Here is a 57,671-nt window from a genome sequence, read left to right on the forward strand (position 1 = left end):
TAATAAAGAAAATTTAGCCTGGCAAGGCTATGCACAAAATGGTTGCCGAACTCTGCACTTTTTGCTTGCCAAATACATGCAAGGGCAGGGACGACATCATCGCAGTGAGTGGATATCGCTCCAGAGCAGAACAACAGGAGCTGTACGAAACCTCTGTACGGGAAAATGGAGCGGAATTTACCGCCAGCTTTGTCGCACGACCTGATGAAAGTGAGCACCAGACCGGCCTCGCAGTCGATGTAGGTGAAAACAAGGGTAATGTCGATTTTATTTGTCCGACTTTTCCAGATGAAGGTGTTTGTCAATCATTCAAGAATCGCGCGGCTGAGCACGGATTCATCCAAAGGTACAAATCGGGAAAAGAGCATCTGACGAACATTGCTTGTGAGCCATGGCATTTTCGATATGTCGGATTTCCGCATTCCGTGATTATGGAACAGCATGATTTTTGTTTAGAGGAGTACATCGCCTTTTTAAAAAGGTTTGAATATGCTAAGGAGCATTTATTTTTTCAGAGCGAGGACGCCACGATCGAAATTTATTATGTACAGGCAGCAGAGGAAAGCACAGTCGTGCCGATTACGAATCGCAGGAAGTATCATCTTTCTGGTAATAACGAGGATGGATTTATCGTGACGGTATTCCACGAGAAAGGCAGTGAATACTCTGGTGGAATCTACGAATAATTATGGCTTGATTGACCATTTTAAAGTGGTCGCAGCCATTCTCGTCATCGCGATTCATACAGGACCATTCACGTCCTACAGTGAGTATGCTGATTTTTTGTTTACTGGCATCGTAGCCCGACTCGCCGTCCCATTTTTCTTTATCGCATCGGGCTACCTCCTTTTTCAAAAGCTGAAAGGGGACCCGGCTCAGGACAAAGTAACGATACATCGCTACGTCTCGAAAATCGGCATGCTCTATGTGATAGCGATCTTGTTATATGTACCGATCAATGTATATGCAGGATACTTTACACATGATTTCAGCATGTACTCGCTGCTAAAGGATATCGTTTTTGATGGCACGATGTATCATCTGTGGTACTTCCCTGCATTAATCATCGGGGTCTATTTGGCTTATTTTTTGTATAGTAGATTTCCATTCCCATACGTGCTTGGTATAGCTGGAATCCTTTACATCCTTGGACTGTTAGGCGACAGCTACTACGGTTTCACAGAACAGAGTGAATGGTTGCAAGCATTTTATACCCGAATGTTCGCCTTGTTTGATTACACGCGAAATGGTTTCTTTTTTGCCCCTATCTATCTGATACTTGGCGCTTGGATAGCCAAAAGACCATCAGCACCAAAATCAAGAAATGTGGTGGCACTTTGTTTTGCGACCTCCTTTGTGCTGATGCTGGTAGAAGGGATGATATTGAGCGATAGCAAGCTGCCGAGACACGATAGCATGTATGTGTTTCTCGTCCCGGCTGTTTATTTCCTGTTTCAGCTTCTGCTCTTGCAAAAGGGAAAAGGCGGTCCCTATATCCGGCAGGTAACAACTTGGATCTACATTTGGCATCCGTTGTGCATCGTAGCAGTGAGAGGGATTGGAAAAGCAACTGGATCGAGCTCTGTCTTGGTATCGAACAGCTTCATTCATTTTGTTGCCGTTACCTTGCTTTCCGTTTTAGTTGCTCATGTCATCGCTCGGTTTCTCTCTCGTAAAAAAACAAAACAAGTAGCTATGCAAAGAGCCTGGGCTGAAATCAATTTGGCACATCTGGAGCAGATCCTGGTTGAGCTAAAAAGAGTACTTCCGCCAGCATGTCAGCTGATGGCGGTCGTCAAAGCGAATGCCTATGGTCATGGCAGTGTACCAATTGCAAAAGCGCTTAACCAACGAGGAGTCAGTCATTTTGCCGTGGCAGAATTGTTAGAAGGCATTGAACTGCGGAAGCAAGGGATAAAAGGAGAAATAGTAATCCTAGGGCTTACCCCCTTAAAACGAGTTAACGATCTCACCCGTTATCGCTTGACACAGACGGTTGTCAGTGAAGACTATGCTGCTTCTCTCAATGAGTGCGGCAAAAAGATACAAGTCCACATCAAAATCGATACGGGAATGGGCAGACTGGGGGAAGCTTATGAGAACATAGGGAAAATTTTGCGCATGTACCGGCACCCAAACCTGAAAGTAACCGGAAGCTATACCCATCTATCTGCTTCCGATAGCCATAAAAAAGAAGATATGGAATACACAAAGCAGCAAATCAATCGGTTCTATGAAGTGATGAGACAAGTAGAGGATCAAGGGATACATCCCGGAACTCTCCATATCCAGAGCAGCTATGGAATCTTGAATTATCCAGATGTAGAGTGCGGTCTGGCGCGTCCAGGAATTGCCCTATACGGTCTGCTTTCAAACGATGGTGACACGGTAAACAGCCAAGTCGACCTGCGCCCCGTTCTTTCTATATACGCTAGAGTAACTCTGGTCAAAACGATACAAGCAGGGGACTCAATCAGCTATGGTCGAAATTATGTGACAAACAAAGACAGCCTGATCGCGACGGTGTCGATCGGGTATGCAGATGGAATTCCTAGAAGATGGTCAGAGGTGGGAGGATACGTCCTGATCAAGGGTCAAAGGGCGAACATCGTAGGAAATGTGTGTATGGATCAAATGATGATTGACGTGACACATATCGGTGACGTCAAAGAAGGGGATGTGGTCACTCTGATCGGACAAGATGGAGTGGAGACAATTACAGCAGAACAGATGGCAAGTTGTTGCAGTACGATTACAAATGAAATTGTTAGCGGTATTGGAAAGAGGGTCGAACGGGTTTATCTCGTATAGTCTGACGCTTGTCGGTGGCTTTTGGAAATCAAAGCCGCCTTTTCTTTTTGCAGAGCTGAGCTTAAAAGTCAGAATATTATGGGAGGATTGAGAATCAGTGAACTGGATATGAATATTGGAAATCTGTAGGTATAATACATTTTCAAGAGCGCTCTTTAATTGAATGGAAAATGGTGATCAATATGTTAACAAATCAAGATTTGGTTTTGGATAATTTTGTGAATAAGGCATCCTCACTCCCATCATGGTTTTCAGGAGCGCATGTAGATGAAAATCAGTATTTTATCGCAGTTGATTCTGGTTTACCATCCGATACATTTAATGTACTTGTTCCGTTGTCAGTCTTACCCAAAGCTGCGCTAATAAATGTAGAGCAAGCCGTTCGTTCTTATTCAAACAAGGGATTTCCCGTAAGTGTTTGGACAGATCAGCGCTTTTTGACTGATGAGTTTGTTCGGTTGCTAGCTGATCTCGGGCTGGAGGAAGCTGAGCACAATGTTACCATGAAATTAGAAAGTGACGAGATCAAGTCAGCTGCACCGTTGTCTTCTGACCTTTTGGAAATAAAGAAGGTGCAGAATAATGAGGATGTTCGTAGGTACGCTACCATTTTTCAGTCTTTGTTTGAGGGTAGTCCTGAGAGAGAGGTCCTAAAACGGTTATTCGATCAAGCTGCGGTAAGCTTTTCTGCTCACCCGCACCAACAGTGGTTTATTGGATTCTTGAACGGCAAAGCAGTATCTACGGGCTGCTTGATTGAAACAGACAGCAGCTATGGAATTTACGATATAATGACAAGACAAGAATATAGAGGAAGAGGACTCGGCAGCACGATGTTTGGCTATCTTCTCCAGCGAATAAAGGAGGAAGACAGAGCAAAGCCTTGTGTGTTGCAAGCCTCTACGGATGGAATCAACATTTATCGGAAGGCAGGATTTCAAAACGTAGGAGAAATGGTTGTTTTTGAATAAGAGTGGGTAGAAAATAGTCGAGCATGCTTTGGTGGGAGTCTCAAAGCATGCTCTTTTTATTTGAAAGAGTTGATCGTGCTAGCTTACAGCCGTTTTAGCTTTGCTGTATTTTTTAAACACGGCTTTTAAAATGGGGGGCACGGCCAAGGAAATAAACAAGGCACGAAATAGTTGATAGCAGATCAAAATGGACAGGTCTGCATGTACTTCCTTCGCTATGATCGCCATCTGGTCCATTCCGCCAGGAGAGAGGCTTAAAAAGGCAGTAAGAAATGAAACGGGATGCAGCATGGTCAAAAGCAAACTCAGAGCGAGAGCACACAAAATCAATACAATCCCACTCAAAAAGGCTGTCGTGCTGATTCTCGCGGGCCTTTTTCATTATTTGAGAAAGATTTTCTTCCTTTCATTCATATTTTTAACAAGGAAGTGAGATCATATGAGGAGAAATCCACGAAATGGAATATCCAGGGTCCGGGAGCTCGAGTGATGAGACATACTTTTACGCGATTCGGCAAGAGGCTTCACATGCAAAAATGGCTGGACTCAGCTAATGGCGATCTCATAAGTACCGATCTTACTGTAAACATAAAGAAGCTGCATACTGTCTTTTGTGATGCGCCTGATCTGATCACAACCAAATTTATCATCAATCAGACGAATCATTCTGCTCTGCTCGTTTATTTGGATGGCATGGTGGACAAAACCTCGATCAATAACGATATTCTGCGACCGCTGCTATTTGAGAACAGATCGTTTCCAGGTATCACCAGTCTGGACCTTTCTGTAGGTTCTAGTGAGGCAGTCCAATCCTGGGGAATCATCGAAAAATCCATCCTGCGCGGTGAAAGTGCATTGTTCGTGGAAGGGGAGGATCACTGCCTGCTCCTGAACACACAAGGCTGGCCACAACGCGATATCAGTGAACCGCTCTCAGAATCAGTGCTAAAGGGCTCCAGGCAGAGCTTCGTTGAGTCGATCGGACAAAATATCTCCATGATCCGCAGGTACATTCCTGACCGAGAGCTAAAGATCAAGGAAATGCAGGTGGGTTTGAGGAGTCAGACAAAGGTAGGCTTGCTCTATCTCGGAGATGTAATCAACAGCGAAGCTCTTTCAGAGTTAGAAGGGAGAATCAAAGGAGTCAGCATCGACGGAATTATTAATATTGGAGAATTGGAGGAATTGATCGAGAGCAACGCGTTTACACCTTTTCCGCAATATTTAACGACCGAGCGCCCAGACTCAGCAGCTTCTCATATCCTCCAGGGAAGAATTGTCATCGTTATGGATCATTCGCCATGGGTAATGGTCGGGCCAATGACCTTAGCTTCATTCTTTCAGAGTGCTGACGATTACAGTATGCGCTGGATTATTGCATCTTTTATTAGGATGCTTCGGTTTGTCAGCTTTTTTGTCTCTATTTTTCTACCTGCCCTCTACATTGCTGCTCTTACGTTCCATTATGAAATCATCCCGCTTGGCTTGATACTCTCGATTGGGGAGTCCCGAGAGAGAGTACCGATCCCACCATTTTTGGAAGCGATTATTATGGAAATTACATTAGAAATGCTTAGAGAGGCAGGACTCAGACTGCCGTCGAAAATCGGACAAACTGTTGGTATTGTCGGAGGGATTGTCATCGGACAAGCGGCAGTTTCGGCCGGGATTGTGAGCAACATCATGGTAATAGTCGTAGCTGCAACTGCTATCGCATCCTTTATTTTGCCAAATGCGGATTTATCAGCAGCTGTGCGGATTTTGCGTTTTCCTATGATGATTGTGTCCTATATGTTCGGGATCGTAGGAATTGTCATTGGCTTGATGGTGATGATCGTTCATCTTCTGTCCATGGAATCCTTGGGGACACCTTATGGCAGTCCGTTTGCACCTTTACAAATAACGGCATGGAAGGACAACCTTGTACGCCTGCCGATTTGGAGCATGATGAAACGCCCGAAGTCGAATCATCCCAAACAAGAGATTCGACAGGGGAAAAATGGAATGCATGGCGATGAGAAATGAAGATAAATTCCTTCAATGATATCAGTTTATTTCAATATATCATGTTCATTTCACAGGTTCAGATTGGCATCGGAATTATGACGTTGCCATCTGATTTGGCTGAAGTCGCGAGTACAGATGGATGGATTTCGATCATATTAGGATGGATCGTGGCGAATGGAATCAGCTTATTCATTATCCAGATTATGAAGCGGCAGCCAAATGAAACCATATTCGATCTGCTGATCCGCTATTTCGGCAAATGGATAGGCGTAATTTGCTGTATCCTCTTCATTGTTTATTGCCTGTTTGTCTTTACTATCACGTTGTTTGCAGCTATTCACATCACACAAACGTGGGTTCTGCCACAAACAGCCAATTACTTCCTAATGATTCTTTTTATTATCCCGAAGCACATGCTTGCGAGGCAGGGAGTCAGGATGATAGGGCGGTATGCTGAGTTCGTAGGTATAAGCATGATTATAATGCTTCCTCTTTTTTTTATTGCGATGCAGGAAGGACATTTGATTCATTTGCTGCCTGTGCTAAAAGAAGGCTGGCTACCTGTTTTAAAGGGAGTCAAAACAACTGTTTTATCCTTCCTCGGCTTTGAGCTTGCGTTTATTTTGTATCCGTTTTTGAGGAAAAAACAACACGCTTCTGCCGGTATTCTCATCGCCAATACAATAACGATGTTTGTCTATTTGCTGGTAACGATTGCTTGTTACATACAATTTAACCCTTATCAGATTGGTACGTATATTTGGCCGACACTTGATTTGTTTGAGACTGTTGAATTTCCGTTTATTGAACGGATAGAAGTTGTTTTCGCAGCCTTTTACTTGTTTTTGATTTCCACTAGCGGCATACCATATTACTTCACAGCATCTTTTGGAATTAGTCAACTTTTGCATCTGAAGAACCATAAAAAAGTGATCATGATCTTCTCTGCTAGCTATATCGCCTTATCGTTTTTCTACAATCCAACCTATTTTCAAGTCAGCACGATTCAAAATTGGGGAGGTCATGTGGGGATGTTCATTTCGTACCTTTTTCCGATTTTTTTTGGGCTGTATGTCGTAATGGTTGACCGTTTCCAAGCGAGGCTGAACAGATGAAGAGACGTCTGTTACTTGTTTTGCTTTGCACAATGCTTATGACATCAGGATGCCTCGGACAAAATCGGTTGGAAGATTTGACGTTGGTTCTGACACTTGGAGTGGATGTGAGGAAAGACGGCGAGCTCGATCTTTACACGGCTGTCCCTGTCTTTCAACGGGAGGCAAAAAAGAAAACGGAAATCCTACATGTACACGCATCATCCTTTCGAGAGGGCAGGGATCGGTTTGATGATGAAGCGAATGGGCTTGTGGAAACGGGCAAGGTTCAAAACATTGTCATCTCCAAAAAAGTGCTGATGAAAAAAGGGCTATTCGATTTATTGGATGTCATTTATCGTGATCCAAAAAGCTCACTCAAGGCTGATCTCATCATGTCTAATGAATCCATCAATCAGGTGCTCAATGTTGACACGAGCGATAAGCCGCGTCTTCCGGTTTATTTACGTGAGCTGATTCGATCTGCACATACAAGTGAAGCTTCAGTCACCACAACAGCCCGCAAAGTGTATGATCAATTTTATGAGAAAGGAATCACCCCGTATCTACCCGAGATCAAGCTGAGTGAAAACAAGCTAAAGATTGTCGGTACCGCACTGATCGACAAACGCGGGTATTATGTGGACACGCTCAGTCCCGAGGAAAGCATTCAATTGCTGATCTTGCAGCGTGACACCAAGCATCCGATTTTTATGACTGTGCAAATTTCGGATAAGTCTTTTCGAGGAAAAGATGAAGAAAGCAAAAACATCAGTTACTCAATTGATTACACGCATTATTCCTACAAGACGAAAGCGGAGAACGGCAAATTCCAATTTGACTTACATATGAAATACTCCATTGTCCTGACAGAAATTCTTGTGCAAGTAAATCCGGTGAAAGACAAAAAAAAGCTGGAGAAAGCTATCATGGCTGAAATGAAAAGAAGGATGGAAGCGGTCGTTGCCAAATTCCAAAAAAACAGGATCGACCCTATCGGACTGGGAAAGTATGCTCGGGCATATGCCTACGATCAGTGGAAGCTGGTAGAGGATGATTGGGGTCAAGCCTTTTCGAAAGCAAAAGTGAATATTATACCTGAGGTCGAAATTATTAGCATCGGCTCACTAAAAAGATAATGCGATACGAGAGGAACAGCACTGGCTCATAAGAGATCCGGAGATGTTCCTTTTGTCCGTTACTTCAGAAATATTCAATGATAGCGAGCGTTTCGATGAACAGCATGAACTACCCAGTTCTGGCTTAGCGAAGTAGCATTTGCATCGATCGATCTGCCGCCTTCTTACGCTTACCTGATCATTACACTGAATGACATGCTGGCATTTCGCAAAAAAAGCTATGCGAGAAGCACGTGAGCAGGTCGTGCGGGTTGGCAGACGGGCGGAAAAATTGCAGGAAGTGGCGACTTTACCTGAAAACGGGATGATGGGACAACTAGTTAGAGCAGATCAAGGATCATAGGCTGGGTATCACTAACACTCCGTCATTTTAATCGAATTAGTAGACAGAATATTCATTTTTATGCAAAAATGAGTAGCGCATGCACTATTGAATAGGTGGGGGTGAGCGATCTTTTAAAAAACAACCGTGAAGCAGAGGAAAGGGGTATATGCCATGCGAAACGAACCTCCTTTTTATCAAATCGATTGGCATAGAAGATGCAAGATTTACAATCTCAAGCTTTCCTTTTCATCCAACGCTTATTTAGGAGGATTGATCCATGGAGCATTCTGCTTCCCCCACATTAAAACGTTCGCTTACTCTGAAGTATGTCGTCTTTTTTGGATTAGCTTTCATGGCGCCACAGACGTTTTTCTCGACGTACGGGGTCTCCGTACATAGTACTAATGGGATGATGCCGATTGCTTATACGATCGCGCTGATTGTCATGCTGTTTACTGCTTATAGCTATGCGCAACTAGTGAAAGCGTTCCCAAACGCGGGAGCAGCGTACACGTTTACCCAGCGGTCAATAAGCCCGCATGTCGGCTTCATCGTAGGCTGGACGATTATCATCGACTATTTGTTTAGTCCGATGATCAGTTCGCTCCTCATCGGGATATCATTGAGTGCCTTTTTTCCGTCAGTTCCTATGTTTGTATGGATTACTTCCTTTGTTCTGGTCATCACAACGGTCAACATTTTGGGTATAAAATTGGCGGCGAAGTTTAATACGTATATGCTTTCCCTGCAGATTTTGGTTTTTATTCTCTTTTTTGCATTAACGATTTATGGGCTTCTATCAGGGAAAGGAGCAGGGACTTTGTTTTCCACGGCACCCTTTTATGACTCAGAAATTAAAATTCCGACCTTGCTCTCCGTAGTCCCGCTCTTATGCTTCAGCTTTTTAGGCTTTGACGCAGTGACGACTCTTTCAGAAGAGACGAAGGACGCGACGAAGACGATGCCCAAGGCGATCTATCTCATCACGCTAATTGGTGGCTTCTTGTTTATTTCAGGCTCTTATTTTTCCCAGCTTATCTTTCCTGAGTTTCAGTCTTTTCAAAATCCTGACTCTGCCTATTTAGAGATTGCGATGGTTGTCGGCGGGAACATTTTCACCAGTATTGTTGTGGCAGTAGGGTTGACAGCCGGATTTGCCTCTGCCGTTGCTTCTGGAACGAGTGCTTCTCGCATTTTGTACGCGATGGGCAGGGAGAATGTCCTTCCGAAAAGAATCTTTGGCTATCTGTCTCCCAAATATCGAACACCCGTATTCAATATTTTGATCATTGGAGCGGTCGCTTTCAGTGCTCTGTTCATGGATCTGATGACAGCCGTATCGTTTATTAATTTTGGTGCATTGTTCGCGTTTTTCTTTGTCAATCTGGCAGTTGTTGCCCATTATTATGTTCGTCAGAAACAAAGGTCTGTGAAAGCAACGATTCAATATTTGATCATCCCGTTGGTCGGTGCTGCGCTCATCGGATTGTTTTTCATCAATTTGGATGAACATTCATTAATACTCGGCGGAGCCTGGCTGCTCATCGGTTTTATTTACTTGCTGAATTTGACCAAAATGTTCCGGCAACCGCCTCCGCAGCTTAGTATTGAAGAAGCCACATGACACATAAATTGACCCGTCAGAATCGGGCTTCCAACAAGTAACCTCACAAGCTTCAACTAAAAATATCAATGAGAGGATGATCATATCATGAGTAACCAAATCGCTGACTTGGTAGTATCGAGCAATGCCGTATTTACAGGACTTTCAGAGGTGCCAGTGCCTGCGTCCATCGCGATTGCTGATAACAGGATCATTGCAATTGGCTCAAAGGAAGAGATGATGGCGTTTACAGGGGAGACGACTAAGGTCTATTCCTTTGAGGACCAATTGATCATGCCTGGCTTTCACGATTTCCACCTGCATGTTATGGATGGGGCAGTTGCCATGGAAAGTGCCAATTTGTTCTCGGCTCGGTCGGAGGCTGAGGCGCTGGAAATCATTCGCGAGTTTGCCGAATCAAAACCGGATGAACCATGGGTAATCGGCTCTGTGTGGGATGCAGGGTACTGGGATACGAAGCAATTACCGAATCGGTATGCTTTGGACCGAGTCGTACCTGACCGTCCAGCGCTTATGTTTCACGCCGAAGGTCATTATGCTTGGGTGAATTCTAAAGCCCTGGAGATTGCAAGCATTGACCGGAATACAGAAAACCCTGCCTTTGGCATTATCGGAAAAGACGACAATGGAGAACCCGATGGCTTGTTGTACGAAAAAGCAATGGGGGCCGTGATCAAGCATGCCTACAATTTTACAAAAGACAAAAAGAGAGAGCTTTTCAAAAATTTCCTCGCATACGCAGCTAGCCTAGGCGTGACGGCTGTTCACGATTTATTTGCAACGGAATCTTTGGCTATCCTTACTGATTACGGTCTATTTAAAGAGTTTGAGGACAGAGGAGAGCTCACCACACGCATTCACCTCTGGCCAGCACTGGATGGCGACCTGGAACGTGCGAAGCAGTTAAGAGAAACCTATCAGACGGCCATGCTCCGTGTATCCGGGCTGAAGCAATTTATCGACGGCGTCATCACCGCTCGGACAGCTTATCTGTTGGAGCACTATGCAGATCAGGCTGACACTCGCGGGGAGACATCCTTTCCACCTGACACCATCAAGAAGTGGGTCGTAGATGCAGATAAAGCAGATTTTACCATTCGCTTCCATGCGATCGGGGATGGAGCGATTCGGCTTGCGTTCGATTCTTACGAGGGAGCGCAGAAGGCAAACGGCAAACGAGATTCCCGTCACTCCATCGAGCACGTAGAAGTGATTCATCCCGATGATATTCACAGATTTAAAGAGCTGGATGTGACAGCTTCGATGCAGCCCGATCATTTTGCCATGTCTGAGAGAGGCGTTTACACAGAGCGCATTGGGTCTGAACGGGAAAAATACGTATTTTCGATCAATACGTTGCAAAAAGCAGGGGCAAGATTGGCGTTTGGAACAGATTTTCCGATTGATATATTGAATCCACTCCTGCAAATTTATCGTGCAGTGACCAGAATCGATAGCAGCGGCGAGACGGTCTGGCATCCTCATGAGCGCATCACGCTTGCTGAAGCATTAAAAGCGTATACAGCAGGTTCCGCCTACGGCACGTTCAGAGAGCATGAGCTGGGAACAATCGAAGTAGGCAAGCTTGCGGATATTGCCGTTCTGGAACGCAATCTTTTTGAAATTCCAGTAGAAGAAATACCTGACACGAAGGTACAGCTGACGATTGTGGATGGCAAGGTCGTATTTGATCATACGGAGACTCTGATAGAAAAATAAGCATGCACCACTGATAAAATCCCGTATTCTCTGGCGATGATTGCGGAGAGAGCGGGATTTTTTCGTACACTTCGGCAGTAAGCGGAAATATTTGTTAGACTGTAACTACGTGGTGGGATAGTCACTTGCCAATCGGTATGTCAGTTGAAGATGGATATTCCTTCTATGTGATTGATTTAACAAATGATAAAGGTGTTACTCAATGCAACTCTCCAAATAATCAAAAAACTGATGCCATGTACAAAGGCATCAGTTTCGTTTTTTCACCTTTCAATCAAGATCATCATGCTTGAAGAGAGAAGAAAGTGCCTTTGTCAAAAAGCTCGATATGATGTCTACATCCTCTGCTTGGACTGCCAGCGACTGGACCCAGTTGTTTTCGTGTGCGAGATCATCGGAGGAGATCAGAGCTGCACGCATGTTTTGCAGTGACATGACAATGCTTTTACCATCAAAATGCTGAGAGTAAAAAAAGGCTAGATCATATCGATTGTGCTCTGTGGCAAACGTGACAAAGCGAGAAAGAAGATTTTCCGATTGATCGTACAAGTAGTCAAATTTCATATGAGATACCTCCTGAAAAATGAGTGTGGGTAGTCGTTAGATCGCTTCCTCAAAGTCGATAACAGGAGGCTTTTTGGTGAAAAATTTGGTGGATAAAAGCAAATAGCCTATGCCCACTAATGACCAAATAAGTCCGAGCGTTAGCGCGTGACCGTCCAGACTGTACCAGAGAAACATGACAAAGCTGGTCCCGAGCAGTGGCGAAATTAAATAATGAAACGTATCGATGAGAGATCGGCGCTTTTCACGAATATAGTAGTGAGCGATGACACAGGCATTGACGGCGGTAAAAGCAGTCAACGCGCCAAAATTGATGAAGGCAAGAGCTGTTTCCAAATCGAGGAACAGAGCAGCAAGTGAAACGACCCCGACAAAAAACACGTTGCGAGCGGGGATGCCTCTGGTTGGATGCAGGTGACCAAATAGCTTTTTCGGCAAAACGTTTTCCCTTCCCATCGCGTAGAGCAGACGGGAAGCGCTGGTATGAGAGGCGATTCCAGAGGCCAGGGCTGCTGTGATGCTACCTGCTACAAAGATGGCGTAAAACAGATCTCGTCCGAGAATCATTGACATCTCGGGAGACGGGGACTCTGGATTTTGAAATTGCTCTACTGCTGGAAAAGCGAGCTGGGTGAAATACGACGTGGTAATAAAAATGACGCCACCAATTAACGCGACCAGAAAAATACCACGCGGAATGGTCTTCATCGGATTTACTGCTTCTTCTGTATACGTGGTCACGGCATCAAAGCCCAGAAAGGAGAAACAGAGAATCGCTGCCCCGGTAAAAAGCGTAGGTAATGAGATTCCTTCCCCATAGAATGGTTGAGCGTCAAAGGAAGCGTTACCTGCTCCTGAGGTGATGTGCGAGATAGTCAAGCCGATGAAAATAGTAACGACGATGACCTGAAATACAACCAGGAGTGTGTTGAAATTTGCCGTTGACTGAATTCCGCGAAAATTGACAGCGGTAGTGATCGCTGCGAGCAGAAGTCCAAGAATCCATTCAGGGACCATCGGGAAAGCGGCGAACAGATAGATTTTGCCTAGCAAAACATTAATCACAGGCAAAAAGACGTAATCCAAAAGCGAAACCCATCCTACTAAAAAGCCCACATGCGGATTGAGCGATTTGCGGGCGTAGGAGTAGGCAGAGCCTGCAACAGGGAAAACCTTAACCATCTTGCCGTAGCTGGATGCAGTAAAAAGCATCGCCGTCAGAGCGAGGATATAAGCAGATGGGACATGCCCACCCGTTTCCTGCGTGACGATTCCATAGGTATCAAAAACGGTGAGGGGAGTGAGGTACCCGAGTCCTAATACGATAACTTGCCATAGCTTCAGACTTCTCTTTAATGCAGGTGTGCTCGGTTTTTCCATGCTTCTTTCCATGACCAATCCCCTTTGCATGTGGTGTGAAAGCGTTTTAGTTTTTTACGATCAAAAAACAACACGGCTTATATTCGAACTAGTCCTCCTGCAGCGCGGCTACGGCTTTTTGCTGTGGCAACTGTTTTTTCATACGCTTTGCCTCCTTTACGTCTGATATGCGTGTTGCGATTCTTGCTTCTTAAACGCTAAGCAATTGATGTGCCAAAGAAGAGGGGCGCGCTATAAAGAAGAGACGAATTGATCGTTAACACGCGTAGGAAAGACTCTATGCAAAAGCGGTTATTCAATAATGCATAAGTTATGAAAAAATGAATAGAAATCCTGCTAAAAAGCGGTGACTAACGCTAAGAATAATTGGCATAATATTTGCACTACTATTTTTACGATCGTGTATATCTCCGTCAAAAGCAGACACTTCGAGCATGAGAGCTTCTGACGGCTGTTTGTTACACGTAACACCTGCCGATCAGGTGGAGAGGAAACAAGGAGTGGACCAAAAGCGATGCGAAACAAGCTATTCCTTATTGCAGTCCTGCTATCGATGATCTTACTCCCGACCTGGATTCAGACAGCGTTGGGCAGGAGCTGAGCAATAAAGGGCAGAGGCTACCTTTGATACCGTAGTGCTGGATCAGGTGTACACGTTTTCTAAAGAAAGGTAGCGATTGCACGTCATTTTTCCCAATCGTCCAACGCTGTAGAAGAGAAGCTGACAAAAGCAAGTATAGACTACCTACAAACGGAGGACTTGATTGCATGCAATATCCACTTTCCCCAGACGTAAAACCAGAATTTTGTACGACAGGCACGTTCATGCGCCTGCCATCTGCTAGAGAAAATGCCAAGGTAGCGATTCTCGGACAGCCGTTTGACACGGCGGCTTCCTTTCGCGTAGGCGCGCGTTTTGCGCCACAAGCCATTCGCCAGGCTTCTATGACATTGTTTCCTTATCATCCGACGCATAAGGTGTACCCCTTTGAAGACACCAATGCGATCGACATCGGGGATGTGTCGGTGATTCCGCACAATATTCACCGGAGCTACGAGGTGATGGAGGAAGCCATGCTTGATCTGATGCAAAAAGGCATCGTTCCGATCGGGCTCGGTGGCGACCATTCGATCACATTGGCCTCGTTGCGTGCTGCTAAAAAAGTGTATGGGCAGGTCGCCATGATCCAGTTTGACTCGCATACAGATACGTGGGATACGTATTACGAAGAGAAATATTGGCATGGCTCTCCATTCATCCGTGCTCACGAAGAAGGGCTACTGAAGCCAGACAAGGTGTTTCAGGTCGGAATTCGCGGGACGCTGAACCACCCTGGAGATATCGAAGCAAGCTATGAGCTCGGGTACAACGTCATCACGACACAGGAGCTGCGGAGTCGCGGGTTTGAAGATGTGATCCAGCAAATCAAAATGAGAATCGGGGATACACCGTGCTTTTTGACATTTGATATCGACTTTGTCGATCCGGCATTTGCTCCAGGAACAGGCACGCTTGAGGTCGGGGGATTTACTAGCCATGAAGCACTGCAAATGGTTCGCTCTCTGCAAGGACTGAACTACATCGGGTTTGACCTGGTAGAGGTCCTTCCTCCCTATGATCCGGCACAGATCACATCGCTTCTGGCTGCTACGCTGATACACGATTTTGCTGCGTTGGTGGCCCTGCAGCAAAAGCAGGAAGTCAAAGAATAGTTCACTATTCATTTTTGCATAATCTATGAATTTTTGAATAGATACTTCGTGCTCCGCCCTGGAACTACATGTGAGAAAGGCAAGGTTCCGGGGATGGCACGAGAGTTGCTTACAGTATGAGATGTGAAAGGAAACCCCGGAAGGAGAGGATTCGTTGCATGTTAAACCTGAAGATGTACATCAATGGGGAGTGGGTAGATGCACAAAGCAGGAAAACCCGTGAGATCGTGAATCCCGCGAATGGGGAAGTGATTGCGCTCTGTGCAGAGGGAGATGTTGAGGACACCCGTCATGCCATCCAAATCGCCCGCGATACATTTGACAGCGGAATTTGGTCTGAGCTTCCGGCAGCAGAACGTGCACGTTATCTTTTGGCTATCGCCGACAAGCTGGAGGAGCGAGCAAACGAAATCGGCAGGCTGGAAACGTTAGACAACGGTAAACCACTACGCGAGACGGCTTTTGACGTAGCTGATGCAGCGGCTTGCTTTCGCTACTATGCAGGGCTGGTTACCAAGCCTGACGGTCAAACCTATCACGTAGCTGATCCTGTGCAGGCTATGGTGGTTCGCGAGCCAGTTGGTGTATGTGGATTGATTGTTCCATGGAACTATCCACTGCTGATGGGCGTGTGGAAAATTGCTCCTGCGCTTGCAGCCGGAAACACCATTGTATTCAAGCCTTCGGAAGTAACACCGGTCACTGCGCAAAAGCTGTTTGAAATTATAGAAGAAGTAGGCATTCCGAAAGGCGTGGCCAATATGGTGCTCGGACCAGGTCCTACGGTTGGAAACGAGCTTGCGGAGAGCCATCTCGTAGACAAAATTTCCTTTACTGGTGGTACGGCAACGGGTCGCAGTATCATGAGAGCAGCTGCCTGCAATATTAAAAAGATTTCGCTGGAGCTCGGTGGCAAATCACCCAATATCGTCTTTGCCGATGCCGACTTCGAGACAGCTGTTGACTACGCACTATTCGGAATTTTCGCTAATCAAGGACAGGTATGCTCAGCAGGCTCTCGTCTTCTCATTGAGGATAGTATCCACGACCGTTTCGTTGAGAGACTGGTCGAGCGAGCGAAAAAAATTCGTGTTGGCCCTGGAAACGATCCCGCCACCGAAATGGGGCCTGTCGTAAGCAGCGCTCATCTGGAAAAGGTTTTGCATTACATTGAGCTTGGTAAATCAGAGGGAGCGCACCTTCTGTGTGGCGGGAACCGAATTACGACAAACGGTTTTGAAAAGGGCTACTACGTAGAACCGACCATTTTCACCGATACGCTTCCATCCATGAAAATTGTTCAGGAAGAAATTTTTGGACCGGTGCTGGCTATCCAGCGATTTAAGGACGAGGCAGATGCCGTACGACTTGCCAACGATACGGTATACGGGCTGGCAGGCGGTGTTTTCACACAGGACGGTGCCAAGGCCATGCGCGTCATCAAGAAACTGCGGGCTGGCATTACGTGGATCAATTGCTATCACCCGACTTACAACGAGGCTCCTTGGGGTGGATACAAGCAAAGCGGCATCGGTCGCGGCTTGGGCACGTTTGGCTTCGACGAATATACCGAAGTGAAGCAAATCAACATCAACCTGCAAGTACAGCCATCAGGCTGGTTTGAAAACTAAACGAGATAACTGATCAGGAGGACTACGAGATGAGACCAACAGTGGAGAGTAAACAAGCCAATAACCAGGTACAGGAACAATATAAAGATGTGTATGCCTACACCCAGCAAATACTCGATCTGATTGCCAAAGACGAAATTACCAAGGATGAAGCGGCCTGGGTGACACGGCAGACCGTAGAAAATTTCCGCGACCACGTCAATCCAGGCTTCCTCGGATATCGCAAGTCTGTAACCAAAGATGGTCAATTCGCTGCTGTGGAATGGAAGGACGCAGGTCCGAACTCCTTTATGGATGTGAATGGTAAGGTCTACATTGACTGCTTGGGCGGATTCGGGATTTACAACGTGGGTCACCGGCATCCAAAGGTAGTCGAGGCTGTTATCAACCAGCTCAACCGTCAACCGCTGCACAGCCAGGACCTGCTCGATCCGCTGCGCGCGATGCTGGCCAAAATTTTAGCAGATGTAACTCCTGGAGATCTGAAGTACGCCTATTTTGCCAACAGCGGTACGGAGACCGTGGAAGCCGCAATTAAGCTGGCTAAAATGCACACGGGACGAACTACTTTTATCGCGACGACCAAAGCGTTCCACGGCAAGAGCCTGGGTGCTTTGTCTGCCACTGCAAAAGGAGTGTTTCGCAAGCCCTTCTTGCCGATGATTCCGGGATTTCGCCACGTGCATTTCGGGGATATCGACATGCTGCGCAAAACATTCGAAGCCTGCGCGCTCGTAGGCGAAGAGATTGCGGGTGTGATTCTGGAGCCAATACAAGGAGAAGGTGGGGTAAACCTGCCGCCAGATGGATATTTGAAACAGGTTCGTGAGCTCTGCGATCAGTATGGAGCGCTCCTCATTCTGGACGAAGTGCAAACTGGCATGGGACGTACGGGAAAAATGTTCTGCTGCGAGCATTACGATGTTACGCCGGATATTTTGTGCCTAGCCAAAGCGTTTGGCGGCGGAATTATGCCAGCAGGGGCGGTAGTTGCTACCGAGGAAGTGTTCAAAAGCTTTTTCCCTAATCCGTTCGTCCAAACGACAACATTCGGCGGCAATCCGCTGGCATGCGCGGCTGCGATTGCGACGTTTAACGTGCTGATCGAGGAAAATTTACTGGATCGCTGCGTGGAAATGGGCGAGTACATGCTGGAAGGATTGCGCGAGGCAGCTGCTGCCCATACCGACAAGGTTCAGGAAGTACGTGGGAAAGGCCTTTTGATCGGAATTGAATTCCATAATGATGAAATTGGATATGAGGTGTCCAAGGGCTTATTCGACAATGGCGTACTGGTCGCGGGTACCTTGATCAATGCGAAAACGATTCGAATCGAGCCGCCTCTCACCATCACCTGCGAAGAGGCCGATCAAGTCATCGCCACCTTCAAAAAAGTATTGCCGCTTGTAAACATATAAGAACAATGAGCAAAGAAGACTGCCCACCCCAGTCTTCTTTTGCCCTTTTTCTCCATGGGAGCCCCGGGTATAATAGATAGAAACAAACCAAGCAATATTGGGAGGACCTATGGTTTCAAATTGGTTCATTAAAAAAGTATATACAGTATCTTTGGAATCTTCAGCTAATGAAGTTTGGAACATGATGTCTAGGTACAATGAGCGCTACGTCTTTGTAACCGATCCCGAAAACACAGAGAATTTGATTGCCTACATTCGAAATACAGACATGATCCCGCTCCAGCATGATCGGGAGCAGATGAACAAAGCTGTTCGCGAGCTTCCCCTTCATACGAACCTATCGTTTGTTAAGCAGGAAGCGGACATGCTAGATTTTTTTCAATTATTCGGGGAAGAGGTCGTCGTTGTACAAAGCTCAGAGGGCAAACCAGAAGGCTATTTGCACCGCGAGGACATTCTTTACTCGCTATTAACCAATCAATCTGCGCACACAGACTGGATTCGCTCCTTGCTCAACTCTATACCGATGGGGATTATTATCGCCGATCTGGAAGGGAAGATTGAGGATTTCAGCTCGGAAGCACTTCGGATGGTCAGAGTCACCCCTGAGGAGCTGCGATTGCAACGGGTAGGAGAGCTGCTTGATCCTGATGTTTTTCTCAAGGTGATCGAACACGGGGAAACCGTATTGAACTATATCATCGTCAACGAGCGAATCGGCGTACTAGCGGATTTTTGTCCCATTCGCAATCAGCAGGGCGCCGTAACAGGAGCAACCATCGTACTTCAGGATTTGCCTTACATAGAGAAAATGGCGATGGAAATGGAGCACGTCAAAAATCTGAATACCGATCTTCAGGGAATCCTTTCGTCTATCTACGACGAGATTCTCGTTTTAGATGAGCATGGGATTTTGCTGCGCTACAGCGGGAATTTGATTAAAGATTTTTGGGAGATCAACAAAGAGCAATTAATTGGCCTTAACCTGATGGAGCTTGCGCACGAAGGTTTGTTTTTCTCTTCGATCGTCAGAATGGTACTTGAACGCAAGCGGAAGGTCTCTGTGACACAAGAAAGCCGATCAGGAAAAAATGTTCTGGCTGTAGGCAATCCGATCTTCGATGACAATGGAAAGCTGGAGCGGATCGTAATCGCCTTACGTGATATTACCGAAACCGTGTTGCTGAAGGAAGAGCTGCTCCAAGCGAAGAAAATGTCGGAAAAATACAAAAAAGAGCTGGAGCATCTTCGGGATCAGCAGCAATACTCTAAAAATCGGCAGTTGATTTATGCGAGCGAGCAGATGGAAAAAGTAATGAAATACATCCATAAAATCGCGAAAACCTCTTCGACGGTACTGCTTTCCGGTGAATCTGGCGTCGGAAAAGAAGTATTTGCCCGCACGATCTACGAATTGGGACCTCGCAACAACAATCCGTTCGTCAAAGTGAACTGTGGGGCGATTCCTGAGACACTGCTTGAAAGTGAATTATTCGGCTACGAAAAGGGCGCATTTACAGGGGCCAATGCGAACGGGAAGCCGGGGTATTTCCGGATGGCGCACAAAGGCGTGCTGTGTTTGGACGAGATCGGGGAGATGCCGCTGAATCTGCAGGTGAAGCTGCTGCGGGTCTTGCAGGAAAGGGAGATCATCCCGATTGGTGGTTCTGAGGTAGTTGAGGTCGATGTGCAGATTATCGCTGCCACGAACAAGAATCTCGAAAAAATGGTCGAGGAAGGCACGTTTCGTGAAGACCTGTACTATCGGTTAAATGTCATTCCTGTCGTAATCCCTCCACTGCGAGACCGTTCGGAGGATATCCCCCTAATTGGTCTGCACTTCCTGCAAACCTTTAATGATAAATACGACCGTTCCACGCAAATGTCCCAGGATGCTCTCGACCTGCTGGAATCTTATTCCTGGCCAGGCAATGTACGTGAGCTGCAAAATATTATCGAACGAATCGTAGTGACTGCCGATGAAGATTTAATTGAGGCCCATCATATTACTCCTCTATTGAAAAAGAGGAAGAAACAATTTTTTAAACAAAACATGAACAAGATTATGCCGCTAAAAGATGCGACGAGAGCGATAGAGGAGCAGCTCATCAAAATGGCTATGGACGAATTCAAGACAACCTCTATGGCAGCTAAGGTGCTAGGTGTGAGTCAATCGACGATAAGCCGCAAGTATCAGGAAATTCAAGAAAAGCTAAGTCGAGGTGAGCCGATTGGGTTTAAAGTATGACGTGATATCGCCATTTGCCGGTAAGATTGAACGCGTTTTATTTCGACCAGGCGACCGAGTCCAGGAAGGTGAAATCATCTTCACGCTGGTGGACGGACAAAAAAGCATCGATATTTTCTCTCCGGTCACTGGTTACATGGACGCAGTGGAGGTTGAACGGGGAGATCTTGTCATAGCCAGTATGATTCTGACATCGATCATCTTGAGCCACGATGAGACTCAAAAGCCGGAAGCAACTGAAGAATAACGAATTAGGGCAGCCATCTACTGGGGTGGCTGTTTTGCATGTGTTTGCGATTAGGGTGACAGTTCCGTTAAAATACGATTATAGATTATCCAAATTTTTGCTGTGTATTGCAACACGATTCGCACAAGTGAATTGGGCGCAAATGCCACAGCTTGATGGGTTTCCGTCACACGGATTAACCAGTTTCTTTGTGAAGCAGGATGATACGTTTGGACTGCTAGATCAAGCATACCATGTCCTGCATTTTGAGGATGTGAGCGATACAGGAGAGATCGATCCATTTCAGCCAGAAGATCCTGATTTGTACAGTCCGGTTCTAGGTGGTCCGTACAAACTGACTGGGAAGCTTGAGTCGAAGCTGATTCCTTATAAAAATTGCCTGTCAGAACATTTTCAACTGCCACCAGATCATGATGAGGTCGCCTACTCAAAATATTGGGATCTATCAGATGCAAGTGGATCACGGATCGGCGGGTATCCATACTTTACTCAAGACGACCCGAGAAGCGAAGATGCCATTCTCCTTTTGCAGCTTGACATGGAGGGCGATCACAAGGATTACTATGTTTCATGGGGAGACAGCGGCGTAGCGAATTTTTTCATTCGAAAGGAAGACTTACTGCGTTTGGACTTTTCCAATGTAGTTTACACGTGGGATTGTCTGTGAACGTACGTGAAACAAGATAGAGAACGGGGGAGAACCGATTGGAACTCATACAAAATATTCAAGAGCTGATTAAAGCCTCGCAAAAAATGCGAGTCAAGTACTTGTTTTTCTGGGGACATACGCAAAAAAGTCAAGGCACTATCGATAAATCCTGCTTCAGTCAATGGTATCCAGCCACCTTTTCAGAGGGAGATACGACGTACCTGACAGCGGAGCATTACATGATGGCAAAAAAGGCAGAGCTGTTTGGTGACCTCCTTGTCCGCGATGAGATTCTGAAGGTATCACATCCGAAACAGGCAAAGGAGCTGGGACGCAAAGTTCGCTCGTTTGATGGAGCTGTTTGGGACGAAAATAAGACACAGATCGTACAACAGGCAAATCTGTTGAAATTTCGCCAGCATCCGGAATTACGAGAGTTTCTGCTGGAAACGGGAGAGCGAATCATCGTAGAAGCCAGTCCATATGATCGCGTATGGGGGATTGGCATGGCCGGGGATCACCCACATGCTGAACAACCAGAGCGTTGGCGCGGAGAAAATCTGCTAGGTTTTGCTCTGATGGCAGTAAGAGAGCAGCTACGGTCAGAATAACAGGAGAAGGAGGGTGTCGGTCGTGCATTATTACGGACAATTTGAATCACGTGAGCTAATACAAGATATTTTATCCGGGAGACTTCATCCTTCTGAAGATCCATTGTGGCAGAAGTCCGGAGCAGCCGATCAGCAGGAATACGCGGAGTGGAGCTCTCATATTTGTGGGATGGCTTGTTTGAAAATGCTGCTGGCGCAGTGGAAGGATGTCATTATTCCCACAATCGAGCTCACAAAGCAATGCCTTGAATATGGAGGTTACACGATCAGCGAGGATGGCTCCATAAAAGGGCTGATTTATCGCCCTTTTGTCGCGTTTATCGCGGACCGGTTTGGTTTGCAAGCCGAGGTGAAGGAGCATATGCCGATCGAAGAAATATACCATTTACTAGGCCGGGGATATGTGTATCTCGCATCTGTCCATCCGAGTATCCGTACTCCTGAAGTAATTCCACCCAAACAAGGCGGGCATCTGGTGTACGTGTTTGATAAGAATGATCATCGCCAAGAAATCATTTTTCACAATCCTTCCGGAGACACCGCTCAAAGCCAGGAAAATGTTCATGCGACTCTCGATGTTTTTTCGCGCTTCTACGCCAAGCGGGGAATAATGATAAAAGTATCTTCATGATATTTTTAAAAAAAGGATTCCGATCAGAATGATTGCCTGTTCAGTAAATAAACTGGATGGGCTTTTTATGCGTTTAGTCCAATATGTATCCCTATAAAGGTAAAGAGAGTGTTTCATGTGTGTCAATGATATTTTTGTGAAAATTATAAATCTTGTGTCTTGAAATAGGTGGGTGAAAAAATATAATATTGGAATTAGAGCAAAAACTTCCGATATAAGTCTTCAGAGAAGTTTAGACTTCAAAGATGAATCATAAAAATCGTACATGCAAAATTTAGCAGGAAAAGAGGGATAGGGCTTGAGCGTACAAACCGCAGAAAGAGTCTATAAGCTACAAAGTCATGCACAAATCATCGATGGGCACTTTGATCTGCTATTGGATGTGGAGATTCAGAGATCCCGAGGTAGAAAACGAGTGATTGAGACAGACTATCTCCCTGCATTTGAGCGGGGCGGAGTCAAAACGATTGTAGCGGCGATTTTTGTAGACAGCGATTTTTTACCAGAAATGGGACTTCGCAAGGCATTGAATCAAATTAGTGCTTTGCACGAGGAAGTAAAAGAGTCGTCTGATAAAATCATGCTTTGTAAAACAATGGACGACCTCAACACCGCAAGAGAGCAAGGAAAGGTCGCCTTTATTTTGTCGTTGGAAGGTGCGGAACCGCTTTCAAATGATTTGAGCCTGTTACGTATCTTTTATGAGCTTGGTGTGAGACTCTTGGGCCTCGTGTGGAGCAGACGGAATTACGTCGGTGATGGCAGCTTTTTTTCTCCTGTTCGTGAGGGGAAAAAGGGAGGAATTACGGAATTCGGTGTTCGTTTGATTGAAGCAGCAGAAGAAATGGGGATGATCATTGACGTCAGTCACCTCAACGATGAAGGCTTCTGGGACGTAATGGAGATCGCTAAAAAGCCGGTGATCGCTTCTCATTCGAATTGCCGAAGTCTCGCAAATTCCATGCGCAATCTTACAGATGAGCAGATCAAAGCGCTCGCCACGAGAAATGGTGTTATCGGAATGAATGCCAATAACTTCTTTACGGCAGATAGTGATGAAGACGCAAATGTGCAAACGTTGCTGAATCACGTTGATTATATTGCAAAGCTGGTTGGGGTAGAGCATGTCGGTCTTGGACTTGATTTATGCGATGACTTTATGAAATACGTGTCCCCAGAGAGTTTGCAACACGCGCCTCGCAAGCCTTTCGACGTGGTTGCTGGGCATCGCTCGGTTCCCCAGCTGACAACAGGATTAGTGGAGCGTGGGTATACGGATGAACAAATCGAAGGGATTTTAGGTAAGAACTTCGAGCGTGTTTATCAGGAAGTTTGGAAGTAAAAGCAAATGCTTTCTAAATAAAAACAAAGTGATGGAGGAATCGATTCATGGCAAACGAAAAATGGATTACTGCCTATGAAGCATTTGTCGACAAAATGGTCGAGGAAGAGAAGGTCCCAGGTGCAGCAATTGGCCTTGCGAAAGACGGAGAGCTTGTTTATGGAAAAGGAGTAGGCTATCGCAACGCTAGTGAGCAGCTGGAAGTGACACTGGATACCGTTTTCGGAATCGGGTCGATCACCAAATCGTTCACATGTATGGCGATCATGCAACTGCAGGAAGCAGGGAAGCTGTCCGTCCATGATCCGGTTGTTAAGTATCTCCCTGAATTTCGTCTAAAAGTGGGCGATGTGGTTGAACAAATGACCATTCATCAATTGATGACCCACTCGACTGGTATGCCACCTATGTCTACATTGGGTGCAGCACTGAAGCGAAGTATTGAGCTTGATCCTGAGTATGAGATCAATGAGCAGGATAAATACAGCCTTGCTAAGATCGTTCCTGTCGATACGTACGCGGAAATGTTTGATTATATGGCTGAGCAGGACTTTGAATTACTGGGTACGCCGGGCACCGAATTCAGCTATTCAAACGAATCCTATGCCATGCTTGGCGTGATTATCGAACGCCTCAGTGGCAAAACGTACGAAGCCTATATGAAAGAACATATTTTGGTTCCTGCTGGAATGAATGACAGTGCATTCTTGCTGGAGGATCTGGATGAGTCAGCGACAATTACCTCCATTTATGCTGCAAAAACCAAGGACGGAGAAAAAGAAGTGTTCCTCTCTGACAACTGGTGGGATGCACCTGCCATGCGCGCGGCCGGATTTCTCAAGTCGACTGTTCGGGATATGTTGAAATACGCGGATATTTATCGTACGGGAGGTCTTGCCGGCAGCGCACGGATTTTGACCGAAGACAGTGTTAAGCAAATGGTAACGCCTTTTATCCAATGCGAACAGGGATGCTACTATGGCTATGGTCTTATGATTGTCCCCGATTATCACGGCACTGTTTTGGTTGAGCACGGCGGCAGCATCAAGGGGGTACAAGCACAAATGCATGTGATTCCAGAAGAAGGCATCACAGGTATCCTCCTCACCAATCTCGTTGCCTCACCTGCTACGGCACTGATGAACGGAGCACTCAATGCTTTTGCGGATCGCGCAGTTGACGCATCTCATATGCCTGAAGCCGATCACGAGGTTCCCGCTGATCGCGTGGAAGAATTCACAGGCGAATATCATTCCAATGAGGGTGCAAAGCTCACGATTATCCAGGAAGACGGAGAATTCAAGCTCGTAACTGAGGATAACCAATCATTGCTGATGAAACCAATTGGCGAAGACCTCTTTTTAGTCAAGCGCAGAGGATCGGCAGCAACTATTCGCTATATTCGTGACAATAATAACAACGTGATTCGCATCAGCTTTGGCTTCCGCCAAATTCCGAAAGCCGCAAAGCCGCAGCCTGTATAATTCGGGTCACAAGTCACGTAACCAACAACTGTTGATAAAAAGGGAGCGATGAGAAATGAGAACAGTAACTGCAGAAGACATTTACAAGTTCCAATGGCCGAGTAAGCCTACAATCTCACCAGATGGTCAGCATGTTGTATATGAGAAAACGGTCGTTCGAAAAAAGACAGATGATTATGAAACACAGCTTTGGCTGGCCGATGCACAAGGGCAAACACGTCATGTGCTTACTTCTACGGGTACACGCAATATCTTTCCCGTGTGGTCGCCCGATGGCAGGACGATCGCCTTTCTTTCCAACCGAGCTTTTGGGATGCAGCTCTGGCTACTTTCACTAGATGGTGGTGAAGCACGTCAAGTAACTCGTTTTCGTCATGGGATCAGCTCGCTTGTTTGGGCACCAGATGGTAAGACCGTCTATGGAATTGTCCCGGTTGCGCAAGGGGCAAGTGTAGAGGTTTACGATACCGAGGTGACAGCCAAAGAAGCGAATGAGCGCATCGATCAAGAAAACAAGCAGTGGGTGAACGGCCCAAAACGCTTTGATCGACTGTACTACAAGCTGGACGCTGCTGGCTTGCAAAAGGCTTTTGTACGTCAAATTGTTGCCGTCGATACCGAAACAGGTGAACATGCTCAGATCACTGACGGTCCTTACGATATTTTTGAACCGGCTGTTTCGCCAACCGGAAAGCATATCGCTTTTATAGCCAATCCAAACCAGAATGAGCAGCAAGCTTTTGGTGGAAACATTTATCGGGTCGCGATTGATGGAGGGGACGTGGAGCTGCTCTACAGTGGACTTCGAGTCTCGTATCTCTCATACGCACCAGATGCAAAAAAACTGGCTTTTGTCGCAAATAATATCGACCACAGAGAGATGTTTGTCCTACCAGCTGGTGGGGGAGAGCCGATCGGTCTAAACAAAGACTTCCCCGATACTCTGACTGATCTCGCTTTTACAGATATGCGCAGTTTGAGGTACACGCCAGTGCCCCAGTGGTCCGAAGACAGCCGCTATGTCTATGCATTGAGTACCCGTCAAGGAAAAAACGATATTGTCCGTTTTTCCACAGAGGGTGATAACTCACCAGCCGTTACGGTTATTGGTGGCGAACGCACCATTTTTCATTTTTCCTTTGATGGGAAAGGGACAGCTGCAATCGCTTACTCAACTGTACAGCATCCAGGAAAAGCAGCTGTGGTAAAGCTTTCACAGGCAGAAGAAGTGGTAAGAAAATCCAGATCGCCGAAGGAAGCATTCTCGACTGAATATGAAGCGCTATTTCCTGAAAATGAAGTGCGTCTGGATAATTGCAATGATGAGCTGTTGACCGAGCTGCAGGTCTCCCTCCCGGAAGCATTTTCATATACTTCCGAGGATGGCTGGCAAATTCAAGGGTTTGTGCTGAAGCCGGCAAACTATGTGGAAGGAAACAAGTATCCAGTACTGTTAGATATTCATGGCGGTCCACATTCCATGTTCGGATATACGTACTTCCACCAGATGCAACTGTTTGCTGCAAAAGGCTACGCGGTCGTTTATACGAATCCGCGCGGTAGCTCAGGATTTGGTGCTGAGTTTACGCATGCGGTCCACGGTGACTACGGCGGAAAAGATATGGCGGACATTTTGAACGGACTTGACGAAGCATCGCGCAGATACGATTTCATTGACAAAGATAGAGTAGCAATAAATGGGCTCAGCTATGGTGGCTTCATGGTAAACTGGCTCGTGACTCATACCGATCGGTTCTTTGCAGCTGTCTCAGAAGGATGCATTTCCAATTGGGTATCGATGTACGGAACGAGTGACATCGGACCAGATTTTATGGAAGTGGAGTTCCTCGGCAAGACGGATATGGAATCGCTTTGGAAATTCTCGCCTTTGGCCTATGTGCAAAATGTAAAAACACCGCTACTGCTGCTTCATTCTGATGATGATCTGCGCTGCCCATTAGAGCAGGCTGAGCAGTTTTACACATATATTAAAAAGCAGGGCGGGGAAGTAGAGCTGCTGCGTATGCCGAATTCCAGCCATGGCCTTTTGCAAATCGGAAATCCTTCGCTGCGACAGGCGCGTTTGGAAGCGATGGTCGATTTCGTCCAAGCTCATTTGCCTGCCCACAAAGAGGAGCCATCGCTTGCTTAAGGGTAAGAAGAAAGGGAGGGAACCACTATGAGTTTAGAGCAAAAATTGTTAGAAATCGCACAAGGAGCTTCCGGAACGTTTGGTGTAACCGTCAAGCATTTGCAGACGGGAGAAGCGGCGAGTATCAATGGCAATGAATTGTTTCAATTAGCCAGTACATTCAAAATTCCTATACTTGCTGCCCTTTTTAGAGATGTGGAGGCAGGAAAGCTGTCTCTGGATGATCGTTTTAAGGTTAGTGAGGAAGATCTGGTCCCGGGTTCAGGCGTTTTGCAGGAGCTTCATTTGGGAGTGGAGGTTACAGTCAAGGATCTCGCTATGCTTATGATTATTGTCAGTGACAACCTCGCTACCGATAGACTTCTCAAGCTGGTAGGGACACAGCAGGTGACTGCCTACATGCGAGAGCTGGGATTGGAGAACACCCATATTCACCACAGCTGCTGGGATCTGCTCAGCTTATGTGTGGGGATGGACCCTCAAGCCTACTCGCGTGAAGCTCTGAGTAACATCCTTGCCTGGAAGTTTGATCCAACTAGTCTTGTTTTCCAAGCTGACCCGCGAAACAACGCTGCTACCCCAGAAGATATGGCTACGCTTGTGGAGCTGATCGCAAAAAAACAAATCATATCCGAGCAGGCATGCGATGGAATGCTGGATATTTTATTCCGTCAGCAGTTTAACAGCCGACTGCCTTACATGCTCCCTGCCAAGACCAAGGTTGCACATAAAACGGGGACTCTAAGCGATGTAGTCAACGATGTCGGGGTCATCTATTTACCTGAAGACAAAGGGTCATTCGCTATTTCGGTCTTATCAAAGAACAACCCGACGATGGAAGAGGGAGAAAGAACAATTGGGCGATTGGCCAGAGCGGCATACGATCATTTCGTAGGCGCCTAGCAGAAGAGTGTACAACTAAAAGGATTGTCATAAGTGAATTCTTCAAGGAAGCTTCTCTTGGGTGAGAAAGCTTCCTTTTTATTTCAGCGAGTAGCATAATTTCTCTTGAACCTCAAGTTACTTGAGGTTTTATAATTGGTTAGGAGGTGTTGCAGTGTGCACGCAAATGCCGGGAACAGATTAGGCACCATACACTATCAAAAGGTTGATTTAGCAGCCAAGGACGAAAAGTTCTCCATAGGACAAGTGGCGAAAATCACAGGATCTTCTGTACCCACTGTTCGTTATTACGACGAAATCGGCCTGCTTACACCTGCAGAGATCAGTTCTGGAGGTCATCGTCTGTATACAGCAGAGGAAATATGGCGCTTGAAACTGATTCTTACCTTGCGCTATCTAAACTTTGGCATTGATGAGATTCAGAAAATGATATCCGGGGATATACCTGTTGATGTGGCGATAGAATGGCAAATGGAAGCTTTGGACATCCAAATCCGTACTCTTGCCCGTATGAAATCCGTATTGCTGCAGACCAAGCAGAATAAGGGTGCTACGGATTCTCTGAGTTATATGTACGAGCTGGTTGAATCTATTTCGGCGAATACATTGGAGAGGGAAAAGTTTATTTTGGAAAAAGTGTTCTTGTCCGTTTTTCCTGAACATTTTCCGTTCGAATGGCGAGAGATTTTTTTGCTAGGAGCCAAAGTATCTACTTTGTTGGAAGGCAAGCTTTCGGCAGCACAAATGGCTGCAATAGATGAGCTGGAGGAAATGTTTAATGATCCACAGATTGTACAGGAGATGAGAAGCGATTTTCTATCATTCCTGGAAGTAGTTCATTTACCTAGAATCAGTGTTGAGGCGTGGAGCGCCAGGCTACTTAACAACCATAAGCAGTTGTTGAAGGCAATGGAGCAACATGCAACTCCTGACAGTCCTGTTGTACAGGAGAACATTCAAGAGTATGTCTTGTTGTTTGCCGATGTAGACGAGCTTCCCGTCTCGGATTCATTTTTCCGTCGGTTTACTGAAAAGATACTGTCTATTCAGTCAGAAAATATTGAGCGTTTCAGAAGGATTTGCTCTATCTTGTACCCGAGTATGCAACCGTATGTGAATACAAATGAATTATTCTACGAGGCCATAAAGTGGAGGCTTGAGCAAATGGATAAAGAATAGATGTACGCCTTGTCCTACATTTTTTAGGAAGCGTTAACATTTTCGGTGTTTGGCTTATGAGGGGGTGGAATCGTCTGTCATCATCGGCAGTACTTTCAAACAGAAAAGGGAAGTAGGGGACAACAGTCATATGAAGAAAAACAAGCGAAAAATGTGCAGTGTCGTTTTGGGTGGATTTGTCTCTCTAAGTATGTTCCTTGTAGCTGGTTGCACCCAAACAACTGCGCCAGCTGAGCCTCAAGAGACTGCCAAACCAAAGCCCGGCGGAACCATTACAGTCGCATATGCTTATGAACCGGATACGTTAGATACCCGCATGTCTGTTGGATCTGCTGTGGTCTACACATGGCCGCTCGGTGGTTCCCTGCTATATAAGGATCCTGCAACAAACGAATACAAGCCTTCTCTGGCAAGTGACTATAAAATATCAGAGGATGGCAAAACATGGACCTTCACCATTCGTTCCGGGATAACCTTTCACGATGGGACACCTCTGACGGCAAAAAGTTTTAAGGAAACCTTCGAGCGTGCTCTCAATCCGCAGACAAAGGCAAAGACAACCGCTGAAATACATGCTCCAATAAAAAGGGTGACGGCGCCAGACGATCAGACTCTCGTATTAGAGCTACATGAACCCACTACTGCCTTTCTCGAAACGTTAGCAAGTTATTTCTCGCAGCCGTTATCGTTAAAAGCGCTTGAAAAGGCTGGAGAGGATTATGGGAGAAATCCAGTGGGAGTAGGACCCTGGAAGTTTGAGAGTTGGAAAACGGGCGAAGGTGTCACCTATGTTCGAAATGAAGCTTTTCAGTGGGGTGAGCCCTATTATGAAAATCAAGGTCCTCCAAGAGCCGATAAGCTAATCATAAAAGGGATTGCTGACAGCCAACTTAGGATGTCAGCACTGGAAAGTGGTGCCATTGATGTAGCAACCGAAGTACCTGTCAAAGAAGTGAAGAATTATCGAAGCAATCCGAAATATCAAGTTATGGAGCGTTTACGCCCTGGTGTAGGTTTGTTGCTAGAGATGAATCTATCAAGACCGGAGTTTCAGAATATTCAGGTGCGAAAAGCATTAAATATGCTCGTCAATAAAGAAGCCATTATCCAAGCTGTTTTGCAGGGAGAAGGGGAAGTATCCCATACGCCGTTATCTCCATCTACATTTGGGTATGACAAATCCTTAGAGAAGTACGGCTACGAATATAATGTGAATGAAGCAAAGAAATTGTTGGACGATGCTGGTTGGAAACTAAATGGAAGTGGAGTGAGAGAGAAGGACGGAAAAACGCTTAGCCTGAACATGCTGATTATTGCAGATGATGACAAACAAGCTCAATTGCTTCAAGCCATGCTGGGAGAGGCTGGTATCAAAATTTTGATTCAGAAGCTAGATATGGCAGGGTACATGCAAGAAGTAATCAAAGGAAATTTTGATGTAACACTGATTTCTGGCGAGTATGATGACCCTGATATTTTAACCTTTTATTTTCATTCCGATGGTGCCTTCAACGTGTCTGGTGTAAAAGATGACCAACTGGATGCCCTCCTTTTGAAAGGGCGTACAACCTTACAGACTGATGCCAGAAAGCAAGTGTATATGGATGTCCAAAAACACTTGATTGAGCAAGCGTATGTTGTCCCTATTTATAACGACAAGTCCTTTGCTGTGATCAATTCTCGAGTAAAAGGCGTGAAGTGGACTTCTGTCTTGCCTACCTATAATGACAGCTGGATCGCGGACTAACAAGCATTTGTAAAGGATAATGAAGGAGAAAAGAACATGCAAACGAACAGCTGGGCGAATTCTTTTGAACAGTATGCTCAAAAATGGATAACAGAAGGTCAAGTTCCTGGAGTTAGTATTGGACTCGCAAAAGCTGGCCAGCTTTTCTATGAAAACGGATTTGGCTTTCGTGATGTGCAGCGGCAGTTAGGCGTTACAATCGATACGGTATTTGGGATTGCATCTATAACGAAGTCTTTTACTTGTGTGGCGATTATGCAATTACAGGAAGCAGGCAAGTTATCCGTTCATGACCCTGTAGTCAAATACTTGCCTGAATTCCGTCTGAAAAATCTGGATGTTGGGAAAATCACGATCCATCATTTTATGACGAATACGAGTGGCGTTCCCCCATTGCCAACCTTTTTTGCAAGTGTGATGCGAAGTATGGAAGAGAACGAGATAGACGACCATCCGTTTCTGCAAACCGAGGCAGCTGTTCCGGTACCAATCGATACCTACGAAGAGCTGATGAGTACTATTTCTACCTTAGATTTAGAGCTTTTAGGACCTCCAGGTACTCAGTTCAGTTATTCCAATGATTGCTACGCCTTACTGGGAGCGATCATTAACCGTGTCAGCGGAATGTCGTATGAGATGTACGTCAAGGAACATATCATCGATCCGCTTGGAATGGAGCACACCGGCTTTTTTCTGGATGAGCTGGTTGGATATGAGAATATTACCAAGCTGTATATCATGCGAGACAGAGGCGATCACAAAGAAGTGATCTCATCTCCAAATTGGTGGGATACGCCCGCTTCCCTGGCGGCAGGAGCCATCAAATCAACCGTGCGAGATATGCTGCGATATTCGAACATGTTCTGCCAGGGAGGGCTTACGGCTGGGGGAAAACAGATCCTGACACGTGAAAGTGTAGAACAAATGATGACCCCGTATGTTCCGACTGATATGATACCTGGTCAGTTTTACGGCTACGGTTTGGTCATCACTCCTGACTACTACGGAAAAAAGCTGGTTGAACATAGTGGTGGCTTGAAAGGGATTACCGCGCAAATGTGTTTCTTTCCTGAAACAGGACTGGCCGGAGTGGCACTGTCCAATATAGAATTGTCGCCGGTTTTGGCGATTATGTCGGGTGCGCTAAATTGTTTGGAAAACCGCCCACCTGAATCCTCTCATTTGGATGGCAAAAATTATACCGTTTCTGTGGAGGATATGCCTCAATTCGTGGGCGATTATCAATCTAGTGAATTTGGAACCGTGCCGATTAGATTAGAAAATGGTCAACTAATGCTTTCTTTTTTGGGACAAAGCTACGTGATGAGAGCATTTGCTGAAGATCTTTTTGTAGTCCGAGCTTTTGGAACAGATTGCTCTGCACGGTTTATCAGAGCGGGAAATCATGAGATTGTTCGAATGGCTTTTGCTGGGAGACAGTTTTCAAAGGATGGTACAAAATCGAGTGGGGGAACGAAAAATGACACAGCGTGCCAAAGCAAGTGATGTAAGATGCCGCCAGCTAGATGAACTTTTTTCTACGTTTGCCGAGCAAAGCAATTGGAGTGGCAACATTTTGATTTTGGAGGAAGGCAACACTTTATATCAAAATTCCATAGGCATGGCCAATCTTGAAACGGCTGAAAAATTGTCACCGGATTCAGTATTTGAACTCGCATCGGTTTCCAAGGCGTTTACAGCAATGGGCATCATGATTCTGCAAGAGCAAGGAAAGCTTGACTACACAGATAAAGTGGACAAATTCTTTCCAGATTTTCCGTATGCCAATATTACTGTAGAGAATCTCCTTGTGCACACATCCGGGTTGCCTGATTATATGGAGTTATTTTCTAAACATTGGGATAAAGCGAAAATTGCTACGAATCAAGACATACTCGATCAGCTAATAGAGCATCGACCCGACGTCTTGTTCAGCCCCAGTGAAAGGTATGAGTATAGCAATACGGGCTATGCTTTATTGGCTTCGATCATAGAACATGTAGCGGAGACGCGATTTGCCGATTTTTTGCAGCAACAGATTTTTCAACCATTAGATATGCAGCATACGAAAGTGTACAACCGAAGACATTCTCCTGAGTCGATCCAGCATTACGCCTATGGCTACGTTTCTTCTGCTCAATCTGAAGGCTTTGTACTACCGGATGAATCAAGTGATCACGATTTTGTCATTTATCTGGATGGCATTCAGGGAGATGGCGCGGTCAGTTCAACACTGGATGACTTGCGTAAATGGGACAGAGCTCTTTACACAGAAAAGCTGGTAAAGAAAGAAACACGAGAGAGAGCTTTTTCCGCAGTGCAGCTTGCCGATAACAGTATGTCTGATTATGGTTTTGGCTGGCGGCTGCGTGAAGATCAGGTGACAGGAAAAGTCGTGCATCACGGCGGAAGCTGGCCAGGGTATCGAAGCTGGCTCCGACGATATGTTCAAACAGATAAAACGATTATTTATCTCACAAATGTGGAGCAGGAACGTGAGTGGACGGAAAAAGCTCTGGAAGCAATCGAGAATATTGTATTTGAACGACCGTATATCATTCCTTAGCCATTAGCAGATAGGTTCAACTTGGGAGGTGCACATATTGTTACAAAATAAAGAGTCTGGTAGTAAAGTTAACCATAGCCATGGTGTTGGCAACAAAGGCAAGACGTTTAATCGAGTGCTTTTTCACTGCTGGGTGAATGCCTCATGAAGCAATATATTCTTAAGCGACTTATGTCGGGTGTTATTGTTCTCTTTGGACTCTCCGTTTTTACGTTTATGCTCATCCATTTTATCCCAGGTGATCCCGTGCGGATTATGCTTGGACAGCGGGCAACAGTGGAACAAATTGAGACGCTGAGGGAGGAGCTTGGTCTTAACAAGCCGCTCGTCGTCCAGTATTTGGACTATGCGTCTGGCGTGGTCAAAGGGGATTTGGGCAACTCACTCAAAACAGGGAGACCTGTGAGCACAGAAATCGCAGAGCGCTTTCCTGCTACGGCAAAAATGGCTGTGGCAAGCCTAGGGGTTGCGGTAGTAGTCGGAATTGGCCTCGGAGTTCTCGCGGCGAGGTTTAAAGATACGTTTCTTGATGGCCTTATTATGACGTTTTCAACCTTTGGCATGGCTCTGCCGGGCTTTTGGCTGGGGCTGCTGGTGATTCTCGTGTTTTCTGTGCACTTGGGCTGGTTTCCGATCGCGGGAGGCACCGGATTTATGGATATCGTACTGCCTGCGGTCACGCTTGGTACGTTGACGGCGACGGCACTGAGCCGCTTGACGCGTGCGGGCATGGTCGAGGTCTTGTCCAATGACTACATCCGAACAGCTCGCGCAAAAGGGATGGGGGAGCGGATCGTGTTGCTGCGCCACGCCTTTCGCAATGTGATGATCCCGATTGTGGCGGTCATTGGGCTGGAATTTGCGGGACTTTTGGGTGGTGCCGTCATTGTCGAGCAAGTATTCAACTGGCCGGGGATTGGAACCTTGGCGATTCAAGCCATCAGCTCGCGGGATTTTCCTATGATTCAGGGAACAACCTTGTTTATTGGGGCGATTTACGTCCTGGTCGTGATTTTGATTGACGTGTTGTACGCCATTCTCGATCCACGCATCGATTACACAGCAAAAAGGGAGGGGGCGTAAGCATGAACGAGCTTAACAAAACAATTCCTGTTCGTTCGATATGGCGGAAGGAAAGATCGCTACCCCGCTTTGAACTCTTGGACAAGATCATGAAAAAAAGAAAAGCAAAATATAGCTTCTTCATGATGCTGGGGATTATTATCATCGGGATCATTGGTCCGTGGATTGCCCCACACGATCCGACCAAAACGTATTACGAAGCTTTCATGCAGGGACCTTCGGCAGAATTTTGGCTCGGGACGGATGCCATCGGTCGTGATATTTTATCGCGCCTGCTGTATGGAACCCGGGTGACGTTGACGGTAGCCGTGATGGCGTCTGTGATGACGTTTGTCGCCGGAACGCTCATCGGTGTAACCAGTGCGTACCTGGGAGGAATTTTTGACAACGTGATGATGAGGATCATGGATATTTTGCTGGCGCTGCCGGGGATTGTGCTGGCTTTAGCGATCGTAGCCGCGCTTGGACCCAGTCAGGAAAATGCGATGATCGCGATCGGGATCGCGTCTATACCCGGCTTTTCGATTCTTGTCCGTGGAGCGGCACTTACCGTCAAAGGCTCAGGTTATGTGGAAGCAAGTCGGTCAATCGGAAGCTCCAACTGGTGGATTATTATAAATCAACTAATTCCGAACAGTTCAAATATACTGATCGTGTATACTACGATGTTCATTGGGAGTGCAATTTTAGGAACTTCTGCACTCGGATTTATAGGACTGGGTGCCCAACCCCCGACTCCCGAATGGGGAACGATGCTGAGTGAAGGCAAGGATTACTTGCGGGAAGCTTGGTGGCTGGCGACGTTTCCGGGACTGGCGATTACGATTGTCGTTTTTACCGTGTACATGCTAGGCGATGCCCTGCGCGATATTTTTGATCCGAAATCGTAAGACCGTGGTCCATTCATTTGCAAGGAGGAGACAACATGACAAACGTGCTGGAAGTATCCGGTTTGACAACCACGTTTACAAAAAATGAAAAGGCTTTCAAGGTGGTGGACGATCTTTCTCTGTACGTGGAGAAAGGGGAAGCCTTGGGCATCGTAGGAGAGTCCGGCTGCGGGAAAAGCGTCGCCTCGCTCTCGATGATGCGCTTGCTTGGGAAAAACGGAAAAATCGAGGGAAGCATTCTGTTAAATAGTAAGGAAATACTGGCGTACAGCGAAAAAGAGATGCAGAAAATCAGGGGAAGGGAAATGGCAATGATTTTTCAGGAGCCAATGACTTCTCTCAATCCAGTTTTAACCATCGGCAAGCAAATGAGTGAAGGAATCGAAAAGCATGAAGGCATGAAGCGCGCCCAGGCAAAGGAGAAAGTGATCGAGCTGCTTACGCAGGTAGGTATCTCGCGGGCAAGTGAAATTTATCACGAGTATCCGCATCGTTTGTCAGGGGGGATGAGGCAGCGTGTCATGATTGCGATGGCGATTGCCTGCAGCCCGAAGCTACTCATAGCGGATGAACCGACGACGGCTCTCGACGTGACGATTCAGGCGCAAATTCTCAATTTGATTCAAAAAGTCCGCATGGAGTTGGGAATGTCGCTAATCATGATCACGCACGATTTGGGAGTGATTGCAGAGACCTGTGATCGGGTCATGGTGATGTATGCCGGGCAGGTTATTGAATCGGCAGATGTACGATCCCTGCTGCGTAACCCGAAGCATCCGTACACCATCGGGTTGATCCAGTCGAGTCCGCATAAAGCAAAAGGACAGAAGCGTCTGAACAGCATCGCTGGTAGCGTACCAACCCCAGACGAATACCCCAAGGGCTGCCGTTTTGCCCCGCGCTGCGAAAAAGTCATGCCTGTTTGTCTTGAACAGAATCCGCAGCTGATGGCGGTGGACCAGCAGTCCCAGTGCAGATGCTGGCTGTATCAGGAAAATAGCGAGAGATCGGCGGTGAATGTATGACGACGCCAATCTTGGAAATAAAAAATTTGCAAAAACGGTTTCTATTGGGCAAGGGATGGTTTCAAGAGCCGACCTACGTCCATGCAGTCAACGGAGTGAATTTAACCGTAAACGAAGGAGAAACATTAGGGATTGTCGGGGAGTCAGGCTGCGGAAAGTCGACGCTGGGCAGGTGCATTCTGCGCTTGGTAGAGCCGACAGAGGGCGAAATCAAGTTTGAAGGGAGCGACATCCGCACCTTCAGCAAAGCGGGCATGCATCAAGCGCGCCGGAACATGCAGATGGTGTTTCAAAATCCTTTTGATACGCTCAATCCCAAACTGACTATCCAGCACATTTTAACAGAGCCGTTGATTGCCCATCATATCCCAATGCAGCAGAGACAAGCGCTGATCGAAGAGACGATTGAAATTGTCGGTTTGAGCAAAAGGCACCTCATGCGGTATGCCCACGAATTTTCAGGAGGGCAAAGACAGCGGATCGGAATTGCCCGAGCTTTGATGCTCAGACCAAAGGTCATTATTGCCGACGAGCCAGTGTCCGCTCTGGATGTGTCGATCCAATCGCAGATTCTCAATCTGTTGCAGGATTTGCAAGAGCAGTTTTCTCTGACGTACCTCTTTATTTCTCATGATTTAAGTGTCGTTGAACACATTGCCGACAGAGTGGCCGTGATGTATCTAGGGGAAGTCATTGAGCTGGCGAAAAAGGAAGATCTGTTTCGAAAGCCGATGCACCCGTACGCGCAATCGCTACTTTCTGCCGTACCTGTCTCTGATCCGGATGAAAAGCGGGAACGAATTATTTTGACAGGAGATTTGCCCTCGCCATCCAATCCTCCCACAGGCTGCAAGTTTCATCAGCGCTGCTGGGCGTGCATGGACGTCTGCAAGAAGGAGGTGCCTGCTTTAAAGGAAGTAGAGGGCAGAATGGTTGCCTGTCATCTTTATTAGGTGTAGCTGCAAGAAAGAGAAAAATTCAGATGGTGGAGGTGTCAGTGAACAATGTTGGACGCACGACTTACCAAACTGGCAGATGTGCTGGTGAACTACTCGACTCGTGTACAGCCGGATGAGCATGTACTGATTGAGGCGATTGAAATTGATACACCATTGATCAAAGAGCTGGTGAAAGCTGTCCATAAAGCAGGAGGACACGCTCATGTAGAGCTGCAGGATCAATCTGTAAAGCGCCAGTTGTTGCTGCAAGGAGATGCCATGCAGTTTCAGACTGCGGCAGAAATCGAACAGTTTCGAATGGAGAAAATGCAAGCCTATATTCTCATAGATGGCGGTCACAATATCAATGAGCTGTCTGATATACCCGATGAACAATTGAAGCTGTCCGCTTCCTTCTCCAATGCGGTTCGTCAGGTCCGTCTCCAGAAAAAATGGGTGTATCTGCGCTATCCGAACCCTGCTGTGGCACAGCTTGCGAACAAGAGTACTGAAGCATTTGAACAGTTCTTCTTTGATGTCTGCACGATGGATTATGCCAAAATGGCCAAGGCCATGCTGCCGCTTAAGAAACTGATGGAAAGGACAGACCGTGTGAAAATCATTGGACCTGGTACGGAGCTGATCTTTTCAATCAAAGGTATCCCAGCGGTTTTGTGTGCAGGGGATAAAAACATTCCTGACGGTGAAGTGTTCACGGCTCCGGTTCGCGATTCAGTAAACGGTGTCATCACGTTCAATACGCCATCTCCTTACCAGGGCTTTACGTTTGAGAATGTGCGGCTAGAGTTTGTAAACGGAAAGATCGTAAATGCGTCAGCCAATGATACGAAACGTCTTGAAGGCATTCTGGATACAGATGAAGGAGCACGCTATATTGGCGAGTTTGCAATCGGCGTAAATCCTTTCATCCGAGAACCGATGAAGGACATTTTATTCGACGAAAAAATTGATGGCAGCTTCCATTTCACACCGGGACAATGCTATGACGATGCTTCGAACGGAAACAATTCCAACATTCACTGGGACATGGTCATGATCCAACGACCGGAGTACGGCGGAGGGGAAATTTGGTTTGATGATCGGCTGGTCCGCAAAGATGGACGCTTCGTGCTGCCGGAGCTGGAACCACTCAATCCTGAGAATTTGCGATAGAACGAGGGAAGCGTAAGAGATTTCAGAGATAGAGAAAAACAAGCCATGGAATAGGAGAGAGACACGGCGTATGACACATATGATTGATGCTCATTTTGATCTGCTGCTGGATGTGGCCATTCAGCGGGAGAACGGTAGAAAAAACGTGATTGTGTCGGATTATTTGCCTGGCTTTTTGGCAGGTGGGGTGCAGACCATCGTCGCTGCCATTTATATCGAGAGCAAATTTTTGCCAGAGATGGGGCTGAGGAAAGCGCTTCAGCAAATCAGCGCGCTGCACGCAGAGGCAGATGAGGCACCGGACAAAATCATGATATGTAAAAGTGTGGACGATATCAATGCTGCGAAAAAGGCAGGGAAAATCGGGTTTGTTCTCTCTCTTGAAGGAGCCGACCCGTTGTACAACGACCTTAGCTTGCTCCGAATTTTCTATGAGCTGGGCGTGCGTTTTATGGGACTCGTCTGGAGCAGGCGCAATTTCGTAGGAGACGGCAGCCACTTTTCTCCGGTGCGTGAAGGGAAAAAGGGAGGCATTACTGAGTTTGGCGTGCAGCTGATCGAAGAGGCGGAAGCGATGGGGATGATCATCGATGTTAGTCATCTAAACGATGAAGGCTTCTGGGATGTGATGGAGATCACCAAAAAGCCAATCATCGCTTCCCACTCCAATTGTCGGTCACTCGCTGGCTCCATGCGCAATCTGACAGATGAGCAAATCAAGGCAATCGCCTCGACGAACGGGGTAATCGGGATTAATGGCGTTAACATATTTGTAGCGGATAGCGATGATAATTCCGATCTGGAGCATCTGCTGGACCATGTGGACCACATCGCCGCTCTCGTTGGGGTAGAGCACATCGGAATCGGTCTGGATATTATCGAGCCATTCATGAAGTACGATTCACCAGTTGCCTTGACGGAAGCAGCACGCAAAGATTTTGACGTCGTGAAGGGACATATTCAGGTTCCTGAGATTGCTAAGGCACTAGCCAAGCGGGGGTACACAGATGAAGCCATCGAGCTGATTATGGGCAAAAACTTCATCCGTGTATATAAGGAAGCCTGGAAGTGCTAAACATGCTTGAAATGGCTGTTTACGCATCATTTCTGCCGAGAGAGAACGGGATTAGCGACTGGATAACGACTATTGGCGGATAAAAGTATACGCCAAGAAGAAGGAGGCTCGCCGTGTTACGAAAGCACTTGGATCACCGCATCAAATACTTGCTGTTCACTTGCATGCTCGCTTTTATTGCAGCAGGATGTGCGACTGCGCCCCCATCAGTAAAAACGCAGAATCAACAGTCAAAATCAACTGACAGCCTGACGCCGAAAAGAGGAGGAACAATTACAATCGGGTACCAAGCAGAACCGGATACATTAGACCCGCAAAAAACGGCTCTATCAGCCGGAAACTTCGTAGGCGGCTTTCTGGGAGGAGGCTTGGTGGTTCAAGACCCGTACACCTTTGAGCTGAAGCCTCATCTGGCTGAATCGTACAAAATCTCAGAGGATGGGAAGACCTGGACGTTTAAACTGCGCCAGGACGTGATGTTTCACGATGGAACACCGCTGACGGCATCTTCCTTTAAGCAAAGCATGGAGCGAGCAATGGATCCAAAGACAGCCTCACCACTTTCTGGACAAGAGCTAACCGCGATAAAGTCCATTTCTGCTCCCGATGAGTCTACTCTGATTCTTCAGTTGAGTCAGCCATCTGCTCCACTGCTTAGTGCCTTGTCCTATGGGGGATACCAGCAGCCAGTAGCGATGGAGGCGCTGAAAAAGTACGGAAATGATTTTGGACGAAATCCCGTCGGCGTAGGTCCGTGGAAGTTTGAGAGCTGGAAGACTGGGGAATCCATTACGCTGACTCGAAACGAAGATTATCAGTGGGCAGCTCCGTTTGTGGAGAATCAAGGGCCAGTGCGACCAGATAAGCTCGTCATTAAATTTATCAAGGACAATCAGACGCTGATGGCTGCCCTGGACAGTGGAACGATTGATATCGCAAGCGTACCCGCAAAAGACGTGAAAAAGTACAAGGATGATAAGGACTTCACGGTCTTGGAAGGGATGCAGCCAGTTGAGAACTTTATCGGCATGAATTTGCAAAATGAGATTTTACAAGATATCAACGTGCGCAAAGCTCTTAATCTGGCAATCAACAAAGAAGCGCTAATCATCGCAGACCTGCAAGGAGAGGGAGTACCAGTCTACGGACCGATCCCGACTACAATGTTTGGATATGACCCAGCAGTGGAGCAGTACGGCTACAAATACAACAAAGAGGAAGCGATGCGATTGCTGGAGGAGGCAGGCTGGAAGATAGGAGGGCAAGGAATCAGGGAAAAGGATGGCAAAGAGCTCAGCCTCCTGATGATCATCGACAATCCTAAGCCAGGAAATCAGCTTGTGCAAAGTATGCTGAAAGAAATTGGCGTCGATCTGAAGATTCAAAGCTATGAAATGGCCACGGCCTCAGCGCAAGCTGTAAAAGGGGCATTCGATTTATTGGCGACTGATCACGGAAGCAATGATCCTCATATTTTGGATCTGCTCTTTAATTCCAATCAAATCGGCGGCTTGAACTTTTTCCGCATCAACAATAAAGAGCTGGACAGTCTGCTGGAAAAAGGCGCCACAACAACGGACAGCAGGGAAAGACAGAAAGTGTATGCTGACATCCAGAAGTTGGTGGTTGATGAAGCATACTGGATTCCGTTGTATTCTGCAAAGACATTCCAGGTCATCAACAATCGCATTCAAGGCATCAAGCCAAACCCGCTCGCGACTCTTAATGTCCAGGATATGTGGGTCAACGAATGACTTTAGAAATGATTCATGAACGAACCCACATACGGTATCAGCGTTACGTTACGCAATAGAATTGCATAAGTAGAAGGAGGATAAAAGGCCGCCGATTGGTGGTCTTTTTCGCGTTTTCTCCCTTTTACATCAGAATATCAAAACCAGCAAAGGAGAGAATATTACTGTTCATGCTTCAAAAGGAGGAAAATTACCGAATGAACAAACTCACGCTTGCTGCTCATGAATCGCTAGAAATTCACGAAGCTCTCAACTTCAAGACCCTCTGTCTAGCCAAGTCAAAATTGATGCAAGGAATTGTGTTTGATCAGGATTTAAAGGCATTAATGCAAAAGGACGTCGAACAATCTACGCAAGCGATTGCCGAGCTTCAGGCAATCTATAAAAAAGCCCCTTTCCAAGCTCCAGTTCCACAAAATCGTCCCACTCCCATAATAAATTGAAGGTGAGATTCGAATGAACCATGATTATCTAGACCCGATTCATTCATTAAACATGCCGGAGCTGGCAGATATGACATTTGCCATGGACTTCCTCATTCGTGCCAAGGAGGGGGTCAGAAACACAGCGATAGCATTGACTGAAACCGTAACGCCTGAGGCAAGAGCTGTGCTGCGCAAGCAACTCCATCAAGCAATTTCCCTGCACCAAGAAATAGCCCAGCTCATGATCAGTAAAAAATGGTTTCATCCTTATGAACTCAATGAACAGTATCAATTGGATCAACTTTCGGCAATAAATACCATCCAAATCGGGCAAATGAAGCTTTTCCCCGAGGATACCTCGCGTAAAGGTATGTTCGATCGAACGCCAGATGAACATTAATATTTGGAGGAACAATGGATGAAAGCAGTGACGTATCAAGGCATTAAAAATATTGTCGTTAAGGATGTTCCTGATCCAAAGATTGTGAAGCCTGACGATATGATAGTCAAGCTGACAAGCACCGCCATTTGTGGGTCAGACCTGCATTTAATCCATGGTATGATTCCTAATTTGCAAGAAGACTACATCATTGGTCATGAACCGATGGGGATCGTGGAAGAGGTAGGCCCTGGGGTGACAAAGCTCAAAAAAGGCGATCGTGTCGTCATTCCGTTCAACATCGCATGCGGCGAGTGCTTTTATTGCAAAAACCATTTAGAAAGCCAATGTGATAATTCAAACGAGCACGGCGACATGGGAGGATTTTTTGGATATTCGAGCACAACGGGAGGATACCCTGGGGGACAAGCGGAATATTTGCGTGTGCCCTTTGCTAATTTTACTCATTTCAAACTTCCTGAGGACTGTGAAGTAGAAGACGAGAAGCTTTGTCTGATTTCTGATGCGATGTCGACCGCATACTGGACCGTAGATAATGCTGGTGTGAAAAATGGAGATACAGTAATTGTATTGGGATGTGGACCCGTTGGCTTACTTGCCCAAAAGTTTTGTTGGCTAAAGGGCGCAAAGCGTGTGATCGCGGTTGACTATGTCGATTATCGGTTACAGCATGCCAAACGTACGAATAACGTAGAAACGATAAACTTCGAGCAAGAGCAAAACATTGGAAACCACCTAAAAGAGATTACGCAAGGCGGAGCTGATATTGTCATTGATGCAGTTGGAATGGACGGAAAGATGACTGATCTAGAATTTATTACGAGTGGCCTAAAATTACAAGGGGGCGCTCTGGGGGCAGTGGTAATCGCTGCACAAGCGGTACGTAAGGGTGGCACGATACAAATTACCGGCGTCTATGGCGGACGATATAATGCATTCCCTCTCGGTGATATCATGCAAAGAAATATCACGATTCGCTCAGGACAAGCCCCAGTAATCCACTATATGCCATATATGTACGAGCTGATAGCAACAGGTAAAGTGGACCCTGGAGACATCATCACACATGTCATCCCTTTGAGTGAAGCGAAACGCGGTTACGAAGTGTTCGATACCAAAACGGACAATTGCATCAAGGTTATACTAAAACCCTGATACTTCACTATGAATGGAGGAGGCAAGCTGCGATGGGGTATGCTTTACACGAGCAACTAGAATTGCATGAGATTGCTGCTTTTAAATCCGTGTGTATGACCAAGTCAAAAACTATGCAGGGCTTTGTTACAGACGAAGCATTAAAACAGCTTTTGGCAGAGGATGTAGATGTCTCGACAAGACAGCTTCATGAATTAAATTTGCTACTGACAAAAGCAAATACATAAGGGGGCAGGGAGTACATGAATCACATCATTCAAAGCTTAGTAGGAATGGGCGGCATGACTGACCAAGTAGTCGCCATGGACTTGTTGATTTCTGCCAAGAGTGGAGTGAGAAATTACGCCATGGCTCTAACGGAAACCGGTACTCCTGAGATAAAAGAAATACTTACAAAGCAATTGGAAGAAGCCATTGACCTGCATGAGAAAATCAGCATGTATATGATTGAACAAGGCTGGTATCATCCGTGGAATGTTAACGAGCAAATTAAGCTGGATCAACAAAATATCCAAACCTCATTAATATTGCCTTAGAGCATCCGACATGGGTGCTTTTTTTATTGTTGCAAACATGGCGGTAACGGTTTACAGAATATATCCGTTTTTATTATTGTAAAGTTCAGGGAATTTTTGAAGGAGTGCAACGATAGCATGAGCAAAATATTGATTGTAGACGACGAATCGCACATCCGCGAGCTGATCAGCTTGTTTTTACGAAGCGAAGGATTTGAAATAGAAGAGGCAACGAACGGAACGGAGGCGCTTACGATTGTAGAGCATTTACGAATCGATCTCGTCATCCTTGATATAATGCTTCCGAACTTGGATGGCTGGGAGCTGTGCAAGCGCATTAAGAATGACTATCCAGATATCCCCATCCTCATGGTGACAGCCATAGGTGAGTCGGGGCAAAAGGTGAAAGGCTTCCAGCTTGGAACCGATGATTATGTCACAAAACCATTTGATCCATTGGAGCTTGTTATGCGCGTAAAAGCACTATTGAAGCGATATCGCATTGCCTTTTCCCAAAAGATCCACCTGGGCGGTATTGTGCTGGATCGGCTTAGGTACAAGGTCATGCGAGGTAAGGAAGAACTGACACTGCCTCTTAAAGAATTCGAGCTACTTTTTAAGCTTGCCTGCCATCCCGGACAAATTTTCACCCGCGAACAGCTGATTGTGCAGATTTGGGGAAGGGACTATGAAGGTGATGATCGGACAGTCGATGTGCACATCAAAAGGCTGCGTGAAAGGTTCGCGGGCGACTCCGAGCACTTTCGTATTGAAACTGCCCGCAGTCTCGGATATCGGTTAGTAGTGAACGCATGATAAGGACACTCTACCTACGCCTCGTGCTGACTTTTTTAGCTGTGATACTTATTGCCATTATCTCGTCCTCTCTTATTAGTCTTGCTGTTTACGAGAAAGAGCTAGATGAACTGCAAAGAAGCGAAATGACTTCCATTGGCGAGAATATTATACGCATTTATGAACAGAGCAAGTATCCTGAATTGAACTCGTTTGCGAGGAATATGGAAGCATTAACCGCAAACCCTGTGCTCCTCTTCAACGACGTCGGGAAGTTGATTACAGACGACAAAGGCCTACATACGATCCCTCAGGACGCGATTCAAACCGTACTGGGAGGTCAGCACTATTTGCCGCCAGATGACTCGGATTTGGAGTATATCGGGATGCCACTGCCTGTGCAAGATAAGCAGTATGCTTTGTTTCTACTTCCTTCCTCCAAAAATGAAGAAACAATCACTCAGCTATTCTTGACAGTTTTAGCACTGGTGCTGGTCACAGGAAGCATTTGCTATCTCATAGCCGCCAGATATCTTGTGAAGCCGCTCAAAACACTGACAGAAGCGACGAATCAGCTGGCAAAGGGCAATTTCGAGGTCAATGTGAGCATAAATCGTTCAGATGAGCTAGGCATGCTCGCTCATAGCTTTAGGCAAATGGCGAGTGAGCTGAAACAGCTGGAGCAGATGCGACAAGATTTTGTATCCAATGTTTCCCACGAAATTCAATCGCCACTAACATCCATCACTGGTTTTGCCAAAGCGTTGAAATACGAGCATCTGGCAGCCGCGGACTATCGGGAGCGTTATATCGATATCATTTTGACAGAAAGCGAGCGGCTCTCCAGGCTGAGCGATCAACTGCTGAGCCTCGTATCCCTCGAATCGAACCATCATCCTTTTGCAGCTACGACGTTTCATCTTGACGAGCAAATCAGGCAGGTAGTGGTCAGGAGTGAGCCGTTATGGTCATCCAAGAACATCATGATTGATTTGAAGCTGCCCGACGCTGTCAAAATAAATGCAGACCAGGATCAGCTCAACCAGGTATGGATGAATCTGCTCGGTAACAGCATCAAATTCACACCAGATGGAGGGCTGATTCAAATTGAGCTTACAACAAGCCACAATGAATATGCTGTCACGATCACGGATACGGGTATCGGAATCCCTCCAGAAGAGCTCAATCATATCTTCGTACGCTTTTACAAAACGGATCGATCGCGAAGCAGCAAAGGCAACGGTCTAGGTCTCGCTATCGTGAAGCAAATCATTACGATCCATCATGGTACGATTGAAGTAAAAAGCAGGGTGGGCAACGGAACGGCGATAACCGTTACACTTCCCGCAAGCTATACAGCGTCAACATAAGATTTTTTTGTTCATGCTCCGTTCATATTTCTCCTCTACGCTTTGCAAAGGCTTAAAATTTTGACGGGAGGAACGGCAGCATGAGTTTTTTGATCCATTTCGTTACTTCGTTTACCTGGTTCACTATTTTTGAAACGATTCTTTTTTTCACGAATGTACTGGTTTTCTTCAGGTATGGTCTTCCTTTTCGAAAACCTCATCGTTTGCTCGATTTTTTACCGAGCGTAGCTCTGCTGATTGCCATTGTCAGTTTTCTATATGGTGATACCACCTTACTGGCGCTCGTGTTCTATGCCATAACCTTGATTGTTTTCTTGTGCACGATAAAGGGCGTATTCAAGCGTTCTTCGTCAGTGCCCAGGTTTAGATTAGCAAGGGCGTTGTTTTGCGTAGCGGGGATCATTGTCCTACTGAGCACGCCTACGTACGCTGGAGAACTCAGGTACAATCCGGTCAGTGAATTTAGTGAAATGAGCTATTCGCAAGCATTTGTTCAGTTAAATTCGCGATTATCCAGAGAATACCCATTTGGCGAGTGGAAGCAGGTTAACTGGCAGGGTTTGCAGGAAAAGTACGAACCCATTTTTAAAAAGGCAGAGGAAGAAAAAAACAAAGATCTTTACTACCAAACGTTGCGGGAATACCTTTATTCCTTTCGAGATGGTCATATCAAAATTAGTAACGAAAATCTGTATGAGGATAATCCAGTATTTAAAAGAGAAGCTGGTGGCGGCTTTGGCATCAGCACGATTCAGCTTGATAATGGCAAGGTTTTAGTAAATTTGGTTGTGGAAGGCAGCCCTGCCGAACAAAATGGGATAAAGGTAGGCGCAGAAATCATTACGTGGGATGGGAAAACAGCGAAGGACGCTTATCAACAAGCCAACTGGAGCGAAAATCCGATGGGTACGGAGGGAGATGTAAACTATAACCGAGGCAGGTTTATGGTTCGCGCGCCCATTGGCAAAGAGATTCCTGTTGAATATCAGAATGCAAACGATCGTAAGCGAACCAAGGTCAATTTAAAAGCGTATGACGACAATTATGAAACCTTAAAGCAAACGAGAGTAAAATGGAAAAAAGAGGATAATTGCATTGATGCCGAAATCGTCGGGAACGGGTACGGTTACTTGAAAATCAGATACTTTCTGCCTAGCGAGACAGTGCCTGAGCCTATAGAAAAAGTGAAAGAAATCCTGAATTGGTTTCATAGTCAGAACATCAAGGGCTTAATTATTGATGTTCGGGATAATCCAGGCGGTAGTGATGACTTGGTTGTAGCCATGGCAGGTTTTTTTGTTCCTGAGGAAACCACCTATGAGCATGTCAGCTATTACAATCGAGTAACAGGTAGATTTGAGCTCAATCCTTTTGAGACGCGTAAAGTAATGCCCACCGCACCTCACTACTATGGAAACATTGCGATTATCATTAATAACAAAACTACTAGTTCAGGTGAAGGGCTGCCTATCCTGCTAAAGGGCATGCCCCACGTAAAAAACGTAGGTTTTACGACGACGAATGGTTCATTTGGTGTGGTTAGCAGTCCGATTGAAGCTGAGATGCCAGAGGGCTACATCGTCCGATTCCCCGATGGAAGGTCGCTAAATCAAGACTTTGTCATTCAAGGTGACAGTAATGATCAGGGACAGGGCGGGGGAGTTCCCGATGTACTTATCCCATTAAATGAGGAAACATTTCATGCAAAGTATGTACAAGGAAAAGACGTCGAATTAGAGTATGCGCTGAAAGCACTGGAGGTAATACCTGTCCCATCCAAGCGTTAATAGCTTCAGATTACAATTCATACTTAGTTCATACTTCTCCCACAGTAGAAGCAGCAATGATGAATGCAAAGGCTCTCAAGCTCTAGCCCATTTTTCGATACCAATAAGAGAAGCGCCTGGGGAATAAAAACCTTGGCGCTTTTTTAGCGCGAATTGAAATTGATAACTACCATAAAAATTTGATGTAGGTAAACAGCACTTGCCAAGTGTATAATGGTGTAAATGGTAAGAAAAGCCAAAACATGAGATGTCATACGTTTGCACCTCAAGAAAGAGAGATCGATATGAAGAAAAAGCTCCTGATTGCAATTTGCTCGCTCCTTATGATGAGTATGCTGACTGGCTTCAATTCTCAGCAGGCAAACACACTTCAACAATCTTTGCAATCAAATCTAGTTCCTGTTGCAAAAATGGAACTGCCAAAGAAAACCATCATTGGATTTGGAGAGGCTACACATGGAAACAAGCAGTTTACCACGCTGAAATTAGATATTTTCAAGCATTTGGTGGAAAAACAAGGCTTTCGCGTCTTTGCCATCGAGGGAGATTTCGGTGGAGGACAGAAGGTGAATGAATACTTAGTAGGAGGCAGCGGAACAGCCGAGGAAGCTGCGAGGGCGATCGGCTTTACGATTTACAATACGAAAGAAATGGCTGAGCTGCTCTCCTGGATTCGCTCCTATAATGGACAAGCGACTCCGGGAAATAAAGATCATTTTTACGGCTTTGATATGCAGCGCTATGACCATAACAAAAACGGGCTATTCACGTACATGAAAAAGGTGGACCCGCCACTTGCCGAAAAATATGAGTCAGCGCTGGTGAATCTGAACGACAAAACGGTATATGATCAGAAGCCAGCGATCGTGCAGGAGGGGCTCTCTCATATTAACAGTCTGATAAAGCAAATGCATGAACACAAATCCGGTTATATCGCAAAAAGCTCTGAGAAGGATTTCGATATGGCAGTAGCCTTTGCCGAGTCGATCAGGCAAAATGCTACACTGCGCGGAACGAATGCAAATTATAGCAGCACGCGCGATTACTATATGGCTGAGAAAGTGAAATGGATTTTATCCTTTGAAAAGAAGTATTCTGGACGACAAAACCTGTTCATCGCCGGACATAACGGACATATCGAAAAAACTTCCACATCAATAGGAATCATTACCTGCATGGGAGCGCATCTAGCAAAAGCATTCGGGGACGAATATTACGCGATCGGAAGCGAATTTTACGAAAGCAAGTTTCTTGCAAACGACGCAACGACCAACGAACAAAAAGAATTTTATGTCAAAAATAGCGGGAATCATCGTTTAGCTATTCTGTTTGCAAATACAAAATGGACGGATGGATTCCTGGATTTTACCAAGGCAAAGCATGATGAAGCATTTACGGCATATCTGAATCGTCCTCAGCCTGTAAGTGCGATTGGTGCCGTCTTTAGCGGATGGTATGGATCAATTGAAAAGATGTACACCTTGCAAATGATACCGGCAAAAGCATTTGATGCGTTCATTTTCGTGAGGACAGCTACACCTTCGACGATGTTAACGAAGTAAGATAGACAGTTCGATCGGCGACACGGTTGGTACCGCTGCCAATGCCACTACAAAGAGAATGCCCCCCTCCCTTTATCTACGGAGGAAGGCATTCTCTTTTCTATTTTTTACATCCTTTTTAACCAGCTGCCAGAGGGGGAGTTCTTTTCAAGGCTGCTCATATCGTCCATAATAGGAATTTGACATGCTATGTGCTGGGGTTCATATGTTGGGGGTGGTTATTTTTGCGACAAGTGGGTATGCTCATGATTTTACTAACGATAACTCTCTACTCCTTTCTGCCCGGACTGGCGGAAGCGCAAGAAGCACGCCTGATTAGAGTCGGCTTCGACAAAAGCTTACCGCCTTTATCTTACTTGGATAAGTATGGCGAGCCAGCAGGTTTTGATATCGATCTGATCAGGAAAATGGCTACGCTTCACGGATATCAGATTCAATTCGTTCCTCTGGAATGGGAGGATACCGTAATTCAGTTAAAAGCGGGACAGCTGGATCTGGTTGTCGGGATGAAATATACGAGTACGCGCGATACCTTTTTTGACTTTAGTGATTCCTACTTGACGATGGCAGACGCTCTGGTCGTCCCGGCAGCTACCCGCGATATATCCGGGATCAATGATCTGAGGGGAAAAGTGGTAGCTGTTCAGCGAGACGATGCAGGAATCTCCCAATTAGAAAGCATCAGAGGTGGCAAGCTGCTGGTCGCCTTTAACCAACCAGATGCGATGGAGATGCTGTTTTTAGGAAGAGCCGATGTTTTTCTGGGAAACCGGTGGACCGCTGAATACGTTCTGCAAAAAGCAGGAAACCAGCAAGACTACCGGATTCGTACGGGACTGATTCCGCCATCCGATTATGCTTTTGCTGTGCGAGAGGGCAATTACGAGCTGTTGAACAAGCTGAATGAAGGCTTGGAAGAGCTGCATCAAAACGGCACCTATGAGTCTTTGTACTCCCAGTACCTCGAACCCTATAATGCTTTGGCAATCGAATGGTGGCGCAAGCTTGTGTACGGCTTGCTTATGGTGATGGGGCTGGTTGTGTTCATTTTGGCCGGAAGCTTTCTATGGAATAAACGTTTGCAGAAAGAGGTCAAGCTTCAGACAGCTGCATTGGCTGACAGCTTTGCTTTTCAAACGAAAGTGCTGGACAGCGTGGACAATGGGATTCTCTCTTTTGACCAAGCAGGGAAAATAACACTGATTAATCGGGCAGCACGAAAATTGCTGGGATTGAGTAAACAGCCTGCAGAGATTAATGTGTTGGACTGCTTACCGCAGCTACCGATTCAGCAAGTGTTGGAGTCAGGGAATCGGCACTACCTTGAAGGAGAGCTTCACTTAGGGGATGGAACAGGCAGGATCGTTTACTACTATATCGCATCCTTAGTTAATTCAGTGGGAGAACAGGTAGGCGGGATTCTTTGTCTGCAGGATCGGACAGAGCAGAAGCATCTGCAAGCACGATTGATCGCACAGGAAAAAATGCGTGCCTTGGGCGAGCTCGTTGCAGGGATTGCCCATGAAATCCGCAATCCGCTGACAGCCATCAAGACCTTTACCGAATTGCTTCCCAAAAAGCTGGATGATTCACGTTTTCGGGCAGAACTCCTGGAGCATGTTCCAGAAGAGATGGCTAGGATGAACCGAATCATTGAGGATTTGCTAGATTATTCACGAGAAAAGCCTGTCCAGAAAAAATGGGAGAAGCTATTCGACCTGGTTCAATCGGTGATGGGCTTATTTACGAAACGAATCGAAAACGAGGGGATTAGTACTGCGATTGATATAGCTCCCGAGTTGGAAGTGTTTGTAGATCGTGATCGCATCAAGCAGGTGCTGATCAATCTGATTCTCAATGCGATCGAGGCTATGGCTCACTCGCAGGACAAGCGATTGACTATATCTACTCAGCAGGATGAGAGAATGTTCTGTTGTCTATTTCCGATTCGGGTTCCGGCATTGAGACGGATGAAATACAACAAATGTTCCAGCCTTTCTATACAACAAAAAGCCAAGGGATTGGACTTGGCCTGTACATTAGCGAGAAAATCATGAACGACCATGGCGGAGGAATTGAAGTGAAAAGTGATGTGGGTACAGGGACAACCTTTCTACTACGATTTTCGCAGGGAGGGGAGTTATAATGAACATATTGATCATTGATGACGAGCGGGCTATATGTTCCTCGCTTTCTTTTGCACTTGAGGATGAATACCGTGTGCTTACGGCTTCGGAACCTGAGGAAGGCTTGAGACTGCTGGAAGAGGAGCAAATCGACGGGATCTTGCTCGATCTGAATTTACGCGTGGCAAATGGTATCGATCTTCTCCGTGTGATCAAAGAAAGAAAGCCGGAGGTAGTGGTAATTATTATGACGGCGTATGGCTCGATTGAATCGTCCGTCGAAGCGATGAAAGCCGGTGCCTATCATTACCTGTCCAAGCCACTCAATTTGGACGAAGTCAAGCTGCTTCTGAACAAGGCCCTCACGTTTCAACAGCTCCATCGTCAGGTTCAGGTACTCAGCCAAGCGGTTCGGCAGCAGGAAACCTATGCAGGCATCATCGGCAAGAGCAGTGGCATCCAGAAAGTATTCCAATTGATCGAAAAGGTAAAGGACATTAATTCCAATGTATTGATCACAGGAGAAAGCGGTACGGGTAAGGAGTTAGTGGCACGCGCGATCCATTTTCAAGGATTTCGGCAGAGAGGCGCTTTTTCCGTCATCAATTGTGCAGCGATCCCCGAGCCTTTGCTGGAAAGTGAGCTGTTTGGACACGAAAAGGGTGCTTTTACTGGTGCCTATCAAAAGCAGCAGGGCTTATTTGAACGATCAGATGGGGGCACCATCTTTCTGGACGAAATTGGCGAGATGCCGCTCTCGCTGCAAGCCAAAATATTGCGTGTGATTCAGGAGAAGGTAGTTACCCCGGTCGGCTCCCAGCACCCAAAGGAAATAGATGTCCGGATAATTTCCGCGACCAACAGAAACCTGCAGGAAGAAGTTGCGAAGGGGAATTTTCGCGAGGACCTTTATTATCGCCTGAATGTGATCCCTTTGCATCTTCCGCCGTTGCGTGAGCGCAAAGAGGATGTGCCACTGCTTATTGAGCATTTTTTAGCCCTGTACTCGGCGAATATGAGCGTCCGCACGAAAACGTTTAGTCCGGATGCCAAACGAAGACTGTATGATTATGCATATCCCGGAAATGTCCGCGAGCTATCCAATATGGTGGAATACGCCGTAGCGCTTTCGGAAAATGATGTGATTCAACCAGAAGACCTTCCCGAATCTCTTCGCAAGGCTAGAAGCAGCGCAGCAGGGGAAGTAGCGAAACAGCACGGTCTTTTGATTCCAGAAGGGGTAACTCTTGCTGAGGCTGAAAGAATGTATATTCTCTTCACACTTGAGCAGAATGAAGGTCATCGTTTGAACACAGCTAAACAATTATCCATCAGCGAGCGGGGATTACGCGAAAAGCTGAAGCAATATTTGAGAGGCACAGAATGAGAACAACCATCACTTGGATTGCACTGTCCAGTTTCGTCCTGACATTTTTGATGAGTGGGTGTATGAAAAAACCAGACCAGGCTCCAGTCGGTCAGGGCAGTGAGCAAGCGTTTGTAACGATCGCAACAGGTGGAGCTCCCGGGCCGTATTACACGATTGGCGGTGCGTTGGCCAAGGTGTATAAAGATAAGCTCGGCTATAATGCTGCAGTACGTTCCACTGACGGCTCGGTGGAAAATGTTCGCCTCCTGGAAAACAATAAGGCCGATGTGGCGTTCGCTATGTCGGATGTCGCTGCGTTTGCACTTGGCGGGCAGGAAAGCTTTCAAGCGAGCGGCCCTGCAAAGCATCTGAGCTCAATGGCAGGACTTTATTTGAACTATGTGCAAATTGTAACGTTAAAAGATCGCTCGATACACTCGGTAAACGATCTGAAAGGCAAGCGAGTGGGGGTAGGTGCTCCGAACAGCGGTGTCGAGGTGAATGCACGCATGATTCTAGGGGAGCATGGTATCACTTATAAAGACATACGGCCTGAATACCTCTCATACGCGGAAGCGATTGATCAGTTGAAAAATAATGCCATTGACGCAGCTTTTGTCACCTCTGGCCTTCCTAATTCTGCTGTCCTGGATTTGCAAAGCACAAATGAAGTCGTGATTGTTCCCATTCAGTCGGGTGCCATCGAGAAGCTCACGAAGCAGTTTCCGTTTTTTGAAAAGGCGCAGCTCCCTGCAGGCATTTACCAAAACTCCCAGCCTATTCCGACTGTGGCAATCCGCAATATTCTTCTCGTTCGCTCAGATTTAACAGAAGATCAAGTCTTCAAGCTAACCAAGGCTTTCTTCGAAAATCTGGATGTCTTGCAAGAAGCACATGAGGCTGCCAATCAAATTGACAGGAAGGAAGCAGGGAAGGATCTGGTGGTACCGCTCCATCCGGGAGCAGTAAAATTCTACACAGAAATGGCGAATCCATAGTTTCATGCTGTAAAAGAGGATAAAAAGTCCGCTTCGATCAATAGACCCGGCAAAAACTTCCGCATCAAGCGGCGTTTTTTGCCGGTTTTTTGTGCCTGCGATTGTTTTCTCAGAACTCAAATAGCAAAATGCTTTTGCAAAAACATTCGGGAGCGTCTAAAAATTCTTTGTAAAATAGGGCTCCATCGCATGGGAGACATTTCGTATTGATTTCCAGTGGGGCGAGTTGGCATGCAATTTGCTTGTATGTTTATGCTGAAGTTAGCTGAAACCGGTTACATTCTTGCAGAGAAGAGGTAAGGTTTCTAACCAGAGTCGACAACAAGGAGGATTCAGAGTGAATCAGACGAATGATCGCGCGAATACGCGACGCATTACGGGAAACATTTTCAAGGGTTCGATCGGAAACCTGATCGAATGGTACGACTGGTACGTCTATTCTGCTTTTGCTGTGTACTTCTCGTCAGAGTTTTTCCCAAAGGGAGACACTACGAGCCAGCTTCTTAACACAGCTGCTATCTTCGCCATCGGATTCCTGATGCGACCACTGGGAAGCCTGCTGATGGGGCGTTACGCAGACCGTCACGGTAGACGCGCAGCCTTGACGCTATCCATCACAGTCATGGCTAGTGGATCGTTGATTATTGCATTGACACCGGGTTATAGCACAATTGGCATTTTTGCTCCTATTATTCTCGTTCTCGCACGACTATTGCAAGGTCTATCGCTTGGTGGAGAGTATGGAACTTCTGCTACGTACCTGTCAGAGATGGCAAGCAGTGGGCGCCGTGGTTTCTATTCCAGCTTTCAATACGTGACCCTAATTGCTGGTCAGCTTCTGGCACTCGGTGTTCAGATCATTCTCCAACAGGTACTCAGTGAAGCCGATATGCACACATGGGGCTGGCGCATTCCATTCGTAATCGGTGCTCTTGGGGCATTGGCTGTATTGTGGCTGCGCCGCTCGATGGATGAATCAGAGCAGTTCACAAAAATGGAGAGTAAGACACGTGAAAGCGCGGGAACTCTTCGCGCATTGATGAAGTATCCAAAAGCGGTACTGACCGTTGTCGGACTCACGCTTGGCGGAACGATTGCCTTTAATACGTACACAACGTATTTGCAAAAATTCATGGTCAATACCGTCGGCCTACCTAAAGAAACAGTAAGCTGGATCAACTTTACTGCCTTGCTCGTATTCGTAGTCCTCCAGCCGATTGCTGGCATGCTGTCTGACCGAATCGGCCGCCGTCCGCTCCTGATGGCGTTCGGTATTCTGGGAACCCTGTTTACCGTACCAATGTTCCTCTTGATGGAACAAACGAAGAGCCCGATGGTTGCATTCTTGCTGATGATGGTTGGACTGATCATTGTTACAGGCTACACTTCCATCAATGCCATTGTAAAAGCCGAGCTATTCCCGACTGAAATTCGTGCGCTTGGGGTAGGATTCCCTTATGCAATTACAGTGGCCGTTTTCGGTGGTACAGCTGAGTTCATTGCCCTTGGACTCAAAAACATCGGATCCGAATCTCTGTTTTATTACTACGTAGCTGGCTGTATCGCCATTAGCTTGATCACATACTGGCGCATGGGCGAGACTTCAAAGGCATCCCGAATTGAAGCTGAGCTGCATTCGAAAAAAAGCGTTAGCTGATTGGTGAGCAGGCAAATGAATAGAATAGGTAGGACCTAAAAAAGACGCGTACTGCGTCTTTTTACCGTCATTGGACGAGACAGTTGAACAAAATGCTAAAAATGTTCAAATGTAGCTAATCCAAATGAGAATCATCGTTCCGATAAGTGCAGCAGTGAAATCTTGCTTCCAATTTGTTTTCGCAAAAGGACTCCATTTGCCAGCAAAAAGGCTTGCCAATCGAGCTATAAGGAACATGCAGAGTAAGATGGCCAGGACGTGCACTATGAGCAGCACATTTTCACCTCAGATCAGATCAATATGAATCTCACCGTTTTACCAGATAATGGAATGCGGTTATGTAAAATGTGTAGGGAGATAATTCGTGTGAGAGGAAGTGGGGAACTGTCAAAAATGAAATAAAGGAGATAAAGTCGTGATGCATGGAGCACGACCATCCCAAATGCTAAGGGAAGGTATGGACGTGCAAATCGGACGCTTTCAGGCACAAAGGCCACGATTACTGCTCCATTTTTTTGGAGGGGTTCAGCGGTTCATTTTCTTCTGCACAGTTTCAGGAGTTGCAGCGAATAACCAAACCACTGTTTGAAGAAGCGAATTTATGATAATAGTTAACGAGTAAAATCAGTTAATTGTCACAACGCTTTCAACTTTGAAATAAAGAACGGTTAAAACTCCAATCGCGATAAGCAGTAGTACAAAGATCAGAGATAAGATTATTATTATCATCTTCACAGCTGGAGTGAATGGGGCAGTTATTCTGCTTTGGGCATTAGTTGCAATTGGGCTAGAGTACTTGTGTATCGTTCAGTCACTTAACACATCGGGAATTTTGGTAAGAAAAACCCCTCAGGAAAACTGAGGGGTCGTTGATGGAAGAAATTTAGGAAATCCTTATCTCGAACTCGTCAGTTACCGCACCGCCTTTTCCATCGTTCGCTGTTACTTTCACGATATCATAAGCCGAATTACCTGGAGCGTCGTGAAATACAATTGTTCCGTAGTTTGGGCTTGTAATATCGTCATTGAAAGTGTAAACAAAGCCAGTTCCAAATTCAAACTCAATGGTAAAGGTCAGTCTATCTCCATCAGGATCAACAAAATAATCTCTAAAGGAAAAAACATTAGACTTCCCGTTAGGAGGGATAGCGACATCAGGAATTCCTGAACCTAAAACTACAGGAGCTTTATTGCTATTCTCGACTTATCCCTTTTTGTTGAGGGGTTCCTTCGAGCCTACACCGTACGGGCGACTTTCATCGCACACGGCGTTCCATCAACGAATAAGAAAGAAAATTTACAACGGGCAAGCAAATTATACAGCTCATATGTCCTGAATTACAGTAGTTGTTTTCGACAGAATCATCTAGTCATATGTCAGTATTGATTTCATCTAGCATCCAGTCGTTGTCTTTGAGA

The 57,671-nt window shown here is 46.2% G+C and carries 49 protein-coding genes (1 of these 49 running past the window's edge); 45 read left to right on the plus strand and 4 right to left on the minus strand.

Annotated elements, in window-relative coordinates:
• The first annotated feature begins 104 nt into the window (after window positions 1–104).
• The 3 genes from SB752_RS14565 (at window position 105) to SB752_RS14575 (ending at window position 3,782) form a co-directional block, all read left to right on the plus strand.
• Window positions 105–686 carry a D-alanyl-D-alanine carboxypeptidase family protein gene (locus tag SB752_RS14565; protein WP_410716349.1) on the plus strand — a complete coding sequence of 194 codons (582 nt, stop codon included), beginning with the start codon at window positions 105–107 and terminating at the stop codon, window positions 684–686.
• On the plus strand, window positions 658–2,811 hold the full coding sequence (gene vanT, locus SB752_RS14570; protein WP_410716350.1) for a serine racemase VanT catalytic subunit: 2,154 nt from the start codon (window positions 658–660) through the stop codon (window positions 2,809–2,811). Before SB752_RS14565 ends, vanT begins: the two co-directional genes overlap by 29 nt.
• Before the next feature lie 182 nt (window positions 2,812–2,993).
• Entirely contained in the window at window positions 2,994–3,782 is a 789-nt protein-coding gene (locus SB752_RS14575) for a GNAT family N-acetyltransferase (protein WP_410716351.1), read from the plus strand.
• Between the two features lie 78 nt (window positions 3,783–3,860).
• Here SB752_RS14575 and SB752_RS14580 read toward each other — a convergent pair whose 3' ends face one another.
• On the minus strand, window positions 3,861–4,145 hold the full coding sequence (locus SB752_RS14580; protein ID WP_410716598.1) for an AbrB family transcriptional regulator: 285 nt from the start codon (window positions 4,143–4,145) through the stop codon (window positions 3,861–3,863).
• Between the two features lie 165 nt (window positions 4,146–4,310).
• Between SB752_RS14580 and SB752_RS14585 the strand changes: the two genes are divergently transcribed.
• The 5 genes from SB752_RS14585 to SB752_RS14605 all read left to right on the plus strand — a co-directional run bounded on the left by SB752_RS14585 (window position 4,311) and on the right by SB752_RS14605 (window position 11,690).
• Window positions 4,311–5,807 carry a spore germination protein gene (locus SB752_RS14585; RefSeq protein WP_410716352.1) on the plus strand — a complete coding sequence of 499 codons (1,497 nt, stop codon included), beginning with the start codon at window positions 4,311–4,313 and terminating at the stop codon, window positions 5,805–5,807.
• A complete protein-coding gene (locus SB752_RS14590) occupies window positions 5,804–6,904 on the plus strand; it encodes a GerAB/ArcD/ProY family transporter (RefSeq protein ID WP_410716353.1) in 1,101 nt (366 codons plus the stop codon). Before SB752_RS14585 ends, SB752_RS14590 begins: the two co-directional genes overlap by 4 nt.
• Window positions 6,901–8,022 (plus strand): Ger(x)C family spore germination protein, encoded by a 1,122-nt coding sequence (locus SB752_RS14595; protein WP_410716354.1) that lies wholly within the window; start codon window positions 6,901–6,903, stop codon window positions 8,020–8,022. Before SB752_RS14590 ends, SB752_RS14595 begins: the two co-directional genes overlap by 4 nt.
• A gap of 602 nt (window positions 8,023–8,624) precedes the next feature.
• Window positions 8,625–9,971 (plus strand): APC family permease, encoded by a 1,347-nt coding sequence (locus SB752_RS14600; RefSeq protein WP_410716355.1) that lies wholly within the window; start codon window positions 8,625–8,627, stop codon window positions 9,969–9,971.
• An 87-nt stretch (window positions 9,972–10,058) separates the two neighbouring features.
• On the plus strand, window positions 10,059–11,690 hold the full coding sequence (locus SB752_RS14605) for an amidohydrolase (protein ID WP_410716356.1): 1,632 nt from the start codon (window positions 10,059–10,061) through the stop codon (window positions 11,688–11,690).
• Window positions 11,691–11,960: 270 nt separating this feature from the next.
• On the opposite strand, the gene SB752_RS14610 is transcribed toward SB752_RS14605, so the two are convergent.
• Together SB752_RS14610 and SB752_RS14615 are read right to left on the minus strand one after the other, a co-directional pair.
• Window positions 11,961–12,254 carry an SAV0927 family protein gene (locus SB752_RS14610; protein ID WP_410716357.1) on the minus strand — a complete coding sequence of 98 codons (294 nt, stop codon included), beginning with the start codon at window positions 12,252–12,254 and terminating at the stop codon, window positions 11,961–11,963.
• Window positions 12,255–12,290: 36 nt separating this feature from the next.
• Entirely contained in the window at window positions 12,291–13,646 is a 1,356-nt protein-coding gene (locus SB752_RS14615) for an APC family permease (RefSeq protein WP_410716358.1), read from the minus strand.
• Between the two features lie 756 nt (window positions 13,647–14,402).
• On the opposite strand from SB752_RS14615, the gene speB reads away from it, so the two are divergent.
• The 37 genes from speB to SB752_RS14800 all read left to right on the plus strand — a co-directional run bounded on the left by speB (window position 14,403) and on the right by SB752_RS14800 (window position 56,252).
• Complete coding sequence (speB, locus tag SB752_RS14620) at window positions 14,403–15,347, plus strand: agmatinase (protein WP_410716359.1); 945 nt, start codon at window positions 14,403–14,405, stop codon at window positions 15,345–15,347.
• A gap of 158 nt (window positions 15,348–15,505) precedes the next feature.
• Window positions 15,506–16,978 carry an aldehyde dehydrogenase family protein gene (locus SB752_RS14625; protein ID WP_410716360.1) on the plus strand — a complete coding sequence of 491 codons (1,473 nt, stop codon included), beginning with the start codon at window positions 15,506–15,508 and terminating at the stop codon, window positions 16,976–16,978.
• Window positions 16,979–17,007: 29 nt separating this feature from the next.
• Window positions 17,008–18,396, plus strand: a complete 1,389-nt coding sequence (locus SB752_RS14630; protein ID WP_410716361.1) for a putrescine aminotransferase — start codon at window positions 17,008–17,010, stop codon at window positions 18,394–18,396.
• Between the two features lie 181 nt (window positions 18,397–18,577).
• On the plus strand, window positions 18,578–20,644 hold the full coding sequence (locus tag SB752_RS14635) for a sigma 54-interacting transcriptional regulator (RefSeq protein WP_410716362.1): 2,067 nt from the start codon (window positions 18,578–18,580) through the stop codon (window positions 20,642–20,644).
• The gene (locus SB752_RS14640; RefSeq protein WP_376907653.1) at window positions 20,628–20,891 is read left to right on the plus strand and encodes a biotin/lipoyl-containing protein; all 264 of its coding nucleotides are present in this window, start codon (window positions 20,628–20,630) and stop codon (window positions 20,889–20,891) included. Before SB752_RS14635 ends, SB752_RS14640 begins: the two co-directional genes overlap by 17 nt.
• Before the next feature lie 40 nt (window positions 20,892–20,931).
• Window positions 20,932–21,558: a YwqG family protein gene (locus SB752_RS14645; RefSeq protein ID WP_410716363.1), complete on the plus strand. Its 627-nt coding sequence runs from the start codon at window positions 20,932–20,934 to the stop codon at window positions 21,556–21,558.
• A gap of 38 nt (window positions 21,559–21,596) precedes the next feature.
• Entirely contained in the window at window positions 21,597–22,151 is a 555-nt protein-coding gene (ybiA, locus tag SB752_RS14650; protein WP_410716364.1) for a riboflavin biosynthesis intermediates N-glycosidase, read from the plus strand.
• A 22-nt stretch (window positions 22,152–22,173) separates the two neighbouring features.
• Window positions 22,174–22,782 carry a hypothetical protein gene (locus SB752_RS14655; RefSeq protein ID WP_410716365.1) on the plus strand — a complete coding sequence of 203 codons (609 nt, stop codon included), beginning with the start codon at window positions 22,174–22,176 and terminating at the stop codon, window positions 22,780–22,782.
• A 298-nt stretch (window positions 22,783–23,080) separates the two neighbouring features.
• Entirely contained in the window at window positions 23,081–24,124 is a 1,044-nt protein-coding gene (locus SB752_RS14660; RefSeq protein ID WP_410716366.1) for a dipeptidase, read from the plus strand.
• A 47-nt stretch (window positions 24,125–24,171) separates the two neighbouring features.
• Window positions 24,172–25,608, plus strand: coding sequence for a serine hydrolase domain-containing protein (locus SB752_RS14665; protein WP_410716367.1), 1,437 nt, complete (start codon window positions 24,172–24,174; stop codon window positions 25,606–25,608).
• Between the two features lie 55 nt (window positions 25,609–25,663).
• On the plus strand, window positions 25,664–27,760 hold the full coding sequence (locus SB752_RS14670) for a S9 family peptidase (RefSeq protein WP_410716368.1): 2,097 nt from the start codon (window positions 25,664–25,666) through the stop codon (window positions 27,758–27,760).
• A gap of 27 nt (window positions 27,761–27,787) precedes the next feature.
• A complete protein-coding gene (locus SB752_RS14675) occupies window positions 27,788–28,663 on the plus strand; it encodes a serine hydrolase (protein WP_410716369.1) in 876 nt (291 codons plus the stop codon).
• 156 nt (window positions 28,664–28,819) lie between these two features.
• Entirely contained in the window at window positions 28,820–29,842 is a 1,023-nt protein-coding gene (locus SB752_RS14680) for a MerR family transcriptional regulator (RefSeq protein ID WP_410716370.1), read from the plus strand.
• 130 nt (window positions 29,843–29,972) lie between these two features.
• On the plus strand, window positions 29,973–31,589 hold the full coding sequence (locus tag SB752_RS14685; RefSeq protein WP_410716371.1) for an ABC transporter substrate-binding protein: 1,617 nt from the start codon (window positions 29,973–29,975) through the stop codon (window positions 31,587–31,589).
• Window positions 31,590–31,625: 36 nt separating this feature from the next.
• On the plus strand, window positions 31,626–33,095 hold the full coding sequence (locus SB752_RS14690) for a serine hydrolase domain-containing protein (RefSeq protein ID WP_410716372.1): 1,470 nt from the start codon (window positions 31,626–31,628) through the stop codon (window positions 33,093–33,095).
• Window positions 33,070–34,155, plus strand: a complete 1,086-nt coding sequence (locus SB752_RS14695; RefSeq protein ID WP_410716373.1) for a serine hydrolase domain-containing protein — start codon at window positions 33,070–33,072, stop codon at window positions 34,153–34,155. Before SB752_RS14690 ends, SB752_RS14695 begins: the two co-directional genes overlap by 26 nt.
• A gap of 144 nt (window positions 34,156–34,299) precedes the next feature.
• Entirely contained in the window at window positions 34,300–35,238 is a 939-nt protein-coding gene (locus SB752_RS14700) for an ABC transporter permease (protein ID WP_410716374.1), read from the plus strand.
• 2 nt (window positions 35,239–35,240) lie between these two features.
• Window positions 35,241–36,128: an ABC transporter permease gene (locus SB752_RS14705; protein WP_410716375.1), complete on the plus strand. Its 888-nt coding sequence runs from the start codon at window positions 35,241–35,243 to the stop codon at window positions 36,126–36,128.
• Window positions 36,129–36,163: 35 nt separating this feature from the next.
• Complete coding sequence (locus tag SB752_RS14710; RefSeq protein WP_410716376.1) at window positions 36,164–37,153, plus strand: ABC transporter ATP-binding protein; 990 nt, start codon at window positions 36,164–36,166, stop codon at window positions 37,151–37,153.
• The gene (locus SB752_RS14715; RefSeq protein ID WP_410716377.1) at window positions 37,150–38,106 is read left to right on the plus strand and encodes an ABC transporter ATP-binding protein; all 957 of its coding nucleotides are present in this window, start codon (window positions 37,150–37,152) and stop codon (window positions 38,104–38,106) included. Before SB752_RS14710 ends, SB752_RS14715 begins: the two co-directional genes overlap by 4 nt.
• A gap of 51 nt (window positions 38,107–38,157) precedes the next feature.
• Window positions 38,158–39,264 carry an aminopeptidase gene (locus SB752_RS14720; RefSeq protein WP_410716378.1) on the plus strand — a complete coding sequence of 369 codons (1,107 nt, stop codon included), beginning with the start codon at window positions 38,158–38,160 and terminating at the stop codon, window positions 39,262–39,264.
• Window positions 39,265–39,334: 70 nt separating this feature from the next.
• Window positions 39,335–40,339 (plus strand): dipeptidase, encoded by a 1,005-nt coding sequence (locus SB752_RS14725; RefSeq protein WP_410716379.1) that lies wholly within the window; start codon window positions 39,335–39,337, stop codon window positions 40,337–40,339.
• 113 nt (window positions 40,340–40,452) lie between these two features.
• On the plus strand, window positions 40,453–42,093 hold the full coding sequence (locus tag SB752_RS14730) for an ABC transporter substrate-binding protein (protein ID WP_410716380.1): 1,641 nt from the start codon (window positions 40,453–40,455) through the stop codon (window positions 42,091–42,093).
• Between the two features lie 197 nt (window positions 42,094–42,290).
• A complete protein-coding gene (locus SB752_RS14735) occupies window positions 42,291–42,536 on the plus strand; it encodes a spore gernimation protein GerQ (protein ID WP_410716381.1) in 246 nt (81 codons plus the stop codon).
• A 13-nt stretch (window positions 42,537–42,549) separates the two neighbouring features.
• On the plus strand, window positions 42,550–42,918 hold the full coding sequence (locus SB752_RS14740; RefSeq protein WP_410716382.1) for a spore coat protein: 369 nt from the start codon (window positions 42,550–42,552) through the stop codon (window positions 42,916–42,918).
• 18 nt (window positions 42,919–42,936) lie between these two features.
• Window positions 42,937–44,073: a zinc-dependent alcohol dehydrogenase gene (locus tag SB752_RS14745; RefSeq protein WP_410716383.1), complete on the plus strand. Its 1,137-nt coding sequence runs from the start codon at window positions 42,937–42,939 to the stop codon at window positions 44,071–44,073.
• Between the two features lie 32 nt (window positions 44,074–44,105).
• A complete protein-coding gene (locus SB752_RS14750; RefSeq protein WP_410716384.1) occupies window positions 44,106–44,300 on the plus strand; it encodes a hypothetical protein in 195 nt (64 codons plus the stop codon).
• Window positions 44,301–44,315: 15 nt separating this feature from the next.
• Window positions 44,316–44,609, plus strand: a complete 294-nt coding sequence (locus tag SB752_RS14755) for a spore coat protein (RefSeq protein ID WP_410716385.1) — start codon at window positions 44,316–44,318, stop codon at window positions 44,607–44,609.
• Window positions 44,610–44,726: 117 nt separating this feature from the next.
• Window positions 44,727–45,404: a response regulator transcription factor gene (locus SB752_RS14760; protein ID WP_410716386.1), complete on the plus strand. Its 678-nt coding sequence runs from the start codon at window positions 44,727–44,729 to the stop codon at window positions 45,402–45,404.
• Entirely contained in the window at window positions 45,401–46,753 is a 1,353-nt protein-coding gene (locus SB752_RS14765) for a sensor histidine kinase (protein WP_410716387.1), read from the plus strand. Before SB752_RS14760 ends, SB752_RS14765 begins: the two co-directional genes overlap by 4 nt.
• 80 nt (window positions 46,754–46,833) lie before the next feature.
• Complete coding sequence (locus tag SB752_RS14770) at window positions 46,834–48,540, plus strand: S41 family peptidase (RefSeq protein ID WP_410716388.1); 1,707 nt, start codon at window positions 46,834–46,836, stop codon at window positions 48,538–48,540.
• 284 nt (window positions 48,541–48,824) lie between these two features.
• Window positions 48,825–50,102 carry an erythromycin esterase family protein gene (locus SB752_RS14775; protein ID WP_410716389.1) on the plus strand — a complete coding sequence of 426 codons (1,278 nt, stop codon included), beginning with the start codon at window positions 48,825–48,827 and terminating at the stop codon, window positions 50,100–50,102.
• A gap of 233 nt (window positions 50,103–50,335) precedes the next feature.
• Window positions 50,336–52,159, plus strand: a complete 1,824-nt coding sequence (locus tag SB752_RS14780; RefSeq protein ID WP_410716599.1) for a transporter substrate-binding domain-containing protein — start codon at window positions 50,336–50,338, stop codon at window positions 52,157–52,159.
• Window positions 52,087–52,248 (plus strand): ATP-binding protein, encoded by a 162-nt coding sequence (locus SB752_RS14785; RefSeq protein ID WP_410716390.1) that lies wholly within the window; start codon window positions 52,087–52,089, stop codon window positions 52,246–52,248. Before SB752_RS14780 ends, SB752_RS14785 begins: the two co-directional genes overlap by 73 nt.
• Window positions 52,248–53,615, plus strand: a complete 1,368-nt coding sequence (locus tag SB752_RS14790; RefSeq protein WP_410716391.1) for a sigma-54-dependent transcriptional regulator — start codon at window positions 52,248–52,250, stop codon at window positions 53,613–53,615. The genes SB752_RS14785 and SB752_RS14790 overlap by 1 nt, the downstream gene beginning before the upstream one ends.
• Window positions 53,612–54,595 carry a TAXI family TRAP transporter solute-binding subunit gene (locus SB752_RS14795; RefSeq protein ID WP_410716392.1) on the plus strand — a complete coding sequence of 328 codons (984 nt, stop codon included), beginning with the start codon at window positions 53,612–53,614 and terminating at the stop codon, window positions 54,593–54,595. The genes SB752_RS14790 and SB752_RS14795 overlap by 4 nt, the downstream gene beginning before the upstream one ends.
• 337 nt (window positions 54,596–54,932) lie before the next feature.
• Window positions 54,933–56,252: an MFS transporter gene (locus SB752_RS14800; protein ID WP_410716393.1), complete on the plus strand. Its 1,320-nt coding sequence runs from the start codon at window positions 54,933–54,935 to the stop codon at window positions 56,250–56,252.
• Between the two features lie 1,370 nt (window positions 56,253–57,622).
• On the opposite strand, the gene SB752_RS14805 is transcribed toward SB752_RS14800, so the two are convergent.
• A protein-coding gene (locus SB752_RS14805) for a hypothetical protein (RefSeq protein ID WP_410716394.1) crosses the window boundary here: on the minus strand, window positions 57,623–57,671 show its 3' portion. The gene runs 455 nt beyond the window's last position; the window shows 49 of its 504 coding nt (coding positions 456–504); its start codon lies beyond the right edge, outside the window — the gene reads right to left on this strand; its stop codon occupies window positions 57,623–57,625.

It is taken from the genome of Brevibacillus sp. SIMBA_040 (assembly GCF_046535075.1).
Taxonomy (GTDB): domain Bacteria; phylum Bacillota; class Bacilli; order Brevibacillales; family Brevibacillaceae; genus Brevibacillus.

Coding starts and splice junctions, on each gene's coding strand:
- SB752_RS14785 (WP_410716390.1), top strand. CDS start 52,087: ATGTTCCAGCCTTTCTATACAACAAAAAGCCAAGGGATTGGACTTGGC.
- SB752_RS14755 (WP_410716385.1), top strand. CDS start 44,316: ATGAATCACATCATTCAAAGCTTAGTAGGAATGGGCGGCATGACTGAC.
- SB752_RS14735 (WP_410716381.1), top strand. CDS start 42,291: ATGAACAAACTCACGCTTGCTGCTCATGAATCGCTAGAAATTCACGAA.
- SB752_RS14725 (WP_410716379.1), top strand. CDS start 39,335: ATGACACATATGATTGATGCTCATTTTGATCTGCTGCTGGATGTGGCC.
- SB752_RS14610 (WP_410716357.1), bottom strand. CDS start 12,254: ATGAAATTTGACTACTTGTACGATCAATCGGAAAATCTTCTTTCTCGC.
- SB752_RS14600 (WP_410716355.1), top strand. CDS start 8,625: ATGGAGCATTCTGCTTCCCCCACATTAAAACGTTCGCTTACTCTGAAG.
- SB752_RS14750 (WP_410716384.1), top strand. CDS start 44,106: ATGGGGTATGCTTTACACGAGCAACTAGAATTGCATGAGATTGCTGCT.
- SB752_RS14670 (WP_410716368.1), top strand. CDS start 25,664: ATGAGAACAGTAACTGCAGAAGACATTTACAAGTTCCAATGGCCGAGT.
- SB752_RS14685 (WP_410716371.1), top strand. CDS start 29,973: ATGAAGAAAAACAAGCGAAAAATGTGCAGTGTCGTTTTGGGTGGATTT.
- SB752_RS14710 (WP_410716376.1), top strand. CDS start 36,164: ATGACAAACGTGCTGGAAGTATCCGGTTTGACAACCACGTTTACAAAA.
- SB752_RS14745 (WP_410716383.1), top strand. CDS start 42,937: ATGAAAGCAGTGACGTATCAAGGCATTAAAAATATTGTCGTTAAGGAT.
- SB752_RS14690 (WP_410716372.1), top strand. CDS start 31,626: ATGCAAACGAACAGCTGGGCGAATTCTTTTGAACAGTATGCTCAAAAA.
- SB752_RS14715 (WP_410716377.1), top strand. CDS start 37,150: ATGACGACGCCAATCTTGGAAATAAAAAATTTGCAAAAACGGTTTCTA.
- SB752_RS14605 (WP_410716356.1), top strand. CDS start 10,059: ATGAGTAACCAAATCGCTGACTTGGTAGTATCGAGCAATGCCGTATTT.
- SB752_RS14675 (WP_410716369.1), top strand. CDS start 27,788: ATGAGTTTAGAGCAAAAATTGTTAGAAATCGCACAAGGAGCTTCCGGA.
- SB752_RS14585 (WP_410716352.1), top strand. CDS start 4,311: ATGCAAAAATGGCTGGACTCAGCTAATGGCGATCTCATAAGTACCGAT.
- SB752_RS14590 (WP_410716353.1), top strand. CDS start 5,804: ATGAAGATAAATTCCTTCAATGATATCAGTTTATTTCAATATATCATG.
- SB752_RS14615 (WP_410716358.1), bottom strand. CDS start 13,646: ATGGAAAGAAGCATGGAAAAACCGAGCACACCTGCATTAAAGAGAAGT.
- SB752_RS14630 (WP_410716361.1), top strand. CDS start 17,008: ATGAGACCAACAGTGGAGAGTAAACAAGCCAATAACCAGGTACAGGAA.
- speB (WP_410716359.1), top strand. CDS start 14,403: ATGCAATATCCACTTTCCCCAGACGTAAAACCAGAATTTTGTACGACA.
- SB752_RS14595 (WP_410716354.1), top strand. CDS start 6,901: ATGAAGAGACGTCTGTTACTTGTTTTGCTTTGCACAATGCTTATGACA.
- SB752_RS14765 (WP_410716387.1), top strand. CDS start 45,401: ATGATAAGGACACTCTACCTACGCCTCGTGCTGACTTTTTTAGCTGTG.
- SB752_RS14635 (WP_410716362.1), top strand. CDS start 18,578: ATGATGTCTAGGTACAATGAGCGCTACGTCTTTGTAACCGATCCCGAA.
- SB752_RS14720 (WP_410716378.1), top strand. CDS start 38,158: ATGTTGGACGCACGACTTACCAAACTGGCAGATGTGCTGGTGAACTAC.
- SB752_RS14760 (WP_410716386.1), top strand. CDS start 44,727: ATGAGCAAAATATTGATTGTAGACGACGAATCGCACATCCGCGAGCTG.
- SB752_RS14625 (WP_410716360.1), top strand. CDS start 15,506: ATGTTAAACCTGAAGATGTACATCAATGGGGAGTGGGTAGATGCACAA.
- SB752_RS14740 (WP_410716382.1), top strand. CDS start 42,550: ATGAACCATGATTATCTAGACCCGATTCATTCATTAAACATGCCGGAG.
- SB752_RS14790 (WP_410716391.1), top strand. CDS start 52,248: ATGAACATATTGATCATTGATGACGAGCGGGCTATATGTTCCTCGCTT.
- SB752_RS14575 (WP_410716351.1), top strand. CDS start 2,994: ATGTTAACAAATCAAGATTTGGTTTTGGATAATTTTGTGAATAAGGCA.
- SB752_RS14795 (WP_410716392.1), top strand. CDS start 53,612: ATGAGAACAACCATCACTTGGATTGCACTGTCCAGTTTCGTCCTGACA.
- SB752_RS14665 (WP_410716367.1), top strand. CDS start 24,172: ATGGCAAACGAAAAATGGATTACTGCCTATGAAGCATTTGTCGACAAA.
- SB752_RS14770 (WP_410716388.1), top strand. CDS start 46,834: ATGAGTTTTTTGATCCATTTCGTTACTTCGTTTACCTGGTTCACTATT.
- SB752_RS14700 (WP_410716374.1), top strand. CDS start 34,300: ATGAAGCAATATATTCTTAAGCGACTTATGTCGGGTGTTATTGTTCTC.
- SB752_RS14695 (WP_410716373.1), top strand. CDS start 33,070: ATGACACAGCGTGCCAAAGCAAGTGATGTAAGATGCCGCCAGCTAGAT.
- SB752_RS14705 (WP_410716375.1), top strand. CDS start 35,241: ATGAACGAGCTTAACAAAACAATTCCTGTTCGTTCGATATGGCGGAAG.
- SB752_RS14775 (WP_410716389.1), top strand. CDS start 48,825: ATGAAGAAAAAGCTCCTGATTGCAATTTGCTCGCTCCTTATGATGAGT.